This is a genomic window from Mycobacterium szulgai (assembly GCF_002116635.1).
In the GTDB taxonomy this organism is placed as follows: domain Bacteria; phylum Actinomycetota; class Actinomycetes; order Mycobacteriales; family Mycobacteriaceae; genus Mycobacterium; species Mycobacterium szulgai.
The window spans coordinates 1-57,671 of the sequence record NZ_LQPW01000123.1 but is presented as its reverse complement, the minus strand read 5'-3'; the positions used below and the strand labels follow the sequence as shown (position 1 = coordinate 57,671).

The window sequence follows — 57,671 nt, the reverse complement described above, 5'->3', positions numbered from 1 at the left end:
CGAAAACCGGGTCGTGGGCCAGGTTCGCCGGCAATACCTTCACGGCGACCACCCGCTGGGTCTCGGTGTCGTAGGCGCGCCACACTTCGCCCATGCCACCGCGGCCGAGCAACGCGATCAGCCGGTACCGGCCGAAGGGCGTACCTTGCACTTCGCCCCCTGGCGAATGTCGGGTAATACCAGCAAACACATTAGAACCGTGCGGCCGGTCGGCGAAAGAAAATCTCGATTGTCCCCACCTCTGCCAGGATGCAGCGCAAATGGGCGGCGTTCTGGCAATCTAAGTCAGGGACCCGGCTGTATCTGCGGTCCTCGCTAGGCGAGGGGGTGCGCATGGCATTCGATGAGCCGTCACCGGTGACGGAGTTGACCCAGGAACTGCGACTGGCCACCACGATGACCGGCGGCGTCAGTCTCGCGATCTGGATGGCCGGAGTGGCCCGCGAGATCAACTTGCTGGCCCAGGCGTCGCAGTGGCGCAGAGCCGGCGGCACCTTTCCGACGGACAACCCGCTCAGCAAGGAGTCGACCGCCTCACTCAAGCTGTACACGCAACTGCTCGACCTGCTCGACATGATCGCCGACGTCGACATCCTGTCGGGCACCAGCGCCGGCGGCATCAACGCGGCGTTGCTGGCCCACGCGCGCATCGCCGGGGCCGATCTGGGCGGGCTGCGTGACCTCTGGCTCGACCTTGGCGCGTTGACCGACCTGTTGCGCGACCCACGCGACAAGCACACGCCGTCGCTGCTGTATGGCGACGAACGGATGTACGCCGCGCTGGCCAAGCAGATACCCAACCTCCAGATCGGGCCGTTTCCGCCGACGAAGTTCCCGCCGAAGGCCCGCACTCCGTCGACCACCCTCTACATCACCACCACCCTGCTCACCGGCGAGACCAGCAGATTCACCGACTCGTTCGGCACTCTGGTGCAAGACGTCGACCGCCGCGGTCTGTTCACATTCACCCAAGACCAGCTGGCGATGACCGGCACCGCCGCGGCCCTGGCACTGGCCGCGCGCAGCTCGGCCTCCTTCCCGCTGGCCTTCGAGCCGTCGTTTCTGCCGTTCAACGAGGGCACGCCCACGCACGGCCCCAAACAGCACGAGGTGCCGGCCCGGCCGCCGATGGAAGCCTTCACCAACATCACCCGAGCGCACTGGGTCGCAGACGGCGGGCTGCTCAACAACCGGCCCCTCGGCGTCCTGCTGCGCCGCATCTTCGACCGTCCCGCCCGGCGAGCGGTGCGCCGCGTGCTGCTCTTCGTCGTGCCGTCTTCCGGGCCGGCGCCGACGCTGGTGGACGTGGTCCCGCCGGACCGGGTCGACGAGCCGCTGGGGCTGGTCGACGCGTTACTCAAGGACCTGGCCGCGATCACCAACCAGTCGATCGCCACCGATCTGCGCGAGATCCGCATCCACCAGGACCGCATGGAATCTCGAACCGACACCAAGTTGCGCCTGGCGGAGCTGGCCGCGCGGCTGCCCGACGGCGTGCGACTGCTCACCGAGCAGCTGCTGGCCGACTACGCGACACGTGAGGCCACCCGCCACGGGCAGTCCCTCACCGATGCGCTGTTGCGTCAGCTCAGCACGTGGCCGCCGCAGTCGGGACCGTCCACCGAAAGCATCCCGGCGAACTGGCAGCCCGACCTCTCCATCGGCGGCGGCGCCGAGAAGATGTGCCGGCGTCAGGTCACCGCGGCGATCCTGAGCCGGTGGTCGCAGCCCCCTGAACAGCCACTGCCGGAGACTGCGGCCGACCTCAGCCGGTATGGGCAACCGGCGTACGACCTGGCGAAGGGGTGTGCGCTCAACGTGGTGCTAGCGGCCTACGAGCTGGCGCGCTCTGAAGACGATGTCGCCGCTCTGGCCGAACTCACTCAGGCCATCCATCTGGCCTGCCCACCGCCGGACCCGGTCGATCTCGCTGAGCTGGTGCGCAATACGTGCACCAACGAGGCGGTGCGGCGAGGTTCGCTGGCCAATGCCGCCCGCGTCCTGGCCGCCGATTATCTGCAGCGGCTGAAGGTCCCCGAGGACGCCTGGGCCAAGCTGGGCGGGGCTCTGGTGGTCGGCTACCGGAAGCTGAGCGAGCTGGGCGCCGGCGCCCCGGCAACCGATCCGCTGAATATCTACCTCGACTACCTGGGGTCAGACGACGACCCGCCGACCATGGCCGGCAAGCTGTTCGATCTGGCCGCCACCCAGCGGTCGATGCTTCCGGCCGAGGCGGACATCGAACAATCCGTGGAGCTGGTGCAGGTGAGCGCCGATAGCCGCAGCCTGCTTGCACCCGACTGGGAGACCGCGCAAAAAAAGCTGAGCGGCATGCAGTTCCACCACTTCGGCGCGTTTTACAAACGGTCGTGGCGGGCCAACGACTGGATGTGGGGCCGGCTCGACGGATGCGGCTGGCTGGTCCACGTACTGCTGGATCCGCGACGGGTGCGCTGGATGGCGCAGGCCCGCACCGCGCCCGACGCAGCGCAAAGCAATGCGCAATGGTTCCTCGAGAAGCTGCAAAGCCTTGCCGCACTTGATCTTCCGGCATCAGACGAAGCCCGCCAACAGCTACTCGACGAGCTCGCGTTCCTGGACAACCCGACCACGCCGACCCCAGCGAGCCTGCCCAGTACGTCGATGTGGCTGGCGCAGGCGTGGCAGCAGCGGGTGCTCGACGAGGAACTGGACGGACTGGCGGAAACGGTGCTCGACCCGCAGCCGGGAAAGCCGCCGGACTGGAGCCCGACGACGTCACGCAGCTGGGCGGCCAATGTCCTGGCCGCAAATCCGGGAAAAGCCAAATATGCGCTGCTGAACCAGAATCCGGTCGCAGCCGAGACATTCGTCAGCGACAAGGGATCGCCGCTGATGGCACGTACCGTCGCCAAAGCCGCGGCGACGGCCTCCGGTGCGGCCGGCTCGGTGCGGCAGCTGCCCAGCGTCCTCAAGCCGCCGGTGGCCACCTTGCGAACGTTGACGCTGGGCGGATATCGGGTGGTGTCCTGGACCAAAGGCGTTGCCCGGTCGATCATCATCGCCGGTGCGCTGCTGCTGTTGCTGGGTATTGCGGCCGCGATTCAATCGGTGACCGTGTTCGGGGTGACGGGCCTGATCATGGTGGCGACGGGAAGTTATCTCGTCGTCTTGGGAACGTGGCAGATTTCCAGCCGGCTGGTGTTCGCGCTGCTGTCGACCACGTTTGTGGCAGCGGTATTTTTCCTGACGACGCCGGTGGTACGGCAATGGTTGTTCGGCGACGAGAAACATCCCGGGCTGGTGAGCGCGCACGTGTACTGGCTGGGCTCCCAGTGGTGGCACCCGCTGATCGTGGTGGGAGGGCTCGCGCTGGGCATCACCCTGATCGCGGTGGCCAAGCCTGGCCGGCGCTAGCTGGCCCGGCTAGTTCGTGGGCGTGCGCCGAGCGCGAAAGAAGTTCGTAGCCGACGGTTGCAGGATCAACACCAGGATCGGCACCGCGAAAAGCAGGTCCAGTATCGCGACCACGGTGCCGAACCGGCTGGTGACGGCCACGACGACAGCCAGAATCACTTGCAGCACCGCGGCAATCACCAGAATCGTCCTGGTGCTACCCCGCAACGCGGCGATGCCGCCCCAGATGTACAGGGCGCCCGCGGCAATCCTGAATCCCAGGACCAGGTAAAGAGCCGCGAATGACGGGGCATCGGCAGGCGCCACCCCGCCACGCGTGTACCCGGCGACGGCCAGGACGGTCCACAGGTGCAGCACGACGAACAGCCCGCCGGCCACGAATGCCAGGACCGCCGCGGCCGTGACCACGCCCGGACGAGCCTTGGGCGTGTTGGCCCGCAAACTCACAGAGCGCGAATTCCGTTGTAGAGCACCATCAAACCGATCAGCACCAAGACGGCCGCGAGCATCGCGGCGTGGTTTTTCTCCATCCAGTCCTTGAGCCGGGTCAGCGGCTCGTCGAGGCGGTCACCGGCACTGGCGAAGGCCAGGATGGGGATGGCGACCGTGGAAGCGGCGACCACGACGAAGATCGCGGCGCAGATCAACTTTCCGGCGGAGTCCAGGCTGCTGGTGCCGATGGCCAGACCACCCGCGACACAAATGATCGATACCTCGGGGCGCAGCACCGACAGCACCACCGCGGTCACCCCCGCCCGCATTGGCGAGATGGTGGAAAAGGTCCGCATCCAGCGTGGCGATTCGGCATGGCCGTGACGGGTCAGCCAGCGATACACACCGAACGCGATTAGCAACGACCCGAGCACCACCCGCACCCAGGAAGCCCACGTCGGCGGACCCTTGTGCACACCACCGAGCAGCCCGGAGGCCGCGACGAAGATCGCCGTCAGCGCGGCCAGCCCCAGCACCCAGCCGCCGAGGAAGGCCAGTGCGGTCGGGCGCGGCCGCGGTGCATGCAGGACCAGCACGGCGGGGATGACCGTCAAGGGCGAGACGGCTATCACCAAAGCGAGCGGAATCAACGCGGCCAATACGTGGCCCCAATTTCCTGTCACGGGCAGCAATCTTCGCATTGCCACCGCCGCCGGCGGTGCCAGACGCCCCCGAGTGAGCCATATTGACGCAAAAGTAGATCGCCGTGGGCCCGGCGTGCAATGATCCGGCTCTGTGGCGGAACCTCTCGAGAACGAAACGTTCGCAGCGCCGCGGCAGCTCATTGCGATCTTGCTGTTTGTGGTGCCACTGAGCCAGGTTCCGCTCGACCTCTATACCCCCGCGTTGCCGCAGATGGCCCTCGACCTGCACGCCTCCCCGGCGGCCATGCAGAACACGGTCACGGCCTACGTACTGGGCATGAGCCTGGCGTTCTTGCCCGTGGGAATCATCGCCGACGCCCGGGGCCGCAAGCCGGTGTTGCTGAGTTGCCTGGGCATCGTCATCGTGATGAGCCTGGTATGCGCGCTGGCCACCAGCGTGCCACTGCTGCTGGGCGCGCGCTTCGTCCAGGGCGCGGCGGCGTGCGCGTGCATGGTGGTGCCTTTCGCGATCGCCGCGGACTGTTTTCGCGGCAGCCGGCTGACGTCGGTGTCGGGCCTGCTCGGCACGGCGTGGGGGCTGGCGCCGGTGCTCGCGCCCGCGGCCGGGGGCCTGCTGGTCCAGTACCTTTCCTGGCGGTTGGTGTTCGTAGGTATCGCCGCGATCGCGTTGCTAGCCGCGGCGGTGGTTGCGCTGGCGCTACCCGAAACGCTTATGCGCGAACACCGTTCACCGATCAATATCGCCTCGACCGGCCGGGTGATGGCCGACGCGCTGCGGCACCCGGTGTTCGTCAGCTTCGTTCTGGTATTCGGCCTGATCGCCACCGCGCAGCTGGCTTTCGGTGTGGCCGGCCCCTTCCTCTATCAGGAAAACCTCGGGTTCTCCCCAGCGGCCTACGGGATGATGGCGCTGATCGTCGGGGCAGCGAATCTGTGCGGCGAACTGGCCTGCGGCATCTTGGCCGTACGGCTGTCCACCCGCCGGTTGGCCATGAGCGCGCTGGCTGTGTATGGAATCGGCACCGTGGTGCTGCTCGGATCGGGCTTGCTGATAGGCAACAACGCCTGGGCGCTCACCGTCGGCGCCTGCCTTGCGCTGTTGGGTTGCGGCGAGCTCTGCCCGCAGATGTACGGCGAAGCCATCGGCCTGTTCACCCGCAACCTCGGGTTGATCGGCGGCCTGGTCAGTGCCGGCAGCTACCTGATCATCACCGTCGGGATGTTCGTCGTCGGCGCCCTGCCCGAGTACTCGCCGGCACCGATGGGCTGGCTGTATTTAGGTTGCGGCGTGGCTTCGTTCGCGCTGCTTGCCTGGGCGACGGCCAAGCACCGACAGAGCCGGCAACAAACATTGGAAGGGGAATCGAGTGGTTAATCACATTCACCTGGGCCACGTATTCCATATCGCCGGCGCCCCCCTGGTCACCGGCGCCGCCGACGCCCTGGTATCAATCCCCGACGGCGCGTTGGTCATTGGCGACGGCGGCCGCATCGGGTTCTGCGGCGAACGTAGCGAGATCCCGGCCCAGTATCAATCCGCACCCACCTCCGACCACCGGCCCGGCTTTCTGCTCCCCGGCTTCGTGGACACTCATGTGCACTTCCCTCAGACCTATGCCGGCGACTCCTACGGCGGTGGCCAGCTGCTGGAGTGGCTGACCCAGTGCGTATATCCCTCCGAAGTCCGTTTCGCCGACCCTGATTTCGCCCGGCAGGCGGCTGTCACATTCTGCGATCGGCGCATCGCAGTGGGGACCACCGCGGCCATGGTCTTCGGCTCCGCCTTCCCGCACGCGCAAGACGCCTTGTTCACCGAGACGCAGCGCCGGGGACTACGGATGGTCAGCGGCCGCGGCATCCAAACCACCGGCCCCGACGTGGCGGCACGGCTGATCACCTCCGAGGACGACGCCATCCGACTGACCCGCGAGGAGATCGAACGATGGCACGCCGCGGACACCGGTGCGGCGAAAACCGCTCGGCTGCACGTGGCGATCATCCCGCGCTTTTCCCTCGCGGTGAGTACCGCGACCCTGAAAAGCCTTGGCGAGCTCTATGATTCGGTGCGCGACCGCGGGGTCTACTTCCACAGCCACCTCAACGAGAACAATCGTCAGGGCACCGGCGAAGTGGACGAAACCAAACATAGGTTTCAGGTCGACTCGTATCTGGACACCTACGACGGCAAGTTCCTGCCCGGTTCGGCCGTCGGCGGATCGAGCCTGCTCGGGCGGCGCACCATCATGGCGCACGCGGTGCACTGCCAGGACGGAGAGCTCGAGCGGATGGCCGAGACCGGCACTTCGATCGCGCACTGCCCGATCTCGCAGCAGTTCCTGGGATCGGGCACCATGCCCTGGCTGCGTACGGTGGCATCGGGGGTGAACATAGCTGCCGGAACGGATTTCGGCGGCGGCGACGAGTGGCTGATTCCCAAGGTGATCGGCGCGGCTTTCAAAGTACACATCTCCGAACCGGGTGAAGCCGGGGTTTCCATGCACCCGGCCGAAATGCTGTTCCTCGGAACCTTGGCCGGCGCAAGGGCTTTGGACATGGAGGAACGCTTCGGCAACTTCGACGTGGGCAAGGAGGCCGACTTCGTCGTCATCGATCCCAGTCGGACGCCGGCACTGAAAGCGGCACTGACGTACGGCGCGCGCTCGGCCGACCCCGGTATGGCCCGCGACCAGACGCTGTTCGCGCTGTTGATGGGAATACGCGAGACTTCGGTGGCCGAGACTTATGTACAAGGCCGCCGGCTGGAATCCATCGGCGACTGATCATGGCACCGGGTCCTTCTTGGACCTGATCGGTTGAGCACTGGGCGGCTGCCGGAAGAGGTTGCCGCGCAAGCTTCCTCCTGCGGTTCGGATGGCCACCAACACCCAAGTCGACAACAGGCCGAGGTAGGCAATGGCCGCGGCCACCTTGAAGGCCGGCAGATGCGTGTGCGCCGCCAGTTGCGAGGTGCCGGTGACGAAGGTGCCGACCGGGAACGTCAGGCTCCACCACGTCAGTGCGAACGGCATGCCGCGGCGCAGGGTGCGTACCGTCAGCGAGGTCGCCAAGGCGATCCACAAGACCGCGAAGCCCCACACCGGAACTCCGAACAGGATCGCGAACGCGTTCATGTCTTCGGCGATCTTCGGGTCGATCGCCCCATACGCGGCGGCGGCACCGAGAAGCCCCGCGGCCGTTATCGATTGCCCGAGCGGGCCCAACACGATCCACAGCGTGGGCACCCGCGCGGAGCCCGAGGTTCCGTAGTGGGTCAGCCGGCTCCAAATCATCGCGATGATGTTCAACGAAGCCACCAACGACAATCCGAACATCGCGTAACAGCCGTACAGCATGGTCTCGCGCCCGGTGCCCGGCGGCATATACGGCAGCAGCAGAGCGCCCGTGGCGGCCGACACCATGGGCGGGACCACTGGCATCAGCCAGCCGCCGAACGCCGCATCGGGCTCGACCTGGTACTGGGTGAACATCAGGAAGGGGATGCTCACGGCGGTGAACAGGCCGCCGAGCGTGCCAAGGGTCCACAGCGCCCAGTCGAGGTCGACGGCCAAGCGCATACCGATGAGATCGCGACCGATCAGCACCGCGCCCCCGCCTACCGTCATCAGCGCCATCGGGGCGGCGCCGTAGAAATGGGCCATCTGCGGATTGCGGGCGTGGGTGCGCGCCACGGTGGGGTGGCGCAGCCAGTGACCCCCGACCAAGACGATCAGCACCGCGAGCATGGCGCTGGCGATGACCCACACCACTTCGGCGAATCCGCGCAGCCCCGGCACGTGGACGGGCAGGGCGGCACCGGCGGTGGCCACGATCCCGGTACCCATCACCGAGGCGAACCAATTGGGACCGATGTTGCCCAGGACCTCGACCCGCGTCTGCGGCGGGCTGGCGCCGTCGGCGCTTGCGGTGGCCATAGTTGACAGACCCTACTGCCGGTCCGGTCGCCTACACTGCCATCCGTGCTGCAACCCAGGGCCCCGCTGGTAATCGGGGTCGCCGTCGTGCTGGTGATCGCCGCGCTCGCCATGCCGATCAAGCAACGATGCGGCACGCCGGGCCGCACCTGTGCCGCCGCGCTGGACGCTCATGGCTACGCGCACTACTACTACGAAGTGGAACCGCTGGGCGTCTTCATCATCGAAAACGTATTCGGCTCCAATATCCGGCTGTACTACACGTCCGGAGAAGAAGTCGTTAAGGTGCGATAGCAATGAGCCGAAGTGCCGGGCCGATCGCCAGCGCCGCAATCGTGGGGGTTGTCCTGTGGTGGGGCAACGCGGCGGGATCGGCGTCGCCGATGACCGATGTAGAACTCGTCGCCGCCAGCCAAAGCCCTTGCGCTGCAACATCTCTGTGCGCCGCCGACCCGGCGCCGGATGCCGGCGATCAAGCCACCGCCGAGCAGCGGATCATCGAGGGCTACGTCAAGAAGCAGATCGGTTGCACGCCGGATCTGCCCGCCAACCCCCAGTCGGTGACCTGGGATCCGCCCGGCTTCACACCCAACGTCGGCGGCTCGGGCAACATCATCGACGCCGATCCACGGCTGGGCGGCCACTTCACCGCCGACTACGTGAACGGGCACTGGCACCTGGCCTATTTGTACTGCTAACCGGCAGAACGGCTTTCGTTAGCGACACACTTGCTTGGCGAACTCCACGGTAGTGGTCGACGGTGTGTTGAACTGAGATTCGAGGGTCAACTCCGGCACGACCCGCTGATTGTCGACGCCCAGTCGCTTGAGTTCGAGCATGATCTGCATGGTGTCCGGCGCGATCCGGCGGGCGTTGGTGTCGCGGTCCGGGCGCATGGATGCCTCGCCGGTGGCCAGCGTGCTGTTGATGGAGAGGTCGTCGGTGTCCTCTTCGGGTCCCAGCTCGACGAACTTCTTGCCGTTGTTGGCCACGCTGTAGTCCAGGACATAGCCGACGAAGCCCGAGGCGTGCGAACCCGTCGGCGAGTGCGGCAGCGGTTGGACGAAGCGAATGACGAGCTCCAGCACCCCGGCGCGCGGGTGCTTGACCGCGACGGAGGCCACGGTGATGGAGTCCGGCGGCTTGGGCCCCTCCTGCAGTCTGCAGTTGAGTTGCCTGGGTAGCCGTGCCCAGTCGTCGTCGCGCGGCGACTGCGTCCAGAAAATGAACCCGACTCCGGCCACGATCAGCACCAGCGCGATGGGCAACACCAACCGCAAGGCCGCCGGCAATCCGAACCAGGCCCGCCGTACCCCGTCGGCAAATGCGGCCAACCGCGAGCGGGGCACCGACGGGTCGGGGCGGCGATGTTTGGTCCAGTGCTCACCGTCCCAATAACGCTGGCCCCCGGATCCGTCCGGATCGGGATACCAAGCCGCCGGGGGTGCGGTCGGCGCGGTCACGGTCCCACACTTTCCGGGAGCGGATCGAGGACCTGAACGCGATCATCCTTCCACCGGAATCCCACCGTGGTGAGGGTGCCGTCATCGCAGGCGTCACAGCTCTGCCGGGACCGATATGTCAACACCACGAGGTCGACGGTGGAGGCCGGATCCTCGATCTGGGTGAACGGGTAGGCCTTGGGCGTGGCGGTCCCGACGAACGTGCCGCGATGGAACATCAGCGCCTGGTCGGGCGAACTGCGGGTGGCGTCCTGCACCGTCACCACCACCGCGGACAGGTCGTCGCACGGTCCGTAGTTACTGGACTCGGGGTTGGGGTTCCAGGGTTTGCCGGTTTTGCTGTCCGGCGGAATCTTGGCCAGCGCCGCAGACACCGCGGTCTTCTCGTCCGGTCCGCATCCGGCCGGGTCGGCCGCAGTGGGCGTCGGTGTGGCCGTCGGTCCGGGCGCCGTCGCCGTGGGCGGCACCGGCTGCCCTTGCGGACCCCGGCCGGTGAACATCGCGACCACCGCGACGGCTACCGCAATCACCGCCGCCGCGGCCAGCACCCAGCGGGTGAGCCCGGACCTGGCCGACGGCGGAGTCGTGTCGAGAACATCGGACGGCTCGTAGGCAGGCGGGGGCCAGTTGGGATCGATGTCGTCAGACGCCATGCTTTCCTGAGAGCCTCCCCGTACCTCCCCGGACTGTGCCGGGCCTTGCCGAGCATGGCGAATTGTAGCCAGAACCCGCTGGTAGCGGAAATGCGCCGGGCCCGCCGCGGTCCCCCGAACCAGGTGCGGCGCAGGGGTGAATCTGCCCACATCACAGGTTCTGGAGTGGGGGCTTCACAGCAATCTGCCGCATACTAGACGGCATGCAACAAGCGACATCACCGCAAACCGCCGGCTGGGTGCCGGCCGGTCTGCCGGTGATCGGTCAGGCTTGTAATGGGAGGTAATCATCGCCTCCGCGCAGAACGTCAGCCGTCGCGGATGCGAAGACGGCTGACGCGCAGCTTCATGACGCTGGTCTCGGCCGTTGCCCTGCTGATGACGGGCGCGGGCTATTACGTGGCCCACGGCGCACTGGGCGGCATCACCATTTCGCAGGCGTTGACCGCCGACGATCCGCGGTCCACCGGCAACAACATGAACATCCTGCTGATCGGGCTGGACTCGCGCAAAGACCAGGAGGGCAATGACCTGCCCTGGTCGATTTTGAAGCACCTGCACGCCGGGGATTCGGATCAGGGCGGCTACAACACCAACACGCTGATCCTGGTGCACGTGGGCGCCGACGGGAAGGTCGTCGCGTTCTCGATTCCCCGCGACGACTGGGTGCCGTTCACCGGCGTTCCGGGTTACAACCACGCCAAGATCAAGGAGGCCTACGGGCTCACCAAGCAGTACGTCGCCCAGCAGCTGATCAACCAGGGCGTGAGTTCCCAGCACGAACTCGAGGCCCGGGGTCGCGAAGCCGGCCGGGCCGCCACTCTGCGGGCGGTACGCAGCCTGACCGGGGTGCCGATCGACTATTTCGCCGAGATCAACCTGGCCGGCTTCTACGATCTGGCCCAAACCCTGGGCGGCGTCGACGTGTGCCTCAACCACGCCGTCTACGACTCCTATTCGGGTGCCGACTTCCCGGCCGGACCGCAGCGGCTGGACGCCGCACAGGCACTCGCGTTCGTCCGGCAGCGGCACGGGCTGGACAACGGCGACCTGGACCGCACGCATCGCCAGCAGGCCTTCATTTCGTCGGTCATGCACGAGCTGCAGGATTCGGGTACCTTCACCAACTTCGACCGGCTCAATAGCCTGATGGCGGTGGCGCGCAAAGACGTCGTGCTGTCGGCCGGCTGGGACGAGGACCTGTTCCGCCGCATGGGCGAGCTGACCGGCGGTAACGTGGAGTTCCGGACGCTGCCGGTGGTGCGCTACGACAACATCGACGGCCAGGACGTCAACATCGTCGACCCGGCAGCGATCAGGGCCGAGGTAGCCGCGGCGATCGGCACCGCTCCCCCGACGACGGCGCCCACCACCACCTCCGTGAAGCCGAATCCGTCCACCGTCGTCGATGTGATCAACGCCGGCAGCATCAGCGGCATGGCCACCCAGGTGTCCAGCGCGCTGCGCAAACGCGGATTTACCGCGGGTCAGGTCCGCGACCGCGAATACGGCGACCCGTCGGACACCACGATCGCCTACGGCACCGGCGCGGACGCCGACGCCCAGAATGTGGCCACCCTGCTGGGCATCGACGCCCCTGCGCAGCCGAACCCCAACATCGCGCCAGGACACGTCCGGGTGGTGGTGGACACCAACTTCTCACTGCCCGCACCCGACGAGCTGACGACCACGACGTCGACGACCAGCACGACGTCCAGCAAACCCAACTCGTACTACTACAGCGGCACGACCACGACCTACCCGACGCCCGATCGAGGAAAGCCGATCGATGGCGGCGGGGTGCCGTGCGTGAACTAATAGCGACCCGCTTCGCCCGGCTCCGCCGCGCTCGCGATCGCCACGGTGTCAACTAATTAGAACTAGGCGTGCGTTCCGCCGTCGATGCGGATTTCGGTGCCGGTGATGAACGTGCCGTCCTCAGACACCAGCATGGCGATCACCCCGGCGACCACAGCGGGGTCGGCCATTCCGATTCCATTGCTCGGCAGAATCGGCAGCAGCCGGGAAAACAGCTTCCAGTCCGCGTCCGGCGGAATGTATCCCGCCGTGGTGTCGGTGATTCCGGATTTGATACTGCCGGGAGCCACGCACACCGCACGCAGGCCCTGGCTTGCGTACTCGAGCGCCAATGAGTGGGTGAAGGCCTGAATTCCGCCTTTGCTCGCGGCATAAGCCGCCATGTATGGATGGGCGAACGTGGCCGAGGTGGAGCTGAAGTTCACGATGGTGCTGCGCGGGTTATCGAGCAGACTCGGCAGCGCTTGGCGAACCACCAGAAACGTGCCGGTCAAGTTCACGGCGATGATCTGATTCCATAGCGCGGCGCTGGTCTGGTGGGTGTGCGCGGCGCGCAGCATGCCAGCTGCGTTGACCAGCGAATCCAGGCCGCCGAGCGTGTCCACCGCGCGGCACACCCCGTCGATCACCTGTTGTTCGTCGGCGACGTCCATCGTCAGGGCGGTGAACCGCGAACCAGGGGCGGCCTGGTCGGCCTTGGCTTGGGTGGTGGCCAGCCCATCATCGGCGATGTCGGCGCCCGCCACCGCGGCACCCTCTTCCAGCAGCCGCAGCGCGGTGGCCTGGCCGATGCCGGACCCGGCACCGGTCACCAGAATCCGATTGCCCTCAAGTCGTCGCATCCATCACATCTTTCACCAACGCGTGCCGGGCAAGGCAGGGTGAACGCCATGGACATCGGATTCATCGGCCTAGGACAGATGGGCGCGGGCATGGCCGCCAACCTGCTGCGGGCAGGTCATCGCCTCACCGTCTACAACCGATCGCCGCAGCGGGCGCAGCCCCTCGTCGAGCAGGGCGCCACCGCGGCGCGCACCGTCGCCGAGGTCAGCGGCGCCGAGGTGGTGTTCACCATGCTGGCCGACGATCCCGCCGTCTCGGACGTGACTTTCGGCGATGGTGGCCTCACCACATGGCTGGCGCCGGGCGCCACGCATGTGTCCGCGAGCACCATCAGCGTGGCCCTGTCCCAGAGTTTGGCCGCTGCCCATGCCGAAGCGGGCCAACAGTATGTCGCGGCGCCGGTATTCGGCCGGCCCGCCGCCGCTGCTGCCGCCAAGCTATTCGTTGTCGCCGCCGGCGCACCGCAGGCGCTGCAGCCGCTGGTCCCGCTGTTCGACGTGGTGGGCCAGCGCACCTTCGTGGTGTCCGACCAGCCGCACGCCGCCAACCTGGTGAAGCTCAGCGGAAACTTCTTGTTGGCCTCTGCCATCGAGTCGATCGGCGAAGCCGTCGCGCTGGTCGGCAAGGCCGGGGTCGACGCGGAGCAGTATGTCGAGATTCTCACCTCGACGCTGTTTCCGGCACCGACCTACCAGTCCTACGGCGGGCAGATCGCGCGACGGGATTTCGAGCCGGCCCAGTTCGCGGCGACGCTGGGACTCAAAGACATCCGGCTGGTGCTGGCGGCCGCCGAGGACCTGCAGGTGCCGCTGCCGGTGGCCAGCCTGCTACGCGATCGGTTGCTGACTTTGGTCGCAACCGGTGGCGGGCAGCTGGACTGGTCTGCGATCGCGACGCTCGCCGAGCGCGATGCCGGTTCAGACTCAGGCTCAGACCACTCCGCGTAGGCCGTCGGGACCGAACACCGGTTCCAGCATCGGCGAGAAGTCCGGTCCCCGGCGCAACATCTGCCCGCCGTCGACGTTGATGATCTGGCCGGTGATGTAGGCGGCGGCATCGCTGAGCAAGAACATGGCCAGGTTTGCGACGTCTTGGACCTCGCCGTGCCGCGGCAACGGTGTACAAGTCAGGTAGTCTGCGCTTAGTTCCGGCGAATCAGTAACGGGTGCAACAAGTTCCGTGCGGATCAGGCCCGGGCGGATGCTGTTGACCCGGACCCAGGACGCGCCGAGCTCGTCGGCGGCCAACTGCATCATGTGGTCGACGGCAGACTTGGTTACCCCGTAGGCGCCGAACCAGCGGTGGGTGTTGCTGGCCGCGATCGACGAGATTCCGACGAATGATCCCCCGCCACCGCGCACCAACTCCCGGGCTGCGTGCTTGAGGACGTACATGGTGCCGTTGACGTTGAGGTCGACGGTGCGGCGCCACGCCTCGGAGTCAATGCGGGTGATCGGCCCGATGGTCTCCGACCCCCCGGCGCAATGCACCACTCCGTGCAGCCGGCCGTGCCAGGCGGTGGCGGCGTCCACCGCACGCGCGGTCTCCTCCTCGTCGGTGACGTCGGAGGGTTCATAGCGGATGTGGCCGCCGTCGGTCGGTTGCGCTTCGATTTCTTCGACCGCGGCCGCCAGCTTGTCCGGATTACGCCCGACGATCATCACCGAGGCGCCGGCGGCGACCAGCCCAGCGGCCACCCCTTTGCCGATTCCGCTGCCACCGCCGGTGACGAGGTAAGTCCGGTCTTGGAAGGAAAGCTGCATGAGAGTCATCGAACCACGCGCGCCGTCACACTGGCCACACCCGCCTCTGGAAGAAGTGGATGTAGTTTTGCCCGCCTCAGAGCGACACCCGACGCTGTCGCTGTGAGGCGAGCAATCAGGTGCATCGCCTGCACGGAGGCCTATGTGGCAGCAGTGAATTCGAGAAAAGGCGCAAGAAGCGCAGCCGTCACCGGAGGCCGAGACCGCACCCCGGAGCGCCGGTTACGGCGTATCCCGCCGGGCGATCTGCGTCGGCCTCGCGGTACGCCAGTCTTCGACGTCCGGCGGCAGGCCGATCGGAAACCTGTTCTCGTTGTGCGCCGCCCAGTGCGCGTGCCCCAGCTCGTGAATGTGAAACGCATGCCGCAGCGCCTCGGTGAAGCCCATCGCGTCGGAGGCCGCGTTGACCGAATCCTTGACCAGCAGCGAGGCCATCGTGGGCCGCTCGGCGATGCGCCGGGCGAACTCCAGCGTCTTGTCGGCCAGCTCGTCGACCGGAAAGACCTTGGATACCATGCCCAGCCGGTAAGCTTCGTCGGCGTCCAGCGAATCACCGGTCAACAACAGCTCTTTGGCCTTGCGCGGCCCGAATTCCCAAGGGTGAGCGTAATACTCGACACCGGGCATACCCAGCCGAACCGCCACCACGTCGCTGAACCTCGCATTGTCGGCGGCGACGATCAGGTCGCAGGCCCAGATCAGCATTAACCCCGCCGAGATCGCGTTGCCCTGCACCGAGGCGATGGTGATCTTACGCAGATCCCGCCAGCGGCAAGTGTTTTGGAAGAAGAAGTGCCATTCCTGGTGATACAGCTTCTCCACGATCGGCTCGAGGGTGGCGCCGTGGGATCGATAGGTCGGGTGCTGATCGGGCCCGGGTTTGCGCTCCAGTATCGCCGCATCGGAGCCCAGGTCATGGCCGGCCGAGAAGTTCTTGCCCCGCGCGGCCAGGATCACCACCCGCACGGCGTCGTCGGCCTCGGCACGGGCGAACGCTTCGTCAAGCTCAACCAGCAGGGTGCGATTCTGCGCGTTGTGCTCGGCGGGCCGGTTGAGCCAGATCCGGGCGATGCGCCCCTCGTCGAGGGTTTCGTAGTCCACCGTCATTGCGCCCACCTAGTTCCTCCTCAGCTCGGCCGTCTTTACAGATTACGGCCGGTATGTAAGCCAGGTGGCGGTGGGCTAGGCGTTATCGCTGACCGTGAGGTTGGCATTGACCCATTCGATGACCTCACCAACGGTCTCCAGTGGAGCACTGGGGTCGTGCAGTCGCGTCTGCAAATGGGACTCCAGGGTGGCCACGAGCTCCATTTTGCGGGGCGAGTCGTAGCCGAGATCCTCGACGAGGTGGGACTCGACGCTCACCGGCGCCATCCGGTCAGGCGCCAGCCTGGCAACGACGGACAGCACTGATTGCTCGACTGAGTTCATCCGAAAAGTTCCTTCGCTGCGACATGGCGGATCTTGCCCGAGGGTGTCTTGGGGACCTTCCCCTTGCCGACCAGCAGCACGCTCGGGCTCAAACCCGTTGCGCTGCGCACCCGCTGGGTGATCTGCCGGCGTATCTCATGACTGACGTGGCTCGGATACTCCTCGTTGGTTTCGGCGACGATCCTGATCTCCTCGCGTCGGTCCGGCAGCGTGACACCGAAGGCAACCACCCCGCCGCGTCTGATGCCGTCGGCGGATGCGGCCAGGCGCTCGATGTCGGAGGGAAAGATGTTGCGCCCGGCCACGATGATGACATTCTTGCGCCGCCCACACACGACGATTTCACCTTCGTCAGTGAGATAGCCGAGGTCGCCGGTACACAGCCAGCCGTCGGCGTCAACGGCGGGGACTTCGCCATCGACGGTGAGGTAATGCGGGGACACCGCGTCGCCGCGGATGGCGATCTCGCCCATGTGACGCGCCGGCAGCGTGCCGCCGTTCTCGTCGGCAACCCGAACTTCGATCCCGAACATCGGCGCTCCCAGCAGCACGAAATCGCGCTTCGGCGCCGTGCAGTCGCAGGCCGTCGCCGCCCGGCCGTGATTTTCCAGCTCTGCGGTGCACACCGTCTCGACCGCAAGCGGCTGGTGTACGGGGGCAAACGACACCGCTACCGTCGCCTCAGCGAGACCGTATGCCGCGCCAACCGCCGAATCCCGCAGCCCGAAGCGGGCGCCTTGCCGGGAGAACTCGTACATGGTGGCCGGGTCGATGGGCTCGGCACCGGACACGACGAGTCGCAGCGCACTGAGATCGTAGGCGCCGTCGGCGACCGCATTTAGCCTGCGGCTGACGATCGAGTAGGCGAAATTGGGTGCCGCGGTGACAGTGGCCCGCTGTTCGCTCAGCACCTGTATCCACTTCAGCGGCGACTTCACGAATTCGGTTGGCGGAATGCATACCGCACTGTTGCCGGCCCACATCGGCGAAATCAGGTAGACGATCAGGCCCATGTCGTGCGACAGCGGCAGCCAGCTCATCGTGATGTCGACGTCTGGATCGATCTCCACCACGGCCACCATGGCCTCGACATCTGCGAACAGATTGCGATGGGTGATCGCCACGGCTTTGGGGTCGCCGGTCGACCCCGACGTCAACTGGTAGAGCGCGACGTCGTCCTCGTCGGTGCACACCTCTGCCGCATCGACGGCCGCCACGTCGGGCCACGTCTCGGGAATTTCGATCACCCGGTACCCCGACGCCCGCAAGGTGTCGGCGAGCGCCAGGAACGGCTGGCCGACGACGACGCAATGGGCGTCGAGCAGGCTCAGCGCGCGCATTGTGCCGGCGTGCCATTCGGCAAGGTCGGCATTCGGGGTCGGCTGCTGCAGCATCGTCACCGCCGCGCCCGCCATCCAGATGCCCTGCACGACCGGAGCGACATCCTCGGCGTTGACGGCCAGCACGCTCACCTTGCTGCCGCGGGTGACGCCGTCGGCGGCCAACCGGGCGGCCACCCTGGACGCCGTCTGATGAATGTCGCCCCAGCTCGCGAAACGCAATTGGTCGGCGGCACCGAAACGCAGACCGCTGGAGGAATTCGCGGCCACCTTGGCGATACCGTCGGTAAACCTACTCATGACCTTGACGAGTCCTATCTGCAAAGTCAGCCGGCCTGCTGACCGGTCGATGATGGCGCTCGGTGATTGAGGGTTTATTGAACGTGCGCAGCGCTGTGCACTGCGGCGGCGATGACATCGACGGCTCGCTCGATCTGAGCGGACGTGTGAGTGGCCACTACGCTGCATCGCATCAGGGCGTGGTTCTCCGCGACCGCGGGCGGCAGTGCCAGTGAGCAGAAGACGCCGTTGTCGAAGGCCTGGTTCCAGGCCGCAATCGCTTGGCTCTCCTGTCCGATCCACACCGACACATGCGGACACACGGTGTGCGACCCGTCGCCGCGAACTATCGCGCCGCGCACCGTCAGCCCTTGCGAGACCAGGCCGTCCCGCAAGGCCTGGGCGTTGGACAGTACCGCCGCCGCGCGCTGTGCTCCCTCCTGGCTGCGGATGATGCCGATCGCGGTGGCGCTCGACGCTATCGCCGCCGGCGCGGCCGTCGCGGTGAACATATGGGAACTGGAATACAGCTTGAGCACATCGATGAGATCCCGCGATCCGACGATGTATCCACCGGTGGAGGCGAGCGCTTTCGACATGCCGCCCATCAACACGTCGACGTCTTTCATGCAGCCGAATTCTTCGGCCATACCGGTTCGTTGCGCCCCGAAAACTCCGACGCTGTGCGCCTCGTCCACGTAGAGGCCCACGTTGTATTTGTTGGCAAGCGCGGCGATCTCCGCCATCGGCGGCACATCGCCGGACATCGAGTACAGCCCGTCGATCGCAATCAGCTTGTTGCCGCCACGGTCGGCGGTGCGAATCAGATTGCGTTCCAGCGCTTCCAGGTCGTTGTGCGGGAAATATCGCGAACTTGCGCCCGACAGCCGGATGCCGTCGTGGATCGACGCGTGCGCTTCGGCGTCAGGAAAGGCGAGGTCGGCCGCACCCAAGAGCGCCGAAAGCGCGCCGAGATTGGCCATATAACCGCCGGTGTAGACCAGGGCCGCCTCGGTGCCGTGCCAGTCGGCGAGCAACTCTTCGAGTTCGACCTTGATCTTCAAGGTTCCGCAGAATGGCGGTGCGCCTTCGCACGACGGCCCATAGAGGTCGGTCGCACGATTCGCCGCCTCCTTCAAACGGGGATCACCGCCCAGGCCCAGCGAATTGTTCGAGCCGAACATCAACCGGGTTTGTCCTTCCATGACCGCGGTCGGCCCCGGAGCGGCCTCCAAGACCCGGAAGAACGGCAATTGATTGCGAGCGCCGTAGGCGCGCAGACTGGCCAGTCGACGGTCGTGTTCTGCCCGCGTGTGAATATTCAGCTTCGACGTGTTCAACACGCGACCATTAGACACCTCGCTTAGGCTCGCTAACAATAGGATTCACGGGAAACGTTGCTTGAGCGCAACAGTGAATTCACTCGAGGTGCGGGAGTGCCCCTAGACCGCCACTACGGTTGACAAAGATTCTTCGAGTCGACTTGCCACAAGGACTATCACGGCACCGATTGAATCCGCGTCTGCGCCGTGTGCGCCGGATATAAAGGGTGCGAATTCGTTCAAAGAGATACTCTTCGAACGCATTCACTCGCGCGCGGTTTAGCCGCACAATTGCCAGCCGGATTCCTACTTCAGGTTCAACTGGACCGAATGAACCCGCGACCAGGCCGCCACCGCGATGAGGCGCTGAGCGCGGATTGAGCCGCTTGGCTTACAGTTGTGTGATGCCTACCAAAACTGACCATGGTGAAATCGGCGACGTGGAACCGCTGGCCGACAGCACCGCGAGCCAGGCCAGGCGTGTTGTCGCCGCCTATGCGAACGACGCCGATGAGTGCCGTGTCTTCCTGTCGATGCTTGGTATTGGGCCGGCGAAGCTCGAGAGCTAATGGCTCCCAAGGGGAGCCCCAAAAGACCTAGCGGGGGCGACTCCGACTTCGTGGTGGTCGCCAACCGGCTACCCGTCGACCAGGAACGCCTGCCCGACGGCAGCACAACTTGGAAACGCAGCCCCGGCGGGCTCGTCACGGCGCTCGAGCCGTTGCTGCGCAAACGCCGCGGGGCGTGGGTGGGCTGGCCCGGGGTGGTCGATGCCGACGAAGATCCGATCGATCAGGACGAACTGCGGCTGCAGCCGGTAACGCTATCCGCCGACGACGTCGCCGAGTATTACGAGGGTTTCTCCAACGCCGCGCTGTGGCCGCTCTACCACGACGTCATCGTCAAGCCGATCTATCACCGCGAATGGTGGGACCGCTACGTCGACGTCAACCGCCGATTCGCCGAAGCCACCTCACGCGCGGCCGCCCAGGGCGGGACGGTCTGGGTGCAGGACTACCAGCTGCAGCTGGTGCCGAAGATGCTGCGCGAGACGCGGCCCGATCTGACCATCGGGTTCTTCCTGCACATTCCGTTTCCGCCGGTCGAGCTGTTCATGCAAATGCCGTGGCGCACCGAGATCATCGAAGGCCTGCTCGGCGCAGACCTGGTGGGGTTCCATCTGGCCGGCGGCGCCCAGAACTTTCTCTTCCTGGCCCGACAATTGCTGGGCGTCAACACTTCTCGTGCATCGGTGGGCGTTCGGTCCCGATTCGGCGAGGTGGAGCTGGCAACGCGCACGGTGCGAGTGGGCGCCTTCCCCATCTCCATCGACTCCGGGGCGCTCGACCAGGCGGCGCGCGACCGCGACGTCCGGCGCCGGGCCCGGGAGATCCGCGCGGAACTGGGCAATCCGCGCAAGATCCTGCTCGGTGTCGACCGGCTCGACTACACCAAAGGCATCGACGTCCGATTGAAGGCCTTCAACGAGCTGCTTGCCGAGGGGCGCGCCAAGCGGGACGACACGGTTCTCGTCCAGCTGGCCACACCAAGCCGCGAGCGGGTCGAGAGCTATCAGATCCTGCGCAACGACATCGAACGCCAGGTCGGCCACATCAATGGCGAGTATGCCGAGGTGGGCCACCCGGTGGTGCATTACCTGCATCGGCCGGTGCCCCGCAGCGAGCTGATCGCGTTTTTCGTGGCCAGTGACGTCATGCTGGTCACCCCGCTGCGTGACGGGATGAACCTGGTGGCCAAGGAGTACGTCGCCTGCCGCAGCGACCTGGGCGGCGCACTGGTCCTGTCCGAATTCACCGGCGCGGCAGCCGAACTCCGTCAGGCGTACCTGGTCAACCCGCACGACACCGAAGGGGTCAAGGACGCCATCGAAGCCGCGCTCACCCAGACGCCCGAGGAGGGCCGGCGCCGGATGCGTGCGATGCGTCGGCAGGTACTCGCCCATGACGTGGACCGCTGGGCGCGGTCATTTCTCGAAGCGCTCGGCGAAGCGCATCCCAAGGGTTAGCGTTTGCGGCGGGCCGGCGGGGTTTCGCGGCGCTGTCCCAGCGGCAGCAGGCGGTGGTCGCGGGTGAACACCAGACCGACCAGTCCGAGGGCGACGACGACGGTGGTGGTCGCGACCGAGCCGAGGATGAGGAACATCACGACCGCCTGCACGAGCACGGCCTGAACCGGGGGCACTCCGGCGAGGATGAGTCCGGTCATGGCGCCCGGCAAAAACACCAGCCCGGTGGCTTTGGTCGTTTCGATCTGTGGAGATATCGCCGATCGCAATGCAATCCGCAAGTACGGGGCGGCGGCCTGCCGCGAGGGCTGACCGAGGGCAAGCCGGGCTTCCACCTCGTCACGCTTGTCGCGCAACTCGTCGACCAGGCGCCGGGCGACGAGCACCATCGCGGTCATCGAATTGCCGATCATCATCCCCGCGATCGGCACCAGGGTTCTGGCCTGCAGCGGGAACACCCGCAGCCCGAAAATCACGCCCAGGCTAATGGCGGCCGCCGCGGTGAATGCGACGATCGCCAGCGGCGCCAGTCGCGGCACCTCCGGCGCGCGCCGGCGCGCGACATCTCCGGCGTAGGCGATCATGGCGGCCGTCCACGCCCAGGACCACCACAGCGTCCGGCCCGGCTCGAAGATCAGCGTCAGGGCACCGCCGACGAGCAACAACTGCACCAGCGCGCGAGCGGCCGCCCACAGGACCTGGCGCTCCAGGCCCAATCGCTGCCACAACGAAATGGCCGCGGCCAAGACGACCAGGGCCAGCGACGTCGCCAGCCCTATCCAGCCGACTTGGCCGTTCACCGCGAGCCCCGCCCGCTGGACACGCACCGGCCATGCTCTATATGCAGCACGTGGTCAGCGACACGCTCCACCTGGGCCGGATCGTGCGTCACCCACAGGGCCGCGATTCCCTCGCCGGCCAGCTCGCGTACCGCGCGCTCGATCACCTCAGCCGCTTCGGCGTCGACGGCTGAGGTGGGCTCGTCGAGCAGCAGAACCTGCGGCTGGGCCATCAGCGTGCGGGCCAGACACATCCGCTGCGCCTCACCGCCGGAGAGCGCGGTGGCCTCGCGGTCCAGCCACGATCCTGCTCCTGATCCGGTTAGCGCCACCCGCTCCAGCGTTTCGCGCATCCGCGCTTCGGACGCCTCGGGTTCGGCGACGCGCAGATTGTCCGCAACGGTGCCCGGAAACGGCGTCGGCCGCTGGAAGCACATGCCCACCCGGCGCCGCAGCCAGAGTGGGTCGATTCCGGCAATGTCCTTGTCGCAGAACGATACTCGCCCGCTGGTCGGAATCTCGAGGCGATTGCACAACCGCAGCAGGGTTGACTTGCCCGATCCCGACGGCCCGAAGATCGCCGTTATCCCGCGCGCCGGAATGCCGGCGGTGAATCCGTCCAGGGCACGTACCCGGTCACGTTCGACGACGACGTCGTCAAAGCCGAACACCGAATCCCCAGTCAGATCCGCGTCCACCACAGCGCCTCTCCGCCTGTCCGCGACGCGGTAGGCTCGGTTACGAAGACTATCGGAACACGATATCGGAGTCCGAGTTGACGGTTACAGGTTCGCTCCGGCGACTGCTGCATACCGAGGGGCCACCCGCGGCGATCTGCATACGGCTGCTAGTGGGCTTGGTATTCCTCAGCGAAGGTATCCAGAAGTTTCTGTATCCGCATCAGCTGGGGCCGGGCCGCTTCGAGCGGATCGGGATCCCTGCCGCCACGTTCTTCGCCAACCTGGATGGGGTGGTTGAAATCGTCTGCGGCACTTTGATTTTGCTCGGCCTGCTGACGCGGCTCGCCGCCGTTCCGCTGCTCATCGACATCCTCGGCGCGATCATCTTGACCAAGCTACCGGAGTTGCGCCCCGGCGGATTTCAGGGTGTGGCGGGCTTTTGGGGCATGGCCCATGATGCGCGGACGGACCTGTCCATGCTGCTCGGGTTGATCTTCCTGCTGTGGGCCGGTCCGGGCCGGTGGTCAATTGATGCGCGGCTGACCTCGCGATAGTTATCCAGGGGACCGATGCCGCAACAGCGCGACCAGAGCCCAGACAGTGCACACGAAAACCAAGCCAAAGAAAGCTCCCCGGACGTAGACGCCCCATACGGTAAAAACCTGAAATGCGTCGTGCAGAGCGCTGGTGTCGCTATCAGCAATGACCCCCACATGTTGCATGACCGGGGCCGCGATCGCCGTCGCCACGATCGCGCCCAGCACCGATCCCAGGGCCAGATAAATCGGGTACCTGGCCGTGCGTGGAGCCGCCGCATCCCGGCGGTAGGCGATGGCGGCGCCGATCACCAATCCCCACCACAGGATTGCGCCGACGGGATAGACGATGTCGCCGTTACCCAGATCGGCCTGTCGGCTGTAATCGGCCCAGGCCGATGCGCCAAGGCGTTCCCACGCAGGAGTGGCGACCAATGACCGGTCCAGCAGCGACCCGAAAAGACCTCCGATCAGCACGGCCGCCAAGACGAAAATTTCGGTGACAGACAGGCGGCGCATCGATTTTTCAGGCATCGGCCACTCCTTGGGCGGGTGGTGAATTCACTCGCAGGCCGGCCAGCATCAGTTCGACGACGGTATCGAGTTCGTCGGCGGGCGCATCGGCGAGCCGCCACATGACCACGGTGAATAGCATTGTGCGGGCGGCAGTTTCGGCGGGATGTTCGCGCAGTTCGCCAACTGCGACTCGGGCTCGCAGATACTGCGCCAGCAACGTCTCGGCCTCCCCCGTCAGTGCCGCCATTTCCGCCCGCATCTCGGGGTGAGTTTGCGAGCGCGCCATGACCACTCGCAGCAGGTCGATTCGCTCGCTCAACCGCGCATATAGGCCACGGACCATTGCCGGCAAGAACTCGGATGCGGACCTGCTCGGCGCGATCGCCGACGCGGCGCGGATTTCGGGAAGAAATCCGTGCTTTTCAACGGCAGCGGCCAACAGCGCTTCCTTATTCGGGAAGTAGTGATAGATCAGCGCCGGTGCCACGCCCGCTTGGGCGCCGATGTCCTTGATGCTGGCACCGTCGACTCCGCGGCGAGCGAATACCACCAGCGCCGCGTCCACCAGGCGGTCCCGGCGCGAGGAATCGGTCCCACCCGGATGGTTTGATTGATTGATCAATCGAATATCTCACCCAACGGAGCTTCCCGCAAGAGCTGGCTGCAGCAGCGCTGGAGCTAGAGTCCGGTCGGCATGTATCGGACTCCGATATCGTGGTACGAGTGTCCGCGACGAAGGTGCAACAGCGTGACCGTTAGTCGACGCGAGCTGTTCAAGTGGAGTGCGCTTGCGGCCACTGGCCTGGCGGGTTGCTCGCACAACCCGCCCGGCGGAAAGGCCGACTACACGTTGCACATCGGCCAATCGGACGTGGAAGTCGCGCCGGGCAAGGTCGTCAAGACGACCACCTACAACGGCCAGTTCCCCGGACCGCTGCTGCGCTTCACCGAGGGCAAGCAGACCCGGATCGACGTGTACAACGACACCGACACCCCCGAGCAGTTGCACTGGCACGGTCAGCACCTTCCGGTCGATGTCGACGGCTCCGCCGAAGAAGGCACGCCATTCATCGCAGCCAAGGGCATGCGCCGAATCTCGTTCACTCCCGGCCCCTCGGGGTTCCGCTTCTACCACACCCATCTCAACCCAGGCGCCGACCTGACCGGCGGGCAATACGGCGGCCTGGTGGGCCCGGTCTACATCGAGCCCAAAACCGAGCCCGGCGGTTACGACCACGAAGTGTTCCTGACACTCAAGGAGTTTGAACCCGCCCTGAGCCAGGGCGGGGACATGCCCGGCGGCTTTCTGGCCGGCGACCCGGTCGCCGAACTGAGAGACAAAGGCGAGCAAGCCATGGACGCCGCGCTGGCCTCCGGACTGCCGCACGGCTACGAGGTGGGCTATGAAATCTTCACGATCAACGGCCGCAGCCTGGGCCATGGCGATCCCATTCGGGTGCGTACCGGCGAGCGGGTCCTGCTGCACGTGCTCAACGGCAGCGCCACCGAAAGCCGCAGCCTGGCATTGCCCGGACACTCCTTCACCGTCGTCGCGCTGGACGGCAACGCGGTGCCCAAACCCGTTGCGGTGCCGGTGTTATGGCTCGGAGCGGCCGAGCGCATCTCGGCGACCGTGCAGATGGATAACCCTGGCGTCTGGATACTGGGCGACCTGTCTGACGGGGATCGCCAGGCTGGGATGGGCATCGTCGTCGAATACGCCGGCCGCACCGGCGAGCCCCAATGGGCGCCACCGCCACCGTTTCAATGGGACTATCGCGCGTTCGGCACCGGCGCCAATCCCCCGGCGCCCGATCACGTCATCGACCTGCTCATCGAAAAACGCAACGCCGCCAGCAACGGGTTCAATCTGTGGACCCTGAACGGCACTCCGTTCGTCATGGAGTCCAACCGTCCCGTCCTCGACATCGTGCACGGGCAGCGCTACCGGCTGCGCTTTCGCAACGCCACCGACGACATTCACCCGATGCATCTGCATCGGCACACTTTCGAAATCACCAACGTCGCAGGCACTTCCACCGCAGGCGTACGCAAGGACGTGGCAATGGTGGGCGGCTATCAGATCCTGGAGGTCGACTTCGTGGCCGACCAGACTGGGCTGTCGCTGTTGCACTGCCACCAGCAGATCCACATGGACTTCGGTTTCATGCTGCTGTTGCGCTGTTCGTGAGCGGGCACACCGTAGAATCGCTATCCGATATCGGTTTCGTCAGTGTGCCCGAGGTGATGTCGTTGCGGGAGTTTCAGCGCGCCGCGGTGCGACTGCACATCCTGCATCACGCCGCCGTCGACGAGGTCCATGGCGCCTGGCTGACCGGGGAGCTGGGCCGCCACGGCTACCGGGTCAGCCCCGGCACGCTGTATCCCACCCTGCACCGCCTCGAGGCCGATGGTCTGCTGATCTCCAAGCAGCAGGTGGTGGACGGCCGCACCCGCCGGGTGTACCGGGCCACCCCGGCCGGCCGGGCGGCGCTGAAGGAGGATCGCCGGGCGTTGCGGGAGCTGGCCCGAGAAGTGCTGGGTAACGAATCCTGAGTTCCCCGCGCCAATTTGTAAACAGGTTTTACATCACCCATTTCATTCATGAATATTGCAGCCCTCGATTCGTTCCACTTCGCAAAATATCGCGGTAGCATCCGTTGCACTCGATATTTGTAATCCCGGTGTAGTTCCGGGCAAATGATAGGAGCTGTCTGGTGAGCGCACAGAAGAACACGATGATACGAATTGCCCGCGTGGCCGCACTGCTGGGCGCGGCGCTGGCAGTTCTGCTGACTGGCTGCACACAGCAGCAAAGTGGGGACCTAGGTCCTGCTCGATCGCCGCTGACTGGCATGTCTTCACACTCACTCGACGTGGCGGCGCCATTGACCGCAGTTAATCGACAATGACGTCTAGCGATCAGTTCGCGCCGATTGTCTAAAAGGTTGACAATCGCGAAAGATTGATGGTCTTGGTAAGACCGATTGCGATTTGCCAAAAGATTCGAAACGGTCTGTATTCGTATCGCCGCCTGAACTCTCATGCCATTTCATTCGATCGGAGGATAAACGAAGCGCCCGCACTCCTGGTGTTCGCGCTGCAACGCTGTGATACTCAGGAGACAGCGCTTGGCCTGGAGGGAGAACCGGCATGAAGATCCGTCGCGGGTTGGCCGCTGGGGCCGGCATCGTGTTGGCCGTTGGCACCGGAGTCGCCCTGGAATCGGGTGAACCGGCGCGGGCGTTGGGTCCACCGGCCGACGGCGCCTACGCCTTGAACGAGGCGGGCGTCTCGGGATCGACCTGGACGATCACGGCGTTGTGCGATCAGCCGTCGGGAACCCGGAACATGAACGACTATTCCGACCCGATCGTTTTCGCGATGAACTGCGCACTGAACGTGGTGAGCTCGACCGCCGGGGCACCGATCACCCGCGAGGATCGGCTGAAGAACTTCAGCGGCCGAGCGCGGATGTCCAGCATGCTGTGGACCTTCACGGTGGATAAGTCAGAAGGCGTGTTATGTCCGGGTGGGGGCACCGCACCCACCACCGACACCTACGCGTTCAGCGATGAAACCATGAGCGGCACCCATACCAGCCTGCACGGCGCGGTGTGTGGCCTGCAGTCGGACATGAAGAAGGAGGCGTTCTCGTTGCAGATGACCGGGCCGCCGCCCAGTCCGGTCGAGCGTTATCCGTTGTACTGCAACGGCATTGCGATGTGCTACTAAATCGGCATGACCCGCCACCGCGTCACGAGCGTCACACTGGTGTGACGCTCGGCGCCGAGCGTCACGCTGGCGTGACGCTCGAGGGCGAGGTTCCCCGACACCACACCGCGCGGTGACCGCGGCCTAACCGAGCAGGCCCGCTGCGCCTGCATACAACCTCTGTTCCATTTTTCTTCAACCTTTTTTCCGTAACTTCTGCGCCGAGTTGCCGGACGCATCAGGGGACCGGTTGAGCTGGGATGAGGCAAAATGGCGCTAGAAAAGCCTGTCACTCCGATTGCGGTCATCGGCATGGCGTGCCGGCTGCCTGGCGGGATCGACTCACCGGAGTTGCTATGGCAGGCGCTGCTGCGCGGCGACGACCTGGTGACCAAGATCCCACTCGACCGCTGGGACGCCGACGACTACTACGACCCAGAGCCGGGTGTGCCTGGCCGGTCGGTGTCGAAATGGGGCTCCTACCTGGACGACGTCGCGGGCTTCGATTCGGCGTTCTTCGGCATCACCGAGCGGGAAGCGACATCGATCGACCCGCAGCATCGCCTGTTGCTGGAAACCGCTTGGGAGGCGATGGAGCACGCCGGCCTCACACCCGAACAGATCGCCGACTCACCGGCAGGTGTGTTCGTCGGGCTGACCCATTCCGCCTACACATTGCTGACCGCCGACGCACAGGCTCTGGAGAAGCCACATGCCCTGGCCGGCACCAATTTCAGCTTGGCCTCCGGGCGGATCGCCTACGCCCTCGGCATCCACGGTCCTGCGGTTACGGTGGATACCGCATGTTCATCCGGTCTGCTCGCGGTGCATCTGGCATGCCGCAGCCTGCACGAGGGCGAGACCAACCTGGCCTTCGCCGGTGGTGTCTTCCTGGGCCTGGATCCGCGGCAAAGCTGCTCGGCGTCCGCATTGGGCGTGCTGTCACCGACCGGACGCTGTCATGCGTTCGACGCCGCGGCGGACGGGTTCGTGTGGGCCGAGGGTTCGGTAGTGCTGCTGTTCAAGCGGCTGCCCGATGCCCTGCGCGATGGTGACCGGATCTTGGCGGTCGTGCGCGGCACGGCCGCCAATCAAGACGGCCGAACCGTCAACATCCACACACCGTCGGAGGACGCGCAGGTCGCGGTATATCGGGCCGCACTGGTCGCGGCCGGAGTGGACGCCCGCAGCGTCGGGATGGTCGAGGCGCACGGCACCGGGACGCCAGTCGGTGACGGCGTCGAATACGCCAGCCTGGCAACGGTATACGGCACCGAAGAGCCGTGCGCGCTCGCGTCGGTGAAGACGAACTTCGGGCATGCCCAGTCAGCCGCCGGCGCACTGGGACTGATGAAAGCGGTCCTCGCGCTGCGCCACGGTGCGGTTCCGCGCAATCTGCGCTTCAATCGGCTGCCCGATGACCTCGCCGCCATTGAGACGAAACTCTTTGTGCCGCAGACGACTACGTCGTGGCCAGGTGACGGGCTGGCCGCGCCCCGACGGGCGGCGGTGTCGGCCTACGGGATTTCGGGAACCAACGCGCACGCCATTGTGGAACAAGCTCCCGAAACCGCCGAGCACGAGCCTCGACAAGGTGTGCCGGGCCCGTTGCTGTTCGCGTTGTCTTCCACTTCGCCGGAGGAACTGCGCCGCACCGCCGGCCGGCTCGCCGGGTGGGTGGAAGAACACCAGGACGACGTGGCGCTGCCGGATTTGGCCTACACACTGGCACGCCGGCGCGCCCACCGCCCGGTGCGGACGGCGGTCATCGCCGGCAGTGTCGAGGAGCTGACCGAGGGTCTGCGGGAAATCGCCGACGGTGATACCGCGTATCAGCCCGCATTCGGACACGACAGCCGGGGTCCGGTATGGGTGTTCTCCGGGCATGGTTCGCAGTGGGCCGCCATGGGTGCGGAGTTGCTGGCGGGCGAACCGGTGTTCGCCGCGACCGTCGCACAAGTCGAGCCGCTGATCATGCGGGAATCCGGGTTCTCGGTGATCGAAGCGATGACGGCGCCGCACAAGGTGACCGAAATCGACCGTGTGCAGCCGACCCTGTTCACCATGCAGGTAGCGCTGGCGGCCGCGATGAAGTCTTACGGGGTGCGCCCGGGAGCGGTCATCGGCCACTCGCTGGGTGAGGTCGCGGCGGCCGTCGTCGCCGGAGCGCTGTCGGTCGAAGACGGGGTGCGGGTGGTCTGTTGCCGTTCCCGCCTGATCACCAGCATCGCCGGCAGCGGTGCGATGGCCTCGGTGGAACTACCGGCCAAGACCGTGTATTCGGAACTGATCGCACACGGTGTGACCGATGTGGTGATCGCTGTCGTGGCCTCGCCGCAGTCCACGGTCATTGGCGGTGACGCCCAGACCGTTCGCGAGCTGGTCGCCGCGTGGGAGCAGCGCGATGTGATGGCGCGAGAGGTGGCTATCGACGCCGCATCGCACACACCGCAGGTCGATCCGATTCTCGACGAGCTGGCCGACGCGTTGGTCGATCTCACGCCGATGACCCCGGAGGTCCCCTATTACTCCGCGACGGCGTTCGACCCGCGGGAGCCGACGGTGCACGACGCCGGTTACTGGGTGAACAACCTGCGTCGCATGGTGCGGTTCTCCGCGGCGGTGCAGGCCGCGCTGGAGGACGGGCACCAGGTGTTCGCCGAGCTTTCACCGCATCCGCTGCTCATCCATGCCGTCGACCAGACGGCCAAGAACCTCGACATGTCGGTGGCCATGCTGGCCGGCATGCGCCGCGAACAACCACTGCCGCACGGCCTGCGAGGTCTGTTGGTGGATCTGCACAGCGCGGGCGCCGCGATCGATTTCTCGGTTCTGTATCCGGTTGGACGCCTGTTGGATGCTCCACTGCCGACCTGGACTCATCGACACCTGTTCGTCGACCGCGATGGTGCGGACCGTCGTGCGCACGCCGCCAATACCGTTGCCGTGCATCCATTGTTGGGCTCGCATGTGCGGCTGATGGAAGAAGCCGACCGCCATGCGTGGCACGGTGAGGTGGGAACCAAGGCGCTGCCGTGGCTGGGTGATCATCAGATCCATCAGGTGGCGTCCCTACCCGGGGCTGCCTACTGCGAGATGGCGTTGGCCGCCGCACGGGCGGCCCTCGGCGCAGCCGCCGAGGTGCGCGACATCCGCTTCGAGCAGATGCTGCTGTTGGACGATCGGACTGAGATCGGCGCCGTGGCGTCTGTTGATTCGCCTGGTGTCGCCAACTTCGTGGTGGAAACGGTCCAGGACGGGGACCGAAATCGGCACGCAACCGCGATGCTGCATGCCGCTGAGGATGATTGCCCGCCAACCGTGTACGACATAGCCGCCCTGCTGGCCGCCCACCCGCACCGCTCGGACGGGACCGAATTGCGAGAGTTCTTCGACAAGTGCGGAATTCAGTTTGGCCCCGCATTCACCGGTTTGGCCACCGTGCGCACCGCCGAGCACGCAGGCCACACCGTGCTGGCCGAAGTCGAGCTACCCAGTTCCATTCGCTCCCAACAAAGCGCCTACGAGATCCATCCCGCGCTGCTGGACGCCTGCTTTCAGTCGATCGGCGCTCTTCGTGCTGATGCGACCGGTAGCGACGGTCTGCTGTTGCCGTTGGGTGTGCGCCGGATGCGCGCCTTTGGCCCGACCCGCAATGCTCGCTACTGCTATGCGAATGTGCGCCAAGCGGATGCGACCGAGGCCGAGGCCGACCTGGATCTGCTGGACGAGCACGGGACCGTCCTGTTGAGCGTGCAGGGGCTGCAGGTCGCAAGCGGGGTCTCCGGCACCGGCACTTCCAACCGATTGCTCAATGAGCGGCTGCTGAGCATCGAATGGCAGCAGCGCACGCTGCCGGAGGTCGCCCTCGCCGATGCGACGACCTGGCTGCTGATCAGCATCTCGGACGTCGCAGACCAATTCGCAAACAACTTGACCGACGCGCTGAAATCCCAACGCGCGCAATGCACGACCTTGCACTGGCCGCAAGAAGGCGAATGGTTCGCCAACCCCGGCCGGCTTGGCGCCCAGCTGCGCGCGAACCCCGTCGGCGGTGTGGTGGTCCTGTACCCTCCCGCAATTGGCGACGCGGATGAGGGCAGTTTGCTACTGGGCCGCGAGCAGGTTGGTCTGTTGGTCCGCATCGCCCGCGAGTTGGCCGATTTGCCCGGTGACGCCCCACGTCTATACGTCGTGACTCGGCAAGCAGAGGTAGTGCTGGCCGAAGACAACGCCCACCTGGTGCAGGCCGGGTTGCGTGGCTTGATACGCGTGATTGGCGCCGAATGCCCGCAACTTCAGCCGGTCCAAATCGACGTGGACGAACACACCGATACCGAGCAATTAGCCCAGCAACTACTGGGCGGGTCGAGGGAAGATGAAACCGCGTGGCGCAACGGCGAGTGGTACACGGCCCGCTTGTGCCTGCGTCCCCTGGGCCCCGAAGATCGCCGAACCGCGGTGGTCCGCCATGGCCGCGATGGGATCCGCATGCAGATCCGCACGCGCGGTGACCTGCAAACGATGGAACTGGTCGCGTTTGAGCGGGTTTCGCCTGGCCCCGGAGAGATCGAGGTCGCCGTCACCGCGTCTAGCATCAACTTCGCCGATACGCTGAGCGTCTTCGCCCGGTTCGATTTCGGTATGCCCACCGACCTAGGCACCGACTTCGCGGGCGTGGTGAGCGCGGTAGGGCCCGGGGTGACCGAACTCAGGGTCGGTGACCGGGTCGGCGGATTCTCCGGCAACGGCTGCTGGGCATCGTTTGTCGTCTGCGCCGCCAACCAGACCGCCAAGATTCCGCCCGGGCTGACCGACGCTCAAGCTGCCGCCGTAGGCGCCGCAACGGGCACCGCCTGGTACGGCCTGCATGACCTGGCTCGGATCCAAGCCGGAGAAAAGGTGTTGATCCACTCCGGGACCGGTGGAGTCGGCCAGGCAGCCATCGCTATCGCCCGTGCCGCGGGTGCCGAGATCTTCGCCACCGCGGGCAGCCCGAAACGTCGACAGATATTGCGCGACATGGGTATTGAGCATGTCTACGACTCTCGAACCGTTGAGTTCGCCGAGCAGATCCGCCGGGACACCGGCGGCCAAGGCGTGGACATCGTGCTCAACTCCCTGCCCGGTGCGGCGCAGCGGGCAGGGTTAGACCTGCTCACCTATGGAGGACGATTCGTCGAGATCGGCAAGCGTGACATCTACACCGATAACCGGCTGGGACTATTTCCCTTCCGCCGCAACCTCACATTCTTCGCCCTCGACTTATGGGGCATGACCGCGACCCATCCGGAAAGAGTCCGGAAACTCACGGATACGGTTTACCGGCTGACTGCGGATGGTTCGCTGCCGATGCCCGAGATCACGCACTACCCGCTCGCCGAGGCAGCCACCGCGGTCAGGGTGATGGGCGCAGCCGAACACCGCGGCAAGCTCATCCTCGACATACCGCAATCCGGAAACAGCATTGTGGTGTTGCCGCCCGAGCAAGTTGGCGTCTTCCGCCCCGACGGTGCCTACATCATCACCGGCGGCCTGGGCGGTCTCGGACTGTTCCTGGCCGAGAAGATGGCCCGGGCCGGTGCCGGCCGTATCGTGCTCAACTCACGGTCCATACCCAGCCAAAAGATCTCGGAGACGGTCGAACTCATTCGAGCCAGCGGAACGGATATCGCCGTGGAGTGCGGCGACATCAGCGCACCCGATACCGCAGAGAGGCTGGTTGCCGTGGCGACCGCGACCGGGCTTCCGGTGCGTGGCGTACTGCACGGGGCGGCCGTCGTCGAGGACGCGACGCTGGACAACATCACCGAGGAGCTGATCGACTGCGACTGGGCACCCAAGGTTTACGGCGCCTGGCACCTGCACCGCGCGACAGCGACCCAGCCACTGGATTGGTTCTGCGCCTTCTCCTCGGCAGCGGCGCTGTTGGGCTCGCCGGGGCAGGGCGCTTACGCCGCGGCCAATAGCTGGCTGGACGGCTTCACCCACTGGCGTCGCGCCCAAGGCCTGCCCGCTACCGCGATCGCCTGGGGCGCGTGGGCCGAGATCGGGCGCGCCGCGTTCATGGCGGCACGCGGCGACGCCAACATGATTCTTCCCGACGAAGGCAGCGACGCGTTCGAGACGCTCTTGCGCCATGACCGCACTTACACCGGGTACCTGCAAATCGCCGGGGCACCGTGGGCGGCCACGCTCGCAGAACGCAGCCGGTTTGCCGAAGCGCTACGCGCTGCCGAGCAAATCCGTTTGGGCGCAGGTCATTTCCGCGCCGAGCTGGACGATGTTCACCGGGACGAATGGCCGGCCCGGCTTCGTCGTCTGGTAGCCGAACAGGTCAGTCTGATTCTGCGGCGCTCGATAGACCTGGACCGCCGCTTCGACGAGTACGGCGTGGACTCGTTGGGCGCCCTCGAACTGCGCACCCGCATCGAAACCGAGACCGGGATTCGAATCTCCCCGAAGGACATCGTCACCCACAACACCGTGCGCGCGCTGGCTCAACATCTATCGGATACGCTCGCCGCCGAAGACACCGTCGCTGCACCTGCGTGATATTTGAATTAGCCTGCAGCACAATGCATCCCATCAATTCCCTGAAGTAGCGAGGAGAACTGATGAGCGTGAACCCATTCGCCTACTTGACCGGCTGCTTCTTCGTCCTGGCCAGTCTGCGCGAGAAGCCCACGAAAGGAGGGGTTTTCGATGGCTGACCCGGGCGCGCGCACGGGCCGGCCGGGCCCTGACGACGGGCTGCATCGGCTCACGCGGGGACAGCTGGATATATGGCTGGACCAGGAAACGGGCTACTCCGGTTCGGGATGGGTGGTCAGCCAGTTCATCAGGCTTGAAGGCCGGATACAGCCCGATGTACTCGAGTGGGCGATCCGGCGAGTGGTGCACGAGGCTGAACCCGCAAGGGCCGCTTTCGTCGAGGTGGATGGGCAGGTATACCAAAGCGCGATTGCGGACCCGGATGTCGAACTCAGGCAACATGACCTCAGACACTCGCAGGACCCGGTGCGCGAAGCCTATGAGTTGGCGTCGGCAATCGTTCGCACGCCCATGGCACTCACTGGCCCACTGTTCAAATTTGCCCTTTTTCGGACGCGGCCGGATGAATTCCATTTCTTTGCCTGCGTCCACCACATAGTCGCCGACGGATTCAGTATTGCGCTCATCGGGCATCGGATCGCAACGGTTTACTCTGCACTGGTTTCCGGAGAAGCCGTACCGCCCGCATTCTTCGGTGCATTGCCAGATCTCGTTCGCGAAGAGTCCGAATACGAAGCGTCCGAAGACTATCTGCGGGATCGCGATTATTGGCTTGGGAACCTTCCGCCGGAGAGCGGACCCAATTACCGGTTGCCACGGACGTCCAGCGCGTCTGATCTCGTCTCGCCTGCCGAACCGGTGCCATTCGACTCCTGGGTTATTGCCCGAATCCAAGAGCTATCCGATTCCCTGAACGTGCCGCGGTCGTCGGTGATCACCGCCGCCTGCGCACTCTTGGTGCGCGGGTGGTGCGCTGAGGGCGCATCGGAGGTGGTGCTCGACTTCCCGGTCAACAGGCGCGTCAGCCCGGAGTCCAAGACGATTCCCGGGATGTTCGCCGGGATTGTGCCGCTGACGTTGACCGTATCGCCGGAAGCTTCCGTTGCCGATTTTTGTGAACACGTGGACCGGCGAATACGCGAAGCTGTTCAGCACCAACGGTTTTCAGTACACGATCTGAAACAGGCTCATTCGCGCGGCACAGGGAGCGCAGCCCAGACGGTAGTGGTCAATTTCATCCCGTCCAGAATTTCACTCGACTTCGGCGGGACGTCGGCGTCGGTGTCATACACCAGCTCCGGCCTGGAGGGCCGGTTTGGCTTGTTCTTCCTGAGCGCCGGCGAGGACCTGTTTCTCGGCCCGTCGGGTGCCGGGCAGTCATTTTCGGACTTTGATGTCACCGATTTAGCTCGACGCCTGCAACGCCTGTTCGTCTCGATGACCGCTGATCCGCGCCGGGCATTGTCATCGGTGGATCTGCTGGAAGAGGACGAACGCATACGAGTGGATGCATGGGGTAACCGGGCAGTCTTGACGACGCCGGCCCCGGCGCGGTTGGCGTCGATTCCGGAGTTGTTTGCAGCGCAGGTCGTCCGCGCACCCGACGCGCCGGCGGTGACCTGCGCTAGCGCGTCGCTGACGTATCGGGAACTCGATGATGATTCAAACCGGTTGGCGCACTGGCTTATTGGTCATGGCGTCCGCCAGGGCGATTGTGTGGCGTTGCTGTTCGAGCGATGCGCTGAGGCGATCGTGGCCATGCTGGCGGTGCTCAAGACCGGCGCGGCGTATCTGCCTGTCGATCCCACGCATCCGGCCGCGCGCATTCAGTTCACGCTGACCGACGCCGCGCCGATTGCCACGGTCACCACCGCCGACCTGCGCCCGCGACTGGACGGGGCCGACCTACTGGTCGTCGCTATGACCGACCCTGCCGTGAGTGACCAGCCCCGCACCGCATTACCCCCGCCCACCGCGGACCAGGTCGCTTACATCATCTACACCTCAGGCACCACCGGTACGCCGAAAGGTACAGCCATTCCCCACGGCAACGTGACCCGATTGCTGGACTCGCTCAATGCCGATCTGGAACTGGGACAGGTATGGACGCAGTGCCACTCCATCGCCTTCGACTATTCGGTGTGGGAGATCTGGGGCGCGTTGCTACACGGGGGGCGGTTGGTCGTAGTGCCCGACCCGGTGCTGCGCTCACCCGAAGAACTGCACGCCCTGCTGGTGACCGAGCAAGTCAGCGTCTTGAGCCAGACCCCGGCTGCGTTTTATGCGCTGCAGGCCGCCGACGCACTGGCGCCCGAGTTGGGACATCAGCTCAAGCTCGAGACCGTGGTTTTCGGCGGTGAAGCGCTCGAACCCCAGCGTCTCAAGAACTGGCTGCACCACCATCCGGGGTTACCGCGGCTGATCAATATGTACGGCATCACCGAGACCACGGTGCATGCCTCGGTACGCGAGATCGCCGACCGCGACACCCATAACCCCGCAAGCCCGATCGGTGTTCCGTTGGCCCATCTCGCTTTTTCGGTGCTGGACGGATGGTTGCGTCCGGTGCCAGCCGGTGTGGTGGGTGAGTTGTATGTGGCCGGGGCCGGGCTGGCCTACGGGTACCTGCGCCGTGCCGGGTTGACGGCGACCCGGTTTGTGGCCTGCCCCTTCGGCGGGGCGGGTCGGCGTATGTACCGCACCGGGGATCTGGTGTGGTGGGGCGCTGACGGGCAACTGCGGTATGTCGGGCGGGCCGACGAGCAGGTAAAAATCCGCGGCTACCGCATCGAACTCGGCGAAGTGCAAGCAGCCCTGGCAGGAGCGGACGGCGTAGAGCAAGCGGTGGCGATCATCCGTGAGGACCGCCCCGGCGAAAAGCGTTTGGTGGGCTACGTGTCCGGCGCGGTCGATCCGGTAGCGATACGTGCGGAGCTGGCGCACCGGTTGCCCGGCTACCTGGTACCGGCCGCGGTGGTAGCAATGGCGGCGCTGCCGCTCACGGTCAACGGCAAGATCGACAAACGCGGCCTGCCGCCTCCGGAATACCACCAAAGCGATCGTTACCGAGCCCCGTCCACCCAGGTCGAGGCAATCCTGGCCGACATCTACGCCGAGGTGCTCGGGCTGGAGCGGGTCGGTGTCGACGAAGCATTTTTCGACTTGGGCGGCGACAGCATCATGTCGATCCAGGTGGTAGCGCGGGCCCGCGCCGCCGGCGTGGTGTGCCGGCCGCGTGACGTTTTCGTCGCGCAGACCGTCGCCGGTCTGGCCCGCGCGGCCAGCTTGGCCAGCGGTGCGCAGACACCGATCGATAAAGGTGTCGGGCCCGTCCCGGCGACGCCGATTATGCGCCGGTTGCAAAGCACCGGCGGGCACGTCCGGCGATTTCATCAGACGATGGTGGTGCAGGCTCCGGCGGGAACTGGCGAAGCCGATGTGGTCGTGGTGTTGCAGGCCGTGCTGGATCGGCACGCCATGCTGCGGTTGCGGGTTGGTGACGACGGTGCCGAGTGGTCGCTGTCGGTGCCCGAACCGGGTTCGGTGGACGCGCGCAGCTGCTTGCAACCGGTGACCGCAGTGTCCGATGCGGCGCTGCTCACAGCTCGGTCGCGGTTGGATCCAGCCGCGGGAGTGATGCTCAGCGCGCTGTGGCTCGCCGAAGCTGCCCAGCTGGTCTTGGTGATTCATCAATTGGCCGTGGATGCGATGTCATGGTCGATCTTGCTGGAAGACCTCAATTCCGCCTGGGCGCAGCACCGTGACGGCCAGCAGGTTGCACTACCGATAAAGGGAACGTCGTTTCAGCGGTGGGCCGGGCTGCTGGGCGAACACGCGCACTGCCCAAGGCCCGACAGCTTCGCCACCGCCGGGCACCGGTCGGTGACGTTGGACACGCAGACCACCCGTCTGCTGCTTGGTGAGGTGCCCGCGGCATTTCACGCCAGCGCTCAAGACATTTTGCTGATCGCGTTGGGATTGGCGTGGGCCGAGGCTTCGGGTTCATTGGGCACCGAGGATGCACCGATCGCCATCGACCTGGTGGGCGACGGGCGCCACGACGAACTGGCCGCCGATCTCGACCTGTCGCACACGGTGGGGTGGTTCAACACGACACATCCGGTGTCGCTGGTTCTAGCTGGGCTGCGCTGGTCGCAAGTCACGGCCGGCGACGCGGCGCTGGGGACAGCGATCAAGGACGCCAAGGAACAGTTCCGGCACCAAACCCGCGGCGGCCGGCACGTCGCGCATTTCCGGAGCCCGGAGCCGACCATCGGGTTCAGCTACGTGCAGCATCGCGCACCCACGGCCGAAACGGATGGTTGGCGAATCTGCCCCGACACCGGTGCGGGCTCCGCCACCACCAGCGCCGTCATCCCGCTGCTGCACGCGGTGGAGCTCAACACCGTGGCCGTGGATAACGACGCCGGCCCGCAATTGCAAGCCGACTGGGCATGGGCGTCGTCGGTGGCCGACCCCGCGCAGATCACCGAACTCAACCGACTATGGCTGGAAGCCCTTGAGGGCATCTGCGCACATGTCCGCAGCGGCGGAGGAGGTTTGACTCCGTCCGACATTGCCCCGGTCCGCCTGAGCCAAGCGCAACTCGACGAGCTACACCGGCACCAGCCGGTCGCCGACGTTTTGCCGCTGACCCCACTGCAGCACGGACTGCTCTTCCACGCCGAGACCGCAACCGAGTACGCGGAGCCGGGAGAGGTATACGGGTTGCAGCTCAGCTTCACCGTGACCGGCGTACTTGACCCGAACCGGATGCATGACGCGGTGCAAGCGTTCGTCAACCGCCATCCCCACCTGGTGCCTCGCTTCAGCCAAGAGTTCGACCAGCCGGTACAGATCATCGCCGAACATCCCGAGCTGGGGTGGCGCTATGTCGACGTGAGCGACCCGGACATCCCGGACATCCCGGCGCGAATCGAGCGGGTCTGCGCCGACGAACGCGGCTCGGTCTCTGATCTGGCGCACCAGCCGCCGTTCCGGGCGGCGCTGATCCGGGTCTCAGAATGCCGGCACCGGTTGCTGCTCACCAATCACCACCTGGTGCTGGACGGCTGGTCGCTGCCGATCATGGTGCGCGAAATCTTTGCCGGCTATCACCGGGAGCAGCTGCCCGAGCCGGGGTGTTACCGCGCGTTGCTCAACGCCCTGAGCGACCGGGACGATGACGCCGCCCGCGCGGCCTGGGGCGGGGTGCTGGCCGGCTTCGATGCCCCGACCCTGGTCGGCCCCCCGGATCGGTTGGGGTTGGGGCCTCGGGGGCACGTCTCCGTTCGGGTACCCGCCGGCACCACGCGCGCGCTGACCGACCTGGCGCGCAGCTGCCACACCACCGTCAACATCGTGCTGCAGGCCGCCTGGGCACAGCTATTGGCCTGGTTGACCGGTCAATACGATGTCGCGTTCGGCGTCACCGTCTCGAACCGGCCGGCTGAGGTGCCCGGGGTGGAATCGATGGTGGGCATGCTGATCAACACGGTGCCGGTTCGGGCGCTCATCACGGCTTCGACCACCACCGCAGACTTGCTGGAACAACTGCAAAACGTCCACAACGACACCCTCGAGCACCAGCACTTGCCGCTGGGCGAGATGCACCGGATCACCGGTCATACACAGCTGTTCGACACGCTTTTCGTCTACGAGAACTACCCGATCGACACCGCGATCGCCGAAGACGTTCGTCGGTTGGCCGCCGATGCGGGCGACGGTTCGGTAAGTGCCGGTGAGCTGACGATCACCGACATCAGCGCCCGCGAACAAACCCACTACCCACTCACGGCGCAGATCGTGCCGGGCAGCGAACTGAACCTTCGGGTGGGATTCCGGGCCGACCTGTTCGATTGTGCGGCAATCGAAACGCTCATCGCGCGGCTGCAGCGGGTGTTCGTCGCGATGGCGCACGATCCGGGGCGCCCATTGTCCTCGATCGATCTGCTCAGTGCCGACGAACACACCCGGTTGGACAGCTGGGGAAACCGGGCAGTAGTGACCGGGCCGGTACCGGACCGGATGGCGTCGATTCCGGCGTTGTTTGCCGCCCATGCCGACCGGGCACCCGAGGCGGTTGCACTGACCTGCGCGGGCCGGTCGCTGACGTACCGGGAACTCGATGAGGCCGCAAACCGGTTGGCGCACTTGCTCGTTGAGCATGGCGCAGGCCCGGGCCGATGCGTGGCATTGCTGTTCGAGCGGTGCGCCGAGGCGATCGTCGCGATCCTGTCGGTACTCAAGGCCGGGGCGGCATATCTGCCCATCGATCCAATGCTGCCGCGGGCCAGGGTGGAGTTCATGCTCGGCGATGCCGAGCCGGTGGTCGCCGTCAGCACGGCGGGGCTGACGGAGCGGCTGGACGGGTTCGACCTGCCGGTCCTCGACGTCAAGGCCATCGAGGCACCCGGCGTCCGGGCCTACCCGGCAACGCGTTTGCCGGCACCGGCCCCGGACGACATCGCCTACATCATCTATACGTCGGGCACCACCGGCACGCCCAAGGGCGTGGCCATCGCCCACCATAACCTCATCGCGCTGGTCGAGTCGCAGAACATCGACCTGCCAGCGCCAGGGGTGTGGGCGCAGTGGCATTCGTTGGCTTTCGACCCTTCGGCGTGGGAGATCGCCGGTGCGCTGTTGGGCGGCGGCCGGCTGGTGGTGATACCCGAGTCGGTGGCCCGCTCACCAGAAGACTTCCGCCGCTTGCTGATCGCCGAACGCGTCGGCATTCTCGTGCAGACGCCGTCCGCGGTGCAGGTGCTGTCACCTGAAGGTCTGGAGTCGATGACCCTGGTGACCGGAAGCGAGTATTGCCCGGGCGAGCTGGTGGACCGCTGGGCCGCCCGCGGGCGCACGATGATCAACGTCTACGGCCCCACCGAAACCACCGTGATCGTCACGTCGACCGCGCCGTTGCAGGCGGGTTCGGGGCCGCCGCCGCTCGGCTCACCGTTGTCGGGGGCGGCGTTCTTCGTGCTGGACGGGTGGCTGCGGCCGGTGCCGGCCGGCGTGGTGGGCGAGTTGTATGTGGCCGGTACCGGAGTGGGAATCGGCTATTGGCGACGGGCCGGATTGACCGCGTCGCGATTCTTGGCGTGCCCGCACGGCCGGCCGGGAACACGGATGTACCGCACCGGAGACCTGGTGCGGTGGGACGCCGACGGACAACTGCGGATTGTGGGACGCGCCGACGAGCAGGTCAAGATCCGCGGGTTCCGCATCGAGCTCGGTGAGGTCGAAGCGGTGCTGGCCGAGCTGGATCAGGTCGAACAGGCCGTGGTGATCGCCCGCGAAGACCGCCCTGGGAAGAAGCGCTTGGTCGGGTATGTCACCGGTCCGGTGGATCCGGGCGCGGCGCGGGCCGCTCTGGCCGAGCGGCTGCCGGCCTACATGGTTCCGGCCGCGGTGGTGGTGATCGACGCTTTGCCGCTGAAGTTCAACGGCAAGCTCGATGTTCGCGCGCTACCGGCACCGGAATACGCCTCCGGCGAGTACCGGGCGCCGGGTACTCCGATCGAGGAGATCCTGGCCGAGATCTATGCGCGGGTGCTTGGCGCCGAACGGGTGGGTGTGCAGGAGTCGTTCTTCGAGCTGGGCGGAGATTCGCTATCGGCCATGCGGGTGGTGGTCGCGGTCAACTCGGCGCTGGATTCCCGTCTGACGGTGCGAATGTTGTTCGAGGCGCCCACGATTGCCCAGTTGGCGCCTCGTATCGACGAGGATTCGGGTGGGCTGGCGCCGCTGACGGCCGGCGCCCGGCCCGAGGTGGTGCCACTGTCGTTCGCCCAGAATCGGTTGTGGTTCCTCGAGCAGCTGCAGGGGCCCTCCCCGATCTACAACATGGCGGCGGCATTGCGGATGCGGGGGCGCCTGGACGAGGTCGCGCTGGTCGCTGCCCTGGCCGATGTGCTGAACCGCCACGAAAGCCTGCGCACGCTGTATGCCGCGGTGGATGGGGTACCACGGCAGGTTGTGCTGCCAGCGGACCGGGCCCAGCCGGGTTGGCAAGTCGTCGATGCCGGCGGCTGGCCGGAAGATCGGCTGAGCGAAGCCCTGAGCGCGGCGGCGCGCGACACATTCGATCTGGCGACCGAAATCCCATTGCGGGCAACACTTTTCCGCCTCGCTGAGGTCGAGCACGTACTGGTTGTCGTGGTGCACCACATCGCCGCGGATGGCTGGTCGATCAGCCCGCTGATGCGGGACCTGGGGGCGGCCTACGTCAACCGTGCTGCGGGCCGAGCCGCGGGTTGGGCGCCGTTGCCGGTCCAGTACGTCGACTACACCCTCTGGCAGCGCGCCCAGCTCGGTGACGTCGATGACCGCAATAGCCGTATCGCCGTGCAGTTGGCCTACTGGCAGCAGGCTCTGGCCGGGCTGCCCGAGCGCCTGGCGCTGCCGACCGACCGGCCCTATCCGCTGGTTGCCGATTATCGCGGGGCCAGCGTGCCGGTGGATTGGCCCGCCGAGCTGCACCAGCGGGTGCGTGCGGTGGCCCGCAAGCACAACGCCACCAGTTTCATGGTGATCCAGTCCGCTCTTGCGCTTCTGCTGGGCAAGCTGGGCGACAGCAGCGACGTGGCAATCGGGTACTCGATCGCCGGACGACGCGACCCGGCACTCGATGAACTGGTGGGCTTTTTCGTGAACACCCTGGTGCTGCGAGTCGACCTGACGGAGGCACCCAGCGTCGGCGAGTTGTTGGCCCAGGTACGCGCGCGCAGCCTGGCCGCCTACGAACACCAGGACGTGCCGTTCGACGTGTTGGTGGAGCGACTCAACCCCGGCCGCAGCCTGACCCACCACCCCCTGATCCAGGTGATGTTGGCGTGGCAGAACTTCACCCACCAAGACACCGATCCCACCGCTACGACGATCCTGGGCGATCTGCAGGTCACGCCGATGGCGGTGGAAACCCGCACCGCCCGTTTGGATTTGATGATTTCGCTGGGCGAACGCTGGACCGAGGCCGGCGAGCCGGCCGGGATCAATGGATTCGTGGAGTTCCGCACCGATGTGTTCGACACGGCCGGCATCGAGGTGCTGATCGAGCGCTTCGGGCGGGTACTGACGGCAATGGTCGCCGACCCCGGGCGGTCGTTGGCGTCGGTGGATGTGCTTGGCAGCGATGACCATACCCAGGTCGCCGAATGGGGTAACCGGGCGGCATTGACCGCACCGGCCCCGGCGCCGTCGGCGTCCATCCCGGCGTTGTTCGGCGCCCAGGTCGCGCGCACGCCCGAAGCGATCGCGCTGACCCACGAAGGCCGATCACTGACGTACCGGGAACTCGATGAGGCCGCTAACCGGCTGGCGCACTTGCTGATTGGTCATGGCGCGGGCCCAGGCGGTTATGTGGCTTTGCTGTTGCCAAGGTCGGTCGAGGCGATAGTGGCGATAGTCGCGGTACTCAAGACCGGGGCGGCCTATCTGCCGATCGACTTGAGTTTGCCGGTGGCGCGGATCGAGTTCATGCTGCGCGACGCCGCACCGAGCGCCGCGATCACCACCGGCGAGCTGGCCGGCCGGCTGCCCGAATACGGCTTCGTGGTCATCGACGTCAGCGCTGGTGAAAACCCCATGATCGGCAGCCAACCCAGCACGCCCCTGCCCGCCCCGGCCGCTGACAATCTGGCCTACCTGATCTATACCTCGGGCACCACCGGCGCGCCCAAGGGCGTCGCCGTCACCCACCACAACGTCACCCAGCTGTTGTCGTCACAGGCGCGCCTCCCGTCGGCGGGGGTGTGGTCGCAGTGGCACTCCTATGCCTTCGACGTCTCGGTGTGGGAGATCTGGGGCGCGTTGCTGCATGGTGGGCGGCTGGTGGTGGTGTCTGAGTCGGTGGCCGGCTCGCCGGCGGACCTGCACGCGCTACTCGTCGCCGAAAAAGTAAGTGTGCTGAGCCAAACCCCTTCGGCGGCTGCGATGTTGGCACCGCAGGGATTGGAGTCGGCGGCCTTGGTGGTGGCCGGGGAGGTCTGCCCAGGCGAGCTGGTGGATCGCTGGGCACCCGGCCGGGTAATGATCAACGCCTACGGTCCCACGGAGGCCACGGTGTATGCGGCGGTAAGTGCGCCGTTAGTGGCGGGGCAGCCGGCGTGTCCGCAAGTGCCGATCGGCTCGCCAGTGCCGGGGACGGCATTGTTCGTGCTGGATCGGTGGTTGCGGCCGGTGCCGGCCGGTGTGGTGGGTGAGCTCTATGTGGCGGGACATGGTGTGGGAGTTGGCTATTGGCGCCGTTCCGGGTTGACCGCAGCGCGCTTTGTGGCGTGCCCGTTCGGTGGGGTGGGGTCGCGCATGTATCGCACCGGGGATCTGGTGTGCTGGGGCGCTGACGGCCAATTGCGTTACCTGAGGCGCTCCGACGAACAGGTCAAAGTCCGCGGTTATCGCATCGAGCTCGGCGAAGTCCGTGCCGCGCTGGTCGCGCTGGACGGCGTCGAGCAGGCAGTTGCGATTGCCCGCGAGGACGGCGCAGGCGACACCCGCCTGGTCGGTTATATGACCGGGACGGCAGACCCGGCCAAGGTGCGCACCCAGCTGGGCGAACGGCTCCCCGCCTACATGGTGCCGGCCATAGTGATGGCGATCGATGCGATGCCGCTAACGGTTAGCGGCAAACTCGACCAACGCGCCCTACCCGCGCCGGACTACACCAACACCGATCGTTACCGCGCCCCGGCCGGCCCGACTGAGGAAATCCTGGCCGGCATCTACACCCGGATCCTCGGGGTCGAACGGGTCGGGGTTGACGAATCGTTTTTCGACCTCGGCGGGGATTCCCTGTCGGCGATGCGATTGATCGCTGCGGTCAATGCCGGGTTGGGCACTCACCTTTCGGTACGCATGGTGTTCGAGGCCCCCACGGTGGCGCAGTTGGCGCCGCGCATTGGTCAGTGTTCAGCCGGGTTGGCGCCACTGGTCGCCGGCCCGCGGCCCGCCGTGGTGCCGTTGTCGTTTGCCCAGAGCCGGTTGTGGTTCATCGGCCAGTTGCAGGGATCGTCGCCGATCTACAACATGGCTGTCGCGTTGCGGCTGCGCGGGCGCCTTGACGTCGACGCGCTGGGTGCGGCGCTGACCGATGTGGTCGACCGCCAGGAAAGCCTGCGCACGCTGTTCCCGGCGCCTGCGGGGATACCCCAGCAGGTAGTCATCCCGCTGGAGCGGGCCGACTTCGGCTGGCGGATCGTTGACGCCACTGGCTGGGCGGCAGGCCGGCTGAGCGCGGCCATCCACGACGCGGCGTGTCACTCGTTTAATCTGGACGCCGAGATCCCGTTGCGAGCAACACTTTTCCGAATCAGCGACGACGATCACGCGCTGGTGACAGTGGTGCACCATATCGCCGGTGACGGCTGGTCACTCACCCCGCTGGTGCGAGATCTCGGTGTGGCCTATGCGAGCCGGTGCGCCGGACAAGCCCCCGGCTGGACACCGTTGCCGGCGCAGTATGCCGATTACACGCTGTGGCAGCGCGCGCAGCTGGGCGATCTGGCCGATAGCCAAAGCCGCATCGCCGCGCAGCTGGCCTACTGGGAGGGAGCCCTGGCCGGGCTGCCCGAGCGCTTGGCGCTGCCCACCGATCGGCCCTATCCGCCCGTCGCTGATTACCGCGGCGCCCGGGTCTCGGTGGAATGGTCGGCGCAGCTGCAGCAGCGGGTGGCGCGGGTGGCCCGCGAGCACAACGCGACCAGTTTCATGGTGATGCAGGCGGCGCTCGCGGTGCTGCTGGGCAAGCTCAGCGCCAGCAGCGAAGTGGCGGTGGGATTCCCGATCGCCGGGCGCCGCGACCCCGCAGTCGATGAGTTGGTGGGGTTCTTCGTCAACACCTTGGTGTTGCGGGTCGATCTGGGCGGAGATCCCACCATCGCGGGGTTGCTGGCCCAGGTGCGAGCCCGCAGCCTCGCCGCCTACGAACACCAAGACGTGCCCTTCGAGGTGCTGGTAGACCGACTAAACCCTACCCGGAGCCTGACCCATCACCCCCTGGTCCAGGTGTTGTTGGCCTGGCAGAACTTCGCTCGGCAGGTTCCCGGCCCCGCCGGGCTGACCTTGGGTGAACTGGAGGTCACGCCGCTGCAGGTGGACACCCACACCGCCCGCATGGACCTGATGATTTCGTTGGCCGAGCGCTGGACCGGGGCCGGTGCGCCCGCCGGCATCAGCGGGGAGGTGGAATTTCGCACCGACGTGTTCGACGCGGCCAGCATCGAGACGCTCATCGAGCGCTTCGAGCGGGTGCTCATGGCGATAACCGCCGACCCCTGCCGGCGGCTGTCGTCGATGGATCTGCTCGACGAGGCCGAGCATCACCGAGTGGATGGCTGGGGCAACCGGACAGTCCTGACGGCGCGGGCTCCGGCACCTTTGGGTTCGATTCCGGTTTTGTTCGCCGCCCAAGTCGCACGCATCCCCGAGACAGTGGCGCTGGTGTGCGGGAACCGTTCCTTGACCTACGGCGAACTCGACGCTGCCGCAAACCGGCTGGCGCACTTGCTGATTAGACACGGCGTGGGCCCGGGCGGGTGTGTCGCGCTGCTGTTCGAGCGGTGCGCCGAGGCGATCCTGGCGATGCTGGCGGTGCTCAAGACCGGGGCGGCCTATCTGCCCATCGACCCAGCACACCCTGCAGCCCGGATCGGCTTCATGCTCGATGACGCCGCACCGATCGCCGCGATAACCGCTAGCAGCCTGGCCTGCCGGCTAAGCGGGCACGACCTGCTCGTCATCGATATCGATGCCGCCCAAACCCAGGCTCAACCAAGCACCGCGCCACCCGCACCGGCCCCCGATGACATCGCCTACATCATCTACACGTCGGGCACCACCGGGGTCCCCAAGGGCGTCGCCATCACCCACCACAACGTCACCCAGCTCATCGACTCACTCGACGGGGCCGCCTTGGCGGGACCGGGGCAGGTGTGGTCGCAATGGCACTCGTACAGCTTCGACATCTCGGGCTGGGAGATCTTCGGCGCACTTCTGCATGGTGGGCGGTTGGTGGTGGTGCCAGAATCCGTGGCCAGCTCGCCCGCTGACTTCCATGAGCTGCTGGTCAGTGAAGAAGTCAGCGTCTTATGCCAAACCCCTTCTGCAGCAGCGGCATTGGCGCCGCATGGGTTGGACTCGGTGACGTTGCTGGTCGGCGGTGAGCCCTGCCCCGCCGAGCTGGTGCAACGGTGGGCACCCGGGCGGGTGATGATCAACGAATACGGCCCCACCGAGACCACCATGTGGGTGGCACTGAGCGAGCAGCTATCCCCTGGAGTAGGTGCCCCGCCTATCGGTTCGCCGGTGCGGGGGGCAGCGTTGTTCGTCCTCGACGAGTGGTTACGGCCGGTGCCCCCCGGTGCGGTCGGTGAGTTGTATGCGGCCGGCGCCGGGGTGGGGTGTGGGTACTGGCGGCGGCCCGGGTTGACCGCTTCGCGATTTGTGGCCTGCCCCTTCGCCGGGTCCAGGGCGCGCATGTATCGCACCGGGGACCTGGTGCGGTGGCGCGCCGATGGCCAGCTGGACTATGTCGGTCGCGCCGATGAGCAGGTCAAGATCCGCGGGTATCGCATCGAACTCGGTGAGATCGAGGCGGTCCTGGCCGCCCATCCCCGGGTCGCGCGGGCGGTGGTCACCGCCCACCCGGTCCCAGGAGTGCTCGAGGGCGTTAGCGAAAAGCAATTGGTGGGTTATGTCGTCCTCGACAGGCAGGCGACGCTAGCGAGGGAGCCGGAGCGGGAGGCGGCGCTGGTCGAGCAGTGGCAGCGGGTATGGGGCGGCGTGTATTCGGGGTCGACGGTCGAGGCGGTCGAGCCAGCGCAGTTTGGGGAGGATTTCGGGGGCTGGATCAGCAGCTATACCGGGGCACCGATCCCAGTCGAGCAGATGCGGGAATGGCGCGCTGCCACGGTGGATCGTATCCGGGAGGTGCGCGCGGCGCGGGTGTTAGAGATCGGCGTCGGCACCGGGCTGCTCCTTGCCCAGCTGGCCCCGAACTGTGTCGAGTACTGGGGCACGGACATCTCCGCGACAACGATCCAGTCATTGCAGGCCGCTCTGGCATCGAAACCATGGGCAAACCGGGTCCGGTTGCACGCGCAGCCGGCGGACGTGGCCGACGGACTGCCGGCGGGCTATTTCGATGCGGTGGTGCTCAACTCGGTCGTCCAGTACTTCCCGAGCGCAGGGTATTTGCTCGACGTGCTGGGGTTGGCGCTGCGGGCGCTGGCGCCGGGCGGGTCGTTGTTCATCGGCGACGTGCGCAACCTGACGTTGCTGCAGGCGTTCACCACCGGGGTGCTGTGCGGCGGCGCCGTCGCGGCCCACGATGGTGCCGCAGTGATGCGAGAGCGGGTGCGCCGGGAAATCCTCGCCGAGCAGGAACTGTTGCTGGCGCCGGAGTTCTTTGCCGCCCTCCCCCAGCAGTTCGCCGACGTCGCGGCCGTCGATGTCCGGCTCAAGCAGATGGCGTCGGTCAACGAACTCAGCTGCTACCGATACGACGTGGTGTTGCGCAAAGGACCGGTGCATGTGCGCTCTCTGATAGATCTACCGGTCCAGCCGTGGCACCGATTCGGAAACCTCAACGCGTTGGGCGCGTATCTGGCGTCCGGGCATCCGCCGGGGCTGCGTGTGACCGCAGTTCCACATCGCGGGCTGTGGCCCGAAGTCGCGCTGGCGCAGGCCTTGGCGCAAGCCGACGCCACGGTGCCGGTGGCGCAGTTGCGCACGGCTGACTCGGCCGCATCGGCGCCAGATGCGCAGTTGCCCTACCAATGTCAGTTGCTCGGGCAGTCTCTGGGCTACGCGGTGGCGGTGACCTGGTCGCCGACGCCTGGGCTGATGGACCTCATCTACACCCGCAGCACCGGCCCGGCCGACGAGCTTGCCGCGTGGTCGGATCTCTACGTATCCACCACGGCGTTGGGTTGCCCGGCCGGCTACGCCAACGACCCCTCGGCTATCGATCGGGCCGCCGAGGTGCGCCAGTTTGCCGCCACCCGGTTACCGGAATACATGGTTCCGGCGGTGATCATGGCGATCGAATCGTTCCCGTTGACCGTCAACGGCAAGCTTGATCGACGGGCTTTGCCAACTCCGGAGTTCACCAGCGCGGTGGCATACCGGCCGCCGCGCGATCAGCGTGAGCAGGTGCTGGCCACATTGTTCGCTGAGGTACTCGGGTTGAGCCGGGTTGGGATCGACGACTCGTTTTTCGATCTGGGTGGTCACTCGCTGCTGGCGATGCGTTTGATCGCTGCGATCAATGCCGCGTTGGACACTCATCTCTCGGTGCGCATGGTGTTCGAGGCGCCCACGGTGGCGCAGTTGACGCCTCTCACCGGTCAGCGCTCGGCCGGGCTGGCGCCGTTGGTGGCCGGCCCGCGGCCGGCCGTGGTGCCGTTGTCGTTCGCACAGAGCCGGTTGTGGTTCATCGACCAGTTGCAGGGGCCGTCGCCGATCTACAACATGGCTGCGGCGTTGCGTCTGCGCGGGCTCCTTGACCCCGAAACGCTTTGTGCCGCACTAGGCGATGTGGTGGACCGCCATGAAACCCTGCGCACACTCTTCGTGGCGTCCGAGGGAGTCCCCCGGCAAGTAGTTATCCCGGCACAGCAAGCGGATTTCGGTTGGCGGGTGGTAGCTGCCGGCGGCTGGCGGCAGGACCGGCTCGACCAGGCCATCATCGCCGCGGCCGGCGTCAGCATCGACCTGGCCAGCGAAATTCCCTTGCGGGCAGAGCTTTTGCGGATTAGCGACGACGAGCACGTGCTGGTTGTAGTGGTGCACCACATCGCCGGCGACGGCTGGTCGATCACCCCACTGGTGCGTGACCTGGGAGTGGCCTACGCCAGCCGCTGCGCCGGGAACGCCCCGCGCTGGGCGCCGCTGGCGGTGCAATATATCGACTACACGCTGTGGCAACGCGCCCAGTTGGGACATCTCGACGACCCCCACAGCCGCATCGCCGCCCAGTTGAGCTACTGGGAACAGGCCCTGGCCGGGATGGCCGAACACCTGCACCTGCCCACCGACCGGCCCTATCCGCCGGTGGCCGACTACCGCGGCGCCAGCGTGGCCATCGACTGGCCGGCACAGTTGCACCAGCAGGTGCTTGCGGCGGCCCGCACCCACAACACCACCAGTTTCATGGTGGTGCAGGCCGCCCTGACGGTGCTGCTAGCCAAAATGAGCGCCAATTCTGATGTGGCGGTAGGGTTTCCGATCGCCGGACGACGCGAAGCCGCGCTCGACGAACTGGTCGGATTTTTCGTCAACACGTTGGTGCTGCGCGTCGGCCTGGCCGGGGATCCCACTATCGCCGAGGTGCTGACTCAGGTAAGAGAACGCAGCCTGGCCGCCTACGAAAACCAAGACGTCCCCTTCGAAGTATTGGTGGACCGGCTCAACCCCATCCGTAGCCTGACCCACCATCCGCTGATCCAGGTGGTACTGGCCTGGCAGAACTTCACCCGCCAGGACACCGGCCCCACCACCGGGCTGACCCTGGGCGATCTCCGGGTCACACCGATCACGCTAGAGACCCGCACCGCCCGCATGGACTTGATGTTTTCCCTGGCCGAAAGGTGGACCCAGACCGAACAACCCGCGGGAATCCACGGCGAGGTCGAATTTCGCACCGACGTGTTCGACGCGGCCAGCATCGAAACACTGATCCAGCGCTTTCAACGGGTGCTCGAAGCGATCGCCGCCGACCAGACGCGACGGGTGTCCTCGATAGACGTGCTCGACGACGCCGAACGCACCCACCTGGAGCACGTCGGCAACCGCGCCGCGCTTGCAGCCGTCACGCCGGCACCGTCGATCCCGCAGCTGTTCGCCGCCCACGTCGTCCGCACACCCCACGCGCCGGCACTGACCTGCCAAGGCCGCCGCCTGACCTACCGGCAACTCGACGAGGCCGCAAACCGGTTGGCGCACTTACTCACCAGCCACGGCATCGGTCCTGGCACGCACGTAGCGCTACTGTTCTCGCGCTGCACCCAAGCGGTCACCGCGATGCTGGCAGTACTAAAAGCCGGAGCCGCCTACCTGCCTATCGACCCCGCACACCCCGCGGCCCGCATCCAGTTCATGCTCGAGGACGCCGCACCCATCGCCGCGATCACCACCACCGAGCTGGCCCCGCGCCTCAACCGACAGGATCTGCTCGTCATCGATGTCGAAGATCCACACATCCACACTCACCCCAACACGCCGCTACCAACACCGGCCGCCGACAACATCGCCTACGTCATCTACACCTCGGGCACCACCGGCAACCCCAAAGGCGTTGCCATCACGCACCGCAACGTCACCCAGCTGATCAACGCACTCGACCACACGGACCTGGCCCCCGGACCCACCCAGGTCTGGTCGCAATGGCACTCCTACAGCTTCGACATCTCCGGATACGAAATCTTCGGCGCCCTACTGCGCGGTGGGCGACTTGTCGTGGTGCCCGAATCGGTGGCCGCCTCACCAAAAGACCTGCAGAACCTACTGATCACCGAACGGGTCAACGTCTTGAGCCAAACACCCACCGCGGCAGGCATGCTCTCGCCACCGGACCTGGAACCAATCACCCTGCTGGTCGGCGGCGAACCGTGCCCTGCCGAAGCCGTCGAACGCTGGACTCCCCGGCACGTCATGATCAACCAATACGGCCCCACCGAAACCACCATGTGGGTCGCATTGAGCACACCGCTGAAGCCGGGCACGGGCACGCCCCCGATCGGCGCTCCGCTACCGACCGCGGCCTTGTTCGTACTCGACGAATGGCTACGCCCCGTACCCACCGGAGTAGTCGGCGAACTGTACATTGCCGGAGCCGGCGTGGGCTGCGGATACTGGCGGCGCCCGGGACTAACCGCATCGCGATTTGTGGCCTGCCCCTTCGCCCCGACAGCACAACCCACCCGCATGTACCGCACCGGCGACTTGGTCTGGTGGGACACCAACGGCCAACTGCACTATCTGAAGCGCACCGACGACCAGGTCAAAATCCGCGGATATCGCATCGAACTCGGCGAAGTCCGCGAAGCCCTGGCCGGCCTGGACGGGGTCGAGCATGCGGTCGTCGTCGCCCGCGAGGACCGTCCCGGCTACAAACGCTTGGTCGGCTACATCACGGGGACGGCAGACCCGGCCAAGGTACGCACCCAGCTGGCCGAGCAGCTGCCGGCCTACCTGGTGCCCGCCGCTGTGGTGTGCATGGAGGCGATGCCGCTGACAGTCAACGGCAAACTCGATCAACGCGCCCTGCCTGCCCCCGAATATGCCGCCGGTGAGTACCGAGCGCCGGCGACCGCGGTACAGGAGGTGCTGGCCGGGATCTACGCACGGGTGCTCGGCGCGGAGCGCGTCAGTGTGGAGGAGTCGTTCTTCGACCTGGGCGGGGATTCGCTGTCGGCAATGCGGGTTATCGCGGCGATCAACAAGTCGTTGGACGCCGATCTTTCGGTGCGGGCGTTGTTCGATTCGCCGACGGTGGCCCAGTTGGTGCATCGGCTCGGCACGGGGCCTGGGCTGGATCCGTTGGTGGCCGGTCCGCGGCCCGCGGTGGTGCCGTTGTCGTTCGCTCAGCAGCGCTTGTGGTTCCTGGAGCAGCTGCACGGGCCGTCACCGGTCTACAACATGGCAGCCGCGTTGCAGTTAGGCGGGCGGCTGGACGCCGACGCGCTGGGCGCCGCGCTGACCGATGTGGTGGGCCGCCATGAAAGCCTGCGCACACGGTTCGCCGCCCCCGACGGGATCCCACAGCAGGTAATTGTCCCGGCGGAGCGCGCGGAGTTCGGTTGGCAGCACATTGATGTCACCGGGTGGCCGGAACGTCGGGTTGCTGCGGCCATCGCCGACGCGGCCGGCAACCCGTTCGACCTGACGAACGAAATCCCCTTGCGGGCAATACTTTTCCACCTATCCGACGACGAGCATGTGCTAGCACTGGTGGTGCACCACATCGCCGCAGACGGCTGGTCGATCGCCCCTTTGGTGCGAGATCTCGAAGTGGCCTATGCCAGCCGGCGCGTCGGGCAGGCCCCCGACCAAGCGGCTTTGCCGGTGCAGTATGCCGACTACACGCTGTGGCAGCGCGCGCAGTTGGGCGATCTCGACGACAGCGACAGCCGCATCGCCGGGCAGCTGACCTACTGGCGAGAGGCCCTGGCCGGGCTGCCTGAGCGCATGCAACTGCCCACCGATCGGCCCTATCCACCGGTGGCCGATCAGCGAGGCGCGACGGTGGTGGTGAATTGGCCCGCCGAGTTGCAGCAGCGGGTGCGTGCGGTGGCCAGTGAGCACGGCGCGACCGGCTTCATGGTGATGCAGGCGGCCCTGGCGGTTTTGCTGGCCAAGATCAGCGCGAGTTCCGATGTGGCGGTTGGTTTTCCGATCGCAGGGCGCCAAGACCCCGCACTGGATGAGCTGGTCGGGTGTTTCGTCAATACCCTGGTTTTGCGGGTGAAGATCGTCGGAGATCCCACGGTAGGCGAGTTACTCGAACAGGTCCGGGCGCGCAGTCTGGCCGCCTACGACCATCAAGATCTGCCGTTCGAGGTGCTGGTGGAGCGGCTCAACCCAACCCGGAGCCTGACCCATCACCCACTGATTCAGGTGATGTTGGGCTGGCAGCATCGGCAGGACACTGACCTCAGCGGCGGGTCGGTGTTGGGCGATCTGCAGGTCACGGCACTGCCGCTCGACGCTCGCATCGCCCGGATGGACCTGGCGTTCGCAATGGCTGAACGGTGGACCGAGGCCGGCGAACCCGCCGGAATTCACGGCGAGGTGGAATTTCGCACCGACGTGTTCGACGCGGCCAGCATCACATTGCTCGTCGATCGGTTGCATCGGGTGTTGTCGACAATGACGGCCGACCCGTCACGGCGGTTCTCGTCGATCGACCTGCTCGACGAGGCCGAGCACGCCCGCCTGGCTGAGATCGGCAACCGCGTCGTGTTGACGGGGCAGGCCCCGGCGCCGACGGTGTCGGTTCCGGCCAAGTTCGCCGCGCAGGCGGCGCGAACCCCGGACGCGGAGGCGGTGACATCCGGAGAGCTGTCGATGACCTACCGGGAACTCGAAGAGACCGCTAACCGGTTGGCGCACTTGCTATCTGATCATGGCGTCGGTCCGGGCGCCTGCGCAGCGTTGCTGCTGGAACGCTCAGCCCACGCCGTCGTAGCGATTCTGGCCGTGCTCAAAACCGGGGCGGCTTACCTGGCGATCGACGCGGCGCACCCGACGGCCCGGATCGAGTTCATGTTGGCCGATGCCGCGCCGATGGTGGTCATCAGCACGGCGAGCCTGCGGGCGCGGCTGGCCGGGTGCGATCTGACCGTCGTCGATATCGGCGATCTTGCGGCCCCGGCGCTTAATGCCCAGCCCTGCAACGCATTACCCGCGCCCCCCGCCGACAACATCGCCTACCTGATCTACACCTCGGGCACCACCGGCACTCCCAAGGGCGTGGCCATCACCCACAACAACATCATCCAGCTGATCGAGGCGCAGGACACCGGCCTGCCGACGCCGGGCGTGTGGACGCAGTGGCACTCGTTGGCCTTCGATGTATCGGCGTGGGAGATCTTTGGTGCGCTGCTGGGCGGCGGGCGGTTGGTGGTGGTGCCCGAGCAGGTGGCCGGCTCGCCGGCAGACTTCCACGACTTGCTCATCAACGAAGGCGTCAGTGTCCTCGTCCAGACGCCGTCGGCGGTGGGGATGCTCTCACCCGAGGGTTTGGAGTCGGTGACTCTGGTGACCGGAAGCGAGACGTGCCCGGCCGAGATAGTGGACCGCTGGGCTCCGGGCCGGCTGATGATCAATGCCTACGGACCGACCGAAACCACGGTGCTCGTATCGATGAGTGCGCCTTTGACTTCGAGCGGACCAGGGTCAGCCGCCCCGCCGATCGGCTCGCCAGTGTCGGGCGCCGCGTTCTTCGTGCTGGACGGCTGGTTGCGGCCGGTGCCGCCGGGGGTAGTCGGCGAGTTGTATGTGGCCGGTCGCGGCGTGGGCGTCGGCTACGTCGGCCGCACGGGCTTGACCGCGTCGCGGTTTGTGGCTTGCCCGTTCGGCGGAGCCGGGGCACGTATGTATCGCAGCGGGGATCTCGTGCGGTGGCGCACCGATGGCCAGCTGGACTACGTCGGTCGCGCTGATGAGCAGGTCAAGATCCGCGGGTATCGCATCGAGCTCGGCGACATTCAGGCGGCGCTGGCCCGGCTCGATGGTGTGCAGCAGGCGGTGGTGATCGTCCGGGAGGACCGCCCGGGCGACAAACGCCTGGTGGGTTATGTCACCGGGACCGCTGACCCGGCCGGAGTGCGGGCCACGCTGGCCGAACGGCTGCCGGCCTACATGGTTCCGGCCGCGGTGGTGGTGTTAGGCGGGCTGCCGTTGACGGTCAACGGCAAACTCGACATGCGTGCGCTGCCGGCGCCGGAGTATCGGGACACGGCTCGCTACCGCGTGCCAGCGACCGCTGTGGAGGAGTTCCTGGCCGGGATCTACGCCCAAGTTCTGGGTGTGCAGCGGGTTGGGGTCGATGACTCGTTCTTCGACCTGGGTGGGGATTCGCTGTCGGCGATGCGCGTGATCGCGGCGATCAACAAGTCCTTTGATCGATGCCTGGCGGTGCGTGTGTTGTTCGACGCGCCGTCGGTGCGAAACCTCAGCCAGCGGCTCAACGCCGATGACAGTGCCGCTGAGCCAGCCCCGGTGGAGGTCATCAAAGAGGGCACCGGAGTTCCGTTGCTGTGTGTTCATGACGGCCTGGGCCTGAGCTGGTCGTATCGGGCGTTGAGCGACTACTTGGAGTGCCCGATCATCGGTATCGACCAAATGCCCCAGCATGGCGAAGCTGAACCCGGATCGATTCGCCGTATGGCGCACAGCTATGCCGACCGAATCCAAACCGCTTATCCCGCAGGGCCTTACAAGCTGCTGGGGTGGTCGTTCGGCGGCGTCGTCGCCCATGAGCTGGCCGTAGAGCTGCAGCGACGCGGATGCGTGGTCGAACGGCTTGTCCTGCTTGACGATTCGCTCAGCGCCAGCAAGTTCCGGCTTGGCAGCGCGAATGCCAATCTGTCACTTTTGCGCAGACACGTGCCAGATGTGTTCAAGGGCGACATGGTCATCTTCTCGGCTGCGCGTCGCTTGCGCTCACGATGGCGTATCCGAAGGTGGCGACGCTACGTCACCGGCCACATCACCGCGCATTCGGTCGACTGCAATCACTACGAGATGTTGACAGCAAGATCGCTGAAACAGTACGGCTGGCAACTCAAACGTACGTTAGAGACCGCTTAGATCGGTGTGATGTAAGCGATCAACCACTTACCGTCGATGCGCTTGAAATCCACCCGCAGCCGGCTGCCGTCGTAGAGCGGCTGCCGGGTCTTGTCGGTCACGGTGCGATTCATGTAGACCATCACCGATGCCGAATTCCTTTTGGCCGCAATGACTCCCACACCCACCACGTTCGCCTGAACCACCACTTCGCGCTTCTTGGCCTCCGGAATGATCTGCGCGTTGGCGCTTTTCTGGAATTCGTGGCGATAGTCGGGTGTCAGCAGCGGATACGCATCGTTGAGGCTGCGTTCGACGGTCTGGTAGTCGTAGGCGAAGACCTGAGGTATCTCCTTGGCGGCCAGCTGGGGCAGCACCGCGCGCGCCGCCGCTTCGCCCCGGGTCTCCACCCGGTCCCAGTAGAGCCAGCCGCCTACCGCGGCCAAGCCGACGATGGCCGCGACCAGCAGGGTGCCGGCGACCCTGAGCAGGCCGCGCAGCAACCGCCGCATCAGTTACCCCCGTCGGGATACTTCAGGTCGTATCCGCTCATGTGCCCGGCGTCGTCCTCGTGCACGATCACCCGCAGCCGGTAGGGCATGGACGGCTTGTTGACGCCGTCGATGTCGGCCACCGTGACCCGCACCGATACCAGCACCGACGCATTGTCGCTGACGGTGTCGATCCCTTCCAGCGCAGCCCCGTTGACGACGGCCTCCGAGGTGGCGTTAGTGGCACGGAACAGGCCCTTGAGGTTGTCGACGTTGTTGTTGGCGTTGAGCATCCCGCGCAGCGGGCCGCTGGTGCCGTTGACGAAGCGGTTGACGGCCTCGTCGATGGTGTTGGGCGTGTAGCTGAACATGTTGACCACCGTCTGGGTGGCGGTGTCGACGAAGCGCTGCTCGCGTGCCTGCTCGGCCTCGGCGTGGCGGCGCTGCACGACCATCGCGGTCACGCCGGCCGCCAGCGCGCCGACTATCAGCAACGCCGCGGCCAGACTGACCCAGCCGACCAGCCTGCGGTGCGCGGGCCGCCGAGGCGGCGGGCGCACGGCTGTCAGCGGCTTGGCGGGCTTGGTCTTGGCTTTGGCCGTGGACTCCTTCTTCGGGTCCTTGGTATCCGCGGGCGCCTCGGCCGGGATAACGGACTCGATGTCGTCGGCGTTGCTGGGCTCGCTTTTGGGCGGGCCGGGCGGGCGGGACGCCCGTCGGCGCACGCGCTGCGTTGTCGATTGC

Annotated in this window: 32 protein-coding genes and 1 pseudogene (1 of these 33 running past the window's edge); 15 read left to right on the top strand and 18 right to left on the bottom strand. The window is 66.2% G+C overall.

Features of this window, described 5'->3' with window-relative positions:
• Nucleotides 1-151, bottom strand: partial view of a serine/threonine-protein kinase gene (locus tag AWC27_RS17355; RefSeq protein WP_085671620.1) — the 5' portion only. Its footprint begins 1,871 nt before the window's first position; the window shows 151 of its 2,022 coding nt (coding positions 1-151); the start codon lies at nt 149-151; the stop codon falls past the left edge of the window.
• A 182-nt stretch (nt 152-333) separates the two neighbouring features.
• Between AWC27_RS17355 and AWC27_RS17350 the strand changes: the two genes are divergently transcribed.
• Complete coding sequence (locus AWC27_RS17350; RefSeq protein ID WP_085671633.1) at nt 334-3,396, top strand: patatin-like protein; 3,063 nt, start codon at nt 334-336, stop codon at nt 3,394-3,396.
• 9 nt (nt 3,397-3,405) lie between these two features.
• Here the strand turns inward: AWC27_RS17350 and AWC27_RS17345 are convergent, their stop codons facing one another.
• Both AWC27_RS17345 and AWC27_RS17340 read right to left on the bottom strand, forming a co-directional pair.
• On the bottom strand, nt 3,406-3,843 hold the full coding sequence (locus AWC27_RS17345) for a hypothetical protein (protein WP_085671619.1): 438 nt from the start codon (nt 3,841-3,843) through the stop codon (nt 3,406-3,408).
• Nucleotides 3,840-4,529 carry a GAP family protein gene (locus AWC27_RS17340; RefSeq protein WP_085671618.1) on the bottom strand — a complete coding sequence of 230 codons (690 nt, stop codon included), beginning with the start codon at nt 4,527-4,529 and terminating at the stop codon, nt 3,840-3,842. The genes AWC27_RS17345 and AWC27_RS17340 overlap by 4 nt, the downstream gene beginning before the upstream one ends.
• Before the next feature lie 94 nt (nt 4,530-4,623).
• Here AWC27_RS17340 and AWC27_RS17335 point away from each other — a divergent pair, with 94 nt between their 5' ends.
• Both AWC27_RS17335 and AWC27_RS17330 read left to right on the top strand, forming a co-directional pair.
• Complete coding sequence (locus tag AWC27_RS17335) at nt 4,624-5,868, top strand: multidrug effflux MFS transporter (protein WP_085671617.1); 1,245 nt, start codon at nt 4,624-4,626, stop codon at nt 5,866-5,868.
• Nucleotides 5,861-7,273, top strand: a complete 1,413-nt coding sequence (locus tag AWC27_RS17330; protein WP_085671616.1) for an amidohydrolase family protein — start codon at nt 5,861-5,863, stop codon at nt 7,271-7,273. Before AWC27_RS17335 ends, AWC27_RS17330 begins: the two co-directional genes overlap by 8 nt.
• Here the strand turns inward: AWC27_RS17330 and AWC27_RS17325 are convergent, their stop codons facing one another.
• Complete coding sequence (locus AWC27_RS17325; protein ID WP_085671615.1) at nt 7,274-8,425, bottom strand: TDT family transporter; 1,152 nt, start codon at nt 8,423-8,425, stop codon at nt 7,274-7,276.
• 111 nt (nt 8,426-8,536) lie between these two features.
• On the opposite strand from AWC27_RS17325, the gene AWC27_RS17320 reads away from it, so the two are divergent.
• Together AWC27_RS17320 and AWC27_RS17315 are read left to right on the top strand one after the other, a co-directional pair.
• Nucleotides 8,537-8,719: a hypothetical protein gene (locus tag AWC27_RS17320; protein ID WP_169726813.1), complete on the top strand. Its 183-nt coding sequence runs from the start codon at nt 8,537-8,539 to the stop codon at nt 8,717-8,719.
• 2 nt (nt 8,720-8,721) lie between these two features.
• Nucleotides 8,722-9,123 carry an integrase gene (locus AWC27_RS17315; protein WP_085671613.1) on the top strand — a complete coding sequence of 134 codons (402 nt, stop codon included), beginning with the start codon at nt 8,722-8,724 and terminating at the stop codon, nt 9,121-9,123.
• 18 nt (nt 9,124-9,141) lie between these two features.
• Here the strand turns inward: AWC27_RS17315 and AWC27_RS17310 are convergent, their stop codons facing one another.
• Nucleotides 9,142-9,888: a DUF2510 domain-containing protein gene (locus AWC27_RS17310; RefSeq protein WP_085671612.1), complete on the bottom strand. Its 747-nt coding sequence runs from the start codon at nt 9,886-9,888 to the stop codon at nt 9,142-9,144.
• A complete protein-coding gene (locus AWC27_RS17305) occupies nt 9,885-10,541 on the bottom strand; it encodes an LppP/LprE family lipoprotein (protein ID WP_085671611.1) in 657 nt (218 codons plus the stop codon). Before AWC27_RS17305 ends, AWC27_RS17310 begins: the two co-directional genes overlap by 4 nt.
• Nucleotides 10,542-10,817: 276 nt before the next feature.
• On the opposite strand from AWC27_RS17305, the gene AWC27_RS17300 reads away from it, so the two are divergent.
• Entirely contained in the window at nt 10,818-12,359 is a 1,542-nt protein-coding gene (locus AWC27_RS17300; protein WP_085671610.1) for an LCP family protein, read from the top strand.
• Nucleotides 12,360-12,421: 62 nt separating this feature from the next.
• Here AWC27_RS17300 and AWC27_RS17295 read toward each other — a convergent pair whose 3' ends face one another.
• Nucleotides 12,422-13,201, bottom strand: a complete 780-nt coding sequence (locus AWC27_RS17295) for an SDR family NAD(P)-dependent oxidoreductase (RefSeq protein WP_085671609.1) — start codon at nt 13,199-13,201, stop codon at nt 12,422-12,424.
• Between the two features lie 48 nt (nt 13,202-13,249).
• Here AWC27_RS17295 and AWC27_RS17290 point away from each other — a divergent pair, with 48 nt between their 5' ends.
• Nucleotides 13,250-14,149, top strand: a complete 900-nt coding sequence (locus AWC27_RS17290) for an NAD(P)-dependent oxidoreductase (protein WP_085671608.1) — start codon at nt 13,250-13,252, stop codon at nt 14,147-14,149.
• Here AWC27_RS17290 and AWC27_RS17285 read toward each other — a convergent pair.
• The 5 genes from AWC27_RS17285 to AWC27_RS17265 all read right to left on the bottom strand — a co-directional run bounded on the left by AWC27_RS17285 (nt 14,132) and on the right by AWC27_RS17265 (nt 19,358).
• The gene (locus tag AWC27_RS17285) at nt 14,132-14,965 is read right to left on the bottom strand and encodes an SDR family oxidoreductase (protein ID WP_085671607.1); all 834 of its coding nucleotides are present in this window, start codon (nt 14,963-14,965) and stop codon (nt 14,132-14,134) included. The two genes, AWC27_RS17290 and AWC27_RS17285, sit on opposite strands and share 18 nt — an antisense overlap.
• Nucleotides 14,966-15,187: 222 nt before the next feature.
• Nucleotides 15,188-16,072 carry an enoyl-CoA hydratase gene (locus AWC27_RS17280; protein ID WP_085671606.1) on the bottom strand — a complete coding sequence of 295 codons (885 nt, stop codon included), beginning with the start codon at nt 16,070-16,072 and terminating at the stop codon, nt 15,188-15,190.
• A 75-nt stretch (nt 16,073-16,147) separates the two neighbouring features.
• Nucleotides 16,148-16,396, bottom strand: coding sequence for an acyl carrier protein (locus AWC27_RS17275; RefSeq protein ID WP_085671605.1), 249 nt, complete (start codon nt 16,394-16,396; stop codon nt 16,148-16,150).
• Entirely contained in the window at nt 16,393-18,036 is a 1,644-nt protein-coding gene (locus AWC27_RS17270) for a fatty acyl-AMP ligase (protein ID WP_085671604.1), read from the bottom strand. The genes AWC27_RS17275 and AWC27_RS17270 overlap by 4 nt, the downstream gene beginning before the upstream one ends.
• 74 nt (nt 18,037-18,110) lie before the next feature.
• Complete coding sequence (locus AWC27_RS17265) at nt 18,111-19,358, bottom strand: aminotransferase class I/II-fold pyridoxal phosphate-dependent enzyme (protein WP_085671603.1); 1,248 nt, start codon at nt 19,356-19,358, stop codon at nt 18,111-18,113.
• A 383-nt stretch (nt 19,359-19,741) separates the two neighbouring features.
• Between AWC27_RS17265 and AWC27_RS30315 the strand changes: the two genes are divergently transcribed.
• On the top strand, nt 19,742-19,906 hold the full coding sequence (locus AWC27_RS30315) for a hypothetical protein (RefSeq protein WP_139801788.1): 165 nt from the start codon (nt 19,742-19,744) through the stop codon (nt 19,904-19,906).
• Nucleotides 19,906-21,363: an alpha,alpha-trehalose-phosphate synthase (UDP-forming) gene (locus tag AWC27_RS17260; protein ID WP_085671602.1), complete on the top strand. Its 1,458-nt coding sequence runs from the start codon at nt 19,906-19,908 to the stop codon at nt 21,361-21,363. The genes AWC27_RS30315 and AWC27_RS17260 overlap by 1 nt, the downstream gene beginning before the upstream one ends.
• Here the strand turns inward: AWC27_RS17260 and AWC27_RS17255 are convergent.
• Together AWC27_RS17255 and AWC27_RS17250 are read right to left on the bottom strand one after the other, a co-directional pair.
• A complete protein-coding gene (locus tag AWC27_RS17255) occupies nt 21,360-22,163 on the bottom strand; it encodes an ABC transporter permease (RefSeq protein ID WP_085671632.1) in 804 nt (267 codons plus the stop codon). The genes AWC27_RS17260 and AWC27_RS17255 overlap by 4 nt on opposite strands.
• Nucleotides 22,160-22,840, bottom strand: a complete 681-nt coding sequence (locus AWC27_RS17250; protein ID WP_372516866.1) for an ABC transporter ATP-binding protein — start codon at nt 22,838-22,840, stop codon at nt 22,160-22,162. The genes AWC27_RS17255 and AWC27_RS17250 overlap by 4 nt, the downstream gene beginning before the upstream one ends.
• Nucleotides 22,841-22,947: 107 nt before the next feature.
• On the opposite strand from AWC27_RS17250, the gene AWC27_RS17245 reads away from it, so the two are divergent.
• Entirely contained in the window at nt 22,948-23,376 is a 429-nt protein-coding gene (locus AWC27_RS17245; RefSeq protein ID WP_085671630.1) for a DoxX family protein, read from the top strand.
• On the opposite strand, the gene AWC27_RS17240 is transcribed toward AWC27_RS17245, so the two are convergent.
• Together AWC27_RS17240 and AWC27_RS17235 are read right to left on the bottom strand one after the other, a co-directional pair.
• The gene (locus tag AWC27_RS17240) at nt 23,377-23,892 is read right to left on the bottom strand and encodes a hypothetical protein (protein WP_085671601.1); all 516 of its coding nucleotides are present in this window, start codon (nt 23,890-23,892) and stop codon (nt 23,377-23,379) included.
• The gene (locus AWC27_RS17235) at nt 23,885-24,496 is read right to left on the bottom strand and encodes a TetR/AcrR family transcriptional regulator (protein WP_169726811.1); all 612 of its coding nucleotides are present in this window, start codon (nt 24,494-24,496) and stop codon (nt 23,885-23,887) included. The genes AWC27_RS17240 and AWC27_RS17235 overlap by 8 nt, the downstream gene beginning before the upstream one ends.
• Before the next feature lie 126 nt (nt 24,497-24,622).
• Here AWC27_RS17235 and AWC27_RS17230 point away from each other — a divergent pair, with 126 nt between their 5' ends.
• The 5 genes and pseudogenes from AWC27_RS17230 to AWC27_RS17210 form a co-directional block, all read left to right on the top strand.
• Nucleotides 24,623-26,065 carry a multicopper oxidase family protein gene (locus AWC27_RS17230; RefSeq protein WP_245847225.1) on the top strand — a complete coding sequence of 481 codons (1,443 nt, stop codon included), beginning with the start codon at nt 24,623-24,625 and terminating at the stop codon, nt 26,063-26,065.
• Between the two features lie 62 nt (nt 26,066-26,127).
• Complete coding sequence (locus tag AWC27_RS17225) at nt 26,128-26,430, top strand: Rv3488 family transcriptional regulator (protein ID WP_085671629.1); 303 nt, start codon at nt 26,128-26,130, stop codon at nt 26,428-26,430.
• A gap of 597 nt (nt 26,431-27,027) precedes the next feature.
• On the top strand, nt 27,028-27,609 hold the full coding sequence (locus AWC27_RS17220) for a hypothetical protein (protein WP_085671598.1): 582 nt from the start codon (nt 27,028-27,030) through the stop codon (nt 27,607-27,609).
• Nucleotides 27,610-27,858: 249 nt separating this feature from the next.
• The gene (pks2, locus tag AWC27_RS17215; RefSeq protein WP_085671597.1) at nt 27,859-34,143 is read left to right on the top strand and encodes a sulfolipid-1 biosynthesis phthioceranic/hydroxyphthioceranic acid synthase; all 6,285 of its coding nucleotides are present in this window, start codon (nt 27,859-27,861) and stop codon (nt 34,141-34,143) included.
• Nucleotides 34,144-34,293: 150 nt separating this feature from the next.
• A pseudogene (locus AWC27_RS17210) lies at nt 34,294-56,196 on the top strand (non-ribosomal peptide synthase/polyketide synthase); the annotation flags it as partial.
• Nucleotides 56,197-56,453: 257 nt separating this feature from the next.
• On the opposite strand, the gene AWC27_RS17205 reads toward AWC27_RS17210, so the two are convergent.
• Entirely contained in the window at nt 56,454-56,936 is a 483-nt protein-coding gene (locus AWC27_RS17205; RefSeq protein ID WP_139837060.1) for a mammalian cell entry protein, read from the bottom strand.
• 11 nt (nt 56,937-56,947) lie between these two features.
• The coding region (locus AWC27_RS17200) for a mammalian cell entry protein (protein ID WP_139837059.1) at nt 56,948-57,671 on the bottom strand (724 nt) is incomplete at its 5' end.

Bases quoted from the DNA above. Each gene is read 5' to 3' on its own strand.
- pks2 (WP_085671597.1), top strand. From the start codon at position 27,859: ATGGCGCTAGAAAAGCCTGTCACTCCGATTGCGGTCATCGGCATGGCG.
- AWC27_RS17295 (WP_085671609.1), bottom strand. From the start codon at position 13,201: ATGCGACGACTTGAGGGCAATCGGATTCTGGTGACCGGTGCCGGGTCC.
- AWC27_RS17220 (WP_085671598.1), top strand. From the start codon at position 27,028: ATGAAGATCCGTCGCGGGTTGGCCGCTGGGGCCGGCATCGTGTTGGCC.
- AWC27_RS17240 (WP_085671601.1), bottom strand. From the start codon at position 23,892: ATGCCTGAAAAATCGATGCGCCGCCTGTCTGTCACCGAAATTTTCGTC.
- AWC27_RS17300 (WP_085671610.1), top strand. From the start codon at position 10,818: ATGGGAGGTAATCATCGCCTCCGCGCAGAACGTCAGCCGTCGCGGATG.
- AWC27_RS17350 (WP_085671633.1), top strand. From the start codon at position 334: ATGGCATTCGATGAGCCGTCACCGGTGACGGAGTTGACCCAGGAACTG.
- AWC27_RS17280 (WP_085671606.1), bottom strand. From the start codon at position 16,072: ATGACGGTGGACTACGAAACCCTCGACGAGGGGCGCATCGCCCGGATC.
- AWC27_RS17305 (WP_085671611.1), bottom strand. From the start codon at position 10,541: ATGGCGTCTGACGACATCGATCCCAACTGGCCCCCGCCTGCCTACGAG.
- AWC27_RS17275 (WP_085671605.1), bottom strand. From the start codon at position 16,396: ATGAACTCAGTCGAGCAATCAGTGCTGTCCGTCGTTGCCAGGCTGGCG.
- AWC27_RS17315 (WP_085671613.1), top strand. From the start codon at position 8,722: ATGAGCCGAAGTGCCGGGCCGATCGCCAGCGCCGCAATCGTGGGGGTT.
- AWC27_RS17325 (WP_085671615.1), bottom strand. From the start codon at position 8,425: ATGGCCACCGCAAGCGCCGACGGCGCCAGCCCGCCGCAGACGCGGGTC.
- AWC27_RS17290 (WP_085671608.1), top strand. From the start codon at position 13,250: ATGGACATCGGATTCATCGGCCTAGGACAGATGGGCGCGGGCATGGCC.
- AWC27_RS17285 (WP_085671607.1), bottom strand. From the start codon at position 14,965: ATGCAGCTTTCCTTCCAAGACCGGACTTACCTCGTCACCGGCGGTGGC.
- AWC27_RS17260 (WP_085671602.1), top strand. From the start codon at position 19,906: ATGGCTCCCAAGGGGAGCCCCAAAAGACCTAGCGGGGGCGACTCCGAC.
- AWC27_RS17340 (WP_085671618.1), bottom strand. From the start codon at position 4,529: ATGCGAAGATTGCTGCCCGTGACAGGAAATTGGGGCCACGTATTGGCC.
- AWC27_RS30315 (WP_139801788.1), top strand. From the start codon at position 19,742: ATGCCTACCAAAACTGACCATGGTGAAATCGGCGACGTGGAACCGCTG.
- AWC27_RS17270 (WP_085671604.1), bottom strand. From the start codon at position 18,036: ATGAGTAGGTTTACCGACGGTATCGCCAAGGTGGCCGCGAATTCCTCC.
- AWC27_RS17320 (WP_169726813.1), top strand. From the start codon at position 8,537: ATGCCGATCAAGCAACGATGCGGCACGCCGGGCCGCACCTGTGCCGCC.